The organism is Rhizobiaceae bacterium, assembly GCA_023953835.1.
Lineage (GTDB): Bacteria > Pseudomonadota > Alphaproteobacteria > Rhizobiales > Rhizobiaceae > Mesorhizobium_G.
The window spans coordinates 3358834-3413963 of the sequence record JAMLJB010000001.1 but is presented as its reverse complement, the minus strand read 5'-3'; the positions used below and the strand labels follow the sequence as shown (position 1 = coordinate 3413963).

Genomic DNA, 55130 nt, shown 5'->3' with positions numbered 1-55130 from the left:
CCGCCGCGCTGGTTGAGCGCATCGGCGAACAGAGAACGACGACCGTGGTTGTCGACACCGGACCGGACTTTCGCGAACAGATGCTGATGGCGTCTGTCCAGCACATCGATGCGGTCGTCTATACCCATGCCCATGCGGACCATATCCATGGCATCGACGATCTCAGAAGCTACGTGATCGAACAGCAGCAACTGATTGATATCTATGCTGACCGTACTGCGCTCTACCGCCTGCGCGAAGGGTTCGGCTATTGTTTTGAGACACCGGACGGCAGTTCTTATCCGCCAATCGTCAAGGCGCATCTGATCGACCACCGCAAGACGGTGGAGATTCGCGGCGACGGTGGTGTTCTGCGGTTCGAACCGCTGCCGCAGATCCATGGCGACATCGTTTCACTGGGGTTCCGCATCGGAAATCTTGCCTATTGCTCCGACGTTTCGGCATTTCCCGATGCGACCGCGCAGCGGCTTCAGGGGCTGGAATGGCTCGTCATCGATGCGCTTCAATACAGGCCTCATCCGAGCCATTTCAGCTTGAACGAAGCTCTGGACTGGATCGCGCGCCTGAAACCGCGCCACGCTGCGCTGACGCACATGCATGTGCCGCTCGACTATGAAACGGTGCTTGCGGAGACGCCGGAAAACGTCGAGCCGGCCTATGACGGCATGGTCATCGAAATCCCCCTGACAGACGGCCCCTGACGATCAAACCGACTTTGTCGAGTTAGCTATTGCTGATATAAGCGATTGCTCGTATTCGTGCGGTTTCGATCAGCGAATACGGTTGTCGACGTGGAATGTTGAAAGACCGCAGCAAACCAACAGTTCAAGCCATCGATCCTGCGCCGCAGCTTCTGGGGCCGGTCCTGGAGCTTTACGGCAAAGGCGAGTATGCGCAGGTGGAAGCCGATGCGGCAGTGTTGGCGCAGAAGTTTCCAAATTCCTTTGTGCTCTGCTCGCTCCTTGGTTCGGTCTTCACCATTTTCAATAAGCACGCGGAGGCGGAGCGATACATTCGCCGCGCAATAGCGCTTCGGCCGCGCGATGCTACGGCTCATCACAACCTTGGTGTGTTCCTGCAAACGCGAGGCGAGCTTAATGAAGCTCTCTCGGCGCTTGACCGAGCGATCTCGATCGACAGGAAACTTGCGCTTTCGCATCTCTATCGCGGCGCTGTCCTTTACGAGCAAGGAAAGCTGGATGATGCAATCGCTGCCTACAATCGGGCAATCGCAATGCAACCCGATTTCGCGCAGGCGCATCAGCACCTGGGAGGACTGTATTATATTAAGGGCGATGAAGACGCTGCGTTCGCCGCGTTTTCCGAGGCAGTTCGCTTAAGGCCCGAATTGGCCGAGGCGCATCATCAAATTGGTACAATCCTGTTTCGCCGGGGGGATTTCACAGGATCGCTACAGGCATTCGAGCGCGCAGCCGCTGCTGATCCAAAGCTGATGGATGCGGCAGCGATGAAGTTCCACGTGCATGCCCATATGTGCGATTTCAGAGCCAACGCAAATATATCCGTTGGCCTCGATGTGTTGCCCTGGTCGGCGCTGACACTGGAAGATGAACCGGAACATCAGTTGCAACGATCGGCGCTGCTCTGGAAGAAGGGCACTGCTCGTATCAAGCCCTTGCCTCTTCCCGCCCGAACGCGCCCGGATTGGGCACGGGTCCGGGTAGGGTACTTTTCCTCGGATTTCCATGAACATGCGACGATGTTCCTGATGTCCGGCCTGTTTCGCGAACACGACAGATCGCGCTTCGACATCTTTGCCTACAGCTATGGAACGAACCGGGACGGACAGTATCTTCAACTGATGCGCCGACAGGTCACCGCGTTCCGCGACGTGCAGGCCTCGTCAGACCAGGAGATTGTCCAGTTCGCCCGCGCCGACGATCTCGACATCGCCATCGACCTCAAGGGATATACCTCCGACGAACGGTCGCGATTGTTCCGCTATCGGCTTGCGCCTGTCCAGATCAACTATCTCGGCTATCCCGGTTCGCTTGGCGCCGACGAGATCGAATATATCATCGCCGACCCGACGCTCATCACACCGGAACTGAGGCAATTCTATTCGGAACGGGTGATCTATCTTCCACACAGCTACCAGCCCAACGACAACTGGCGCGGCGTTTCTGGAAGAAGCACCACACGAGCGGAACATGGCCTGCCGAACGGCGCATTCGTGTTCTGCTGCTTCAACAAGTCCTACAAGATCAGTGTGCGTGAATTCGATATATGGATGCGGCTTCTCCGCAGAGTTCCGGGCAGCGTTCTTTGGCTGATCCGCACCAATCCGCATGCCGAACAGAACCTGCGCAAGGAAGCGATGGCGCGCGGCATCGATCCGGCACGTCTGGTTTTTGCGAACAAGATTGCGATTTCCGAGCATCTGGAGCGGCATCGACACGCCGACCTGTTCCTGGACACCTTCAATTGTAATGCCCACACCACCGCCAGCGATGCCTTGTGGGCCGGGCTTCCGATTTTGACCAAATCCGGACGGCAGTTTGCTGCACGGGTCGGCGCAAGCCTGCTGACTGCCGTGGGTCTGCCGCAGTTGATTGCGGAAACCGAGGAGGAATACGAACAGAAGGCGCTGGCGCTGGCGCTCCAGCCACGCGTCCTGAACGCGGCGAAGGCGCGGCTCGCGGCCAACCGATCATCATGTCCGCTTTTCGATACAGTGCGTTACACGCGCAATTTCGAGCAAGGCCTGCTGCTCGCCCATGAGCGATACAGGTCCGGCCAGAAGCCCGCCGATATCTTTGTACAGGATGCCGGCGATATTTCCCCAGCCAGAACGGTACAATCGTCAGTTCCATAATCTATCTTATGCGACTGACGTTTATGCAGCGGGGACTGTGTTTCCTCCCTCCCTCCGATCCCGCTGCCCAATCCCCGGTGCGTTGCAATCAGTGGCAATGCACGCTGCCTGTGCTGTTGTCCATGTGGCAGCACTGGCCGGGCGGTGACGATTTGCGGCAGCCACCGCCATGCGCGAAAGCGCTCGTGCACCCGAACGCAAAAGAAAGAAGAAGAACTGCTGTGAGTTTCATGGGTTTGCTCCTGACCCCCTTGATACGGGAACCCAGAAAACCAGAGAAACCTTACGTATGTTTATGGCTATCACACAACTTTAGATAATCATTTTAGGCAAAGCGAAGGGAAACGCGAACACCTGCCGAAATCCCAGCCTAAGACCCTCGCTCGACTCTCAGCCGTGCCCAATAGTCGAGGCGCTTGCGGATTTCGCGTTCGAAACCGCGATCGACTGGTTCGTAGAACGTCTGTCGCCCGAGGCGCTCGGGGAAATAATCCTGGCCTGAGAACGCATCCGGCTGGTCGTGGTCGTAGAGATAGCCCTTGCCGTAGTCCTCCTGCTTCATCAGCTTCGTCGGCGCGTTGAGAATGTGCTTCGGAGGCAGCAGCGATCCAAACTCCTTTGCGGCCTGCGTCGCGGCTTTGAAGGCGGTGTAGACCGCGTTGGACTTGGGCGCGGTCGCCAGATAAACGCAGGCTTCGGCCAGCGCGAGTTCGCCCTCCGGCGAACCCAGATAATCGTAGGCGTCCTTGGCGGCGTTTGCGATGACCAGCGCTTGCGGATCGGCCAATCCGATATCCTCCACGGCCATCCTGACCAGTCTGCGCCCGAGAAAAAGCGGGTCTTCGCCAGCGTCGAACATGCGCGCCAGATAATAGAGCGCTGCATCAGGGTCAGACCCGCGCACGGATTTGTGCAGCGCGGAGATCAGGTTGTAGTGGCCGTCCTGCCCCTTGTCATAGACTGGCGCACGTCGTTGAACAACATCCTGTAACTTGTTGGCATCGAATACTTCTTTTGGTTTCGCCGCGCGCCATATTTCTTCGGCCAGCGTCAGGGCGGCGCGCCCGTCTCCGTCGGCCATGCGTACCAGAACCGCCCTTGCCTCCGCGTCGAGCGGCAGTTCCCTGCTTTCGGCCTGCTCTGCCCGTTCCAGCAGCTTTCCAATGCTGGCTTCGTCCAGCGTGTGGAATGTCAGCACGCGGGCGCGCGACAGCAACGCGGCGTTGAGTTCGAATGACGGGTTCTCGGTCGTTGCGCCGACAAGGATGACCGTTCCGTCTTCCATCACCGGCAGGAACGAGTCCTGCTGGGCGCGATTGAAGCGATGGATCTCATCCACGAACAGCAATGTCTGGCGACCATTGGCGCGGCGCAGCCGCGCCGCCTCGAAAACCTTCTTCAGGTCAGCGACGCCCGAGAAGATCGCGGAAATCTGCTCGAAGGCAAGACCGGTTTCGCCAGCCAGCAGCCGCGCCACGGTTGTCTTGCCGGTGCCGGGCGGTCCCCAGAAGATCATCGATCCGATCGAACCGGAGACGATCATGCGGCTCAACACGCCCTCTTCTCCGGTCAGGTGCTCCTGCCCGACGACATCCGCAAGCGTCTGCGGGCGCAGCCGATCCGCCAGCGGACGCCCGGGCGGCTCCGGTTGCGCGCCTTGCGGATTGAAAAGGTCGGACATCGGTCAGAAGCGCATGGTCTGGCGCAGGGTGCGGCCGCCTCGCTCGATTGTGAAGCGCCACCAGCGCGTCGATTCCGAAGCGGCCTGCGCCAGGTCGGTCGGTTCACCGATCTCGGTTCCATTGACCTCGCGAACGATGTCGCCGGGGCGAATGCCGATTCGCGCAGCGGCGGAATTGCGGTCGAGATCTACGACAGCAACACCTTCGACATCCCGTGGAATCCGCATTTTTGCAGCCAACTGCGGCGTGAGTGACGCAACGGTCGCACCCGCAAACGGACTGCCGCCGGTAATGGTCACACTGTCATCGCCTGCGCCCTCGGGCGTTTTCACCAGAACGACGGACACGTCCTGCCGCTGACCCTGCCGCAGGATGGTCAACTTGACGTTCGCGCCAATCATCTGCGTCGCCAACCGATAGCCGAGCGCGTCCACATGCTCGATGGGTGCGTCGTTGACGGCCAGAATTACATCGCCTGGCTTCAGCCCTGCCCCCTCCGCCGGTCCGCCCTGCTCCACCTTGGCGACGAGCGCGCCCGACGGACGGTCCATGCCCAGCGCTTCCGCGATCTGCGCCGTGACGGGTTCGAAACTCGCGCCGATATAAGGCCGCTCGAATTTGTCGGCGCCGCTGAATGCGGCTTGCATCACCGCGCGCACCATGTTGGACGGAATGGCGAAGCCGATCCCGATGGAGCCGCCGCTGCGGCTGAAAATCGCCGTATTGATGCCGATCAGTTGGCCTGACATGTTGATGAGTGCGCCGCCGGAATTGCCGGGATTGATCGCCGCGTCGGTCTGGATAAAGAATCCGAAATCCGAAACGCCGATATGCGACCGCGCCAGCGCCGAAACGATGCCGCTGGTCGTCGTCTGGCCGACGCCGAACGGATTGCCGATGGCAAGCACCAGATCGCCCACCTCAAGTGCATCCGAATCGCCGAGTTTCAGGGCAGGAAACGGGGTGGACGCCTCGATCTTCAGCACGGCCAGGTCGACTTCCTCGTCCTTGAGCAGGACCTTGCTTTCGAACTCCCGTCCGTCCGAGGTCGCGACCTTGATCTCGTCGGCGTCCCGGATCACATGGTAATTGGTGACGACGATCCCTTTCGGGTCGACCAGCACGCCGGAACCGAGCGAGGAGCGCGCGCGCGGCGGCACCTGCTGCAACCCGAAGAAGCGCTCGAAGAACGGATCGCCCATGAAGGGTGACTGGCTGGCCTCGACCTGCTTCGACGCATACACATTCACCACCGCAGGCGCGGTTTCCTTGACCAGGGGCGCGAAGGAAAGCTCGATCTGCGCGCGACCCGTCGGCATCCGTTTCTGGCCTGTGGGCGGGTTGACTTCGCTTCCGGGCGTGCCTCCGGTCCCCTGTGCATGCGCGACGGGCGCAAGCGCGGCGATGGCAAGTGCGACACCCATCGCAACCAGATCTCTGAAACGCATCGCGAATCCTCCTGCGGAGCAATCATTCTTGCGAAGAATTGTGAAATTGAAAGGTCGCGAAACGCCAAAGATGGGCGATGCGGACCTATGCCGCATCCCCTCTTTCGACAACGCAACGACCCGCGACCCAACGTCAGTCGTCGCGATAAACCTTCTCGCGCTTCTCGTGGCGCTCCTGCGCCTCGATGGAAAGCGTCGCGATGGGCCGCGCGTCCAACCGCTTGAGCGAGATCGGCTCGCCCGTTTCCTCGCAATAGCCGTAGGTGCCGTCATCGATGCGCTGAAGCGCGGAATCGATCTTTGAGATCAATTTTCGCTGGCGGTCGCGTGCCCTGAGCTCGATTGCCCTGTCCGTTTCGGAGGAAGCCCGGTCGGCCAGGTCAGGATGGTTTGCATTTTCCTGTTGGAGGATTTCCAGCGTTTCGCGCGCTTCGCGCAGTATTTCGTTTTTCCAGGCTATCAGTTTTGCCCTGAAGTACGACTTCTGCCGGTCGTTCATAAAGGGCTCGTCTTCAGACGGAACATAGTTCGCATCAACGAGATCGTTCATCAGACTCAATCCCACTCACCCGCATTGTGGGCGCCTATATAGGCAGGTGAAAGAGACTGCACAAGCGCAAACGTCATCACCCATGGCTCAGCTTTGCGGACGAGTTGAACCCTTCCCTCTCCCAAAGTCGAAGGTTGCGCATGCGCCTCGCCGACGCTAAATCAGCTTCGATTCAATGCGATGCGGGGGCCGGTGGCGACCCTTTATCTTCTTAGGCACGCGAAAGCCGGATGGGCTTTGCCCGGCGTGCGTGATTTCGACCGGCCGCTGGACGAGACCGGCCATCGCGATTCGGAAGAAATGGGCGAGGTCATGGCCGTGAACGGTTACGTTCCGGACCTGACGCTGTGTTCGGGCGCATTGCGCGCGCGCCAGACATTGGCGGGAATTGCCGCGAGAAGCGATACCGGAAAAGTGATCTTCTCCGACGTGCTCTACATGACGGACGCCGCGGGGTATCTCGACCTGATCCGGGAGCACGGAAATGCGTCTGCGCTTCTCATCATCGGGCACAACCCGATGATGGAGGATCTGGCGCTTGCCGTCTCGGGCGATGGCGACGAAGCGGCGAAGGCGTCGCTGAATGCCGGGTTCTCGACCGCCGGGCTTGCCGTGATCTCGTTCGAGAACGGGCTCGACAAGGCAGCGCCGGGCAAAGGCCGCCTCGATGCCTACATCATGCCCGGCGACTGAACTGGTTGAGCACATCGCCACATCCTATATGGTCGTGAAGAATGCGCCGCGATCCCCCGGCGGGCCACCAAGGACTATCGTTTGGCGTCTCTCACCAGCCTGACCGACGAAGCACTCATCGCGCTCGACACCATCGGCGAGCGCGCCGCAGCCATGTTTTCGCCGTCGCTGCGCCTTGGCGTCACCGGCCTTTCACGGGCGGGCAAGACGGTGTTCATCTCGTCGCTGGTCCACAACATCATCCATGGCGGACGCCTGCCGCTGTTCGAGGCGCAGAAGTCAGGGCGAATTTCCGCCGCGCGACTTGAGCAACAGCCCGATGATGCCGTGCCGCGCTTTCAATATGAGGATCACGTCGATGCCCTGGTCAAGGAACGCATCTGGCCGGAATCGACGCGCGCCATTTCGGAAATGCGCCTGACTATCGAATATGAGTCGGCGTCGGGCTGGAACAGGCTCTTCTCGGCGGGGAAACTGTCGGTGGACATCATCGACTATCCCGGCGAATGGCTGCTTGACCTGCCGCTGCTCGGCAAGACCTACCAGCAGTTTTCCGCCGAATCCTTCGAGCTTGCGCGCTCGGACGATCGCGCCGACCTATCGGAAGATTGGCGAACGCTGGCCGTCGGCATCGATCCCAACGGCGCGGCGGACGAAATGCAGGCGCGCCAGCTTGCCGAAGCTTTCGCGGCCTATCTCAAGGCCTGCAAGGCCGACGATCGCGCGCTCTCAACGCTCCCGCCGGGACGCTTCCTGATGCCCGGCGACCTGGAAGGTTCCCCCGCGCTGACCTTTGCGCCGCTGCCGGTGGCGTCCGACGCCCGCGCCAGGGGCGGCTCGCTGCACGCCATGATGGAGCGGCGCTACGAGGCCTACAAGACGCATGTGGTGAAGCCGTTCTTCCGCCAGCACATTGCCCGCCTCGACCGGCAGATCGTGTTGATCGACGCGCTTCAATCCATGAACGCGGGTCCCGGCGCATTGGTGGACCTGGAGCGCGCGCTGGCCGAAATCCTCGCCTGCTTTCGGCCCGGACGAGGCAGCATCTTCACCGATTTCTTCTCGCGCCGCATCGACCGCATTCTCGTCGCGGCGACGAAAGCCGACCATTTGCATCATGAAAGCCACAACCGTCTGCAACAGGTCGTGCGCAGGATTGCGGACGAGGCGATCAGTCGGGCCGATATTTCGGGCGCATCCATCGAGGTGCTTGCCATGGCCGCCGTGCGGGCCACCCGCGAGGGCACGGTGAAGCAGGGGCGCGACACGCTTCCAGTCATCATCGGCACGCCGATCAAGGGCGAGACCATCGGCGACGAGACCTTCGACGGGAGAACAGAGACGGCGGTTTTCCCCGGCGACCTGCCGGAAGACATAGACAGCCTGTTCCGGCCTTCGGATACAGAACCCGCCGAGCCGCTCATCCGCTTTGTCCGGTTCCGCCCGCCGAAAATCGAAATCGCCGAGGACGGCGTCAAGCTGTCGCTGCCGCATATTCGGCTGGATCGGGCGATCCAGTATCTGATCGGGGACAGGCTCGCATGACCACCCAGAGAAAACCCGCCGCCTTCCGCATCGACGCGCCCGAGCCGGAGCCGCAGGCGACCCGCCCTGCCCGCAGGCCGCGCGCCATGCCGCGCGAAACGGCGGTCGTCGTGCCTGCCGAAGTCGACGTCTTCGACGACACGGCACTGGTCGATGCCGACCCTCCCCTGCCCGTGCCTTCGCGGCGACGTTCATGGCTTGGCGGGCTGTTCTTCGGTTCGCTTGGCGTGCTGGTCAGTCTCGCGCTCGGGCTTTGGGCGGACCAGCTCATCCGCGACCTGTTCCAGCGCAACGAATGGCTCGGATGGGTCGCCGCAGCAGCAGCCGCGCTGGCGGTAATCGCCGCGCTGACCGTTTTCGCGCGCGAAATGCTCGCGCTCTCGCGCCTGTCATCGGTCGAAAAGCTGCGCAGCGCCGCTGAAGCCGCGCTGGCGAGCGACGACCCGAAGGCCGCGCGCGTGGTGGTCGACCGGCTGAGCGCGCTGATGGCGGATCGACCGGAAACTGCGGCGGGCCGCAAGATGCTGGATGCCCTGCGCGACGACATCGTTGACGGCGCGAATCTGATCCGGCTCGCCGAAACGGAAATCCTGACCGGCCTCGACGAGCGCGCGACGACCATGGTGCTGAATGCGGCGAAGCGCGTCTCCATGGTCACGGCGGTCAGCCCGCGCGCGGTGGTCGATGTCGGCTATGTGATCTTCGAATCGGGCCGGTTGATTCGCCGCATTGCGGAGCTTTACGGCGGGCGACCCGGCACGCTCGGCTTTTTCCGGCTGGCGCGCGGCGTGCTTTCTCATCTGGCGGTGACTGGCTCGATCGCCGTCGGTGACAGCTTCGTCCAGCAGATCGTCGGCCACGGCCTTGCAGCCCGCCTCTCCGCCAAACTCGGCGAAGGCGTCGTGAACGGCATGATGACGGCGCGGATCGGGCTTGCAGCCATCGATACGGCCCGACCCCTGCCCTTTTCGGCGCGAAAGCGCCCCGGCGTGGGCGATTTCCTGTCGGCGCTCACCTCCTTTGCCGCCAACCGGAAAGACGCGCCGGACGCCTGAGAAACCGCATCCCAAACCGGACGGGTGACGCTCCATTAACCATTCTTCTTCATGGTTGGCGCAGGTTCAGTCACGCATTCTGTTCGGGGTCCCATGTCGATATATCAAGCTCTTCGCCGTCCCGCAGCGCTGCTCGGCGCCGTGGCCCTGTGCCTCGCCACGGCGAATTTTGCATCGGCAGGCCCCGCGCGTGACCAGAAGTTTTTCGACCGGATTGAAGGCCAGTGGACAGGCCCCGGCGAGGTGATCGCCGGAAAGTACAAGGGCACCAAATTCGTCTGCACGCTTGCAGGCGCTTCACCGCGCCCGACGCCCGGCATGTCGCTCGACGGCTCCTGCCGTGTCGGCGTTTTCTCCCAGAAGATTTCGGCTGCGGTGGAGCGGAAGGGGCGCGGCTATGCAGGGACCTTCCTCGACGGTTCCAAGGGCAAGGGAATCGACGTCATCGGCGGCAATGTGGTCAATTCCGACAAGATCGTTCTCTCGCTCAATCGCAGCCAGCTCAATGGCGCGATGATCGCCCGCCTCAGCGGCGACGACGGCATGGTGGTGACCATCACCGTGCGAGTCGGGGAAAAGATGATCCCGGTCCTCGGCATGAACCTCAAGCGCGTCGACAATATCGCGGTCGGGGCAATCGCTTCGGAATAGCCGCCACATCCAATGCCGGACTTGTCGCGCGCTTCGCTTGCGAAGTATCGTCTTGCTTCGGCGCATCGGCGCCGCTCGTAACAGGACCGGTTCATGGCGGCGGAAGCAGCGGCAGGCGGCGTAGACCTTGTGCAGATCGTGTCCCTGCTGGGCGCTGGCGTTGTCGCGGTCCCGCTGTTCAAGCGGCTGGGACTTGGCTCGATCCTCGGCTACCTGACGGCGGGGCTGATCATCGGCCCGTTCGGCCTGAAGATATTTTCCGAGCCGGAAGCTATCCTCCACGTCGCCGAACTCGGCGTCGTGATGTTTCTGTTCATCATCGGCCTTGAGATGCGTCCCTCGCGACTGTGGGGGTTGCGCCGCGAAATATTCGGCCTTGGCGTCATGCAGGTCGGTTTCTGTGCGTTCCTGCTCACGCTGGCGGGCATTGCGGGCGGTTTCCCGGTTTCGCAGGCATTCGTGGCCGCTGCCGGCTTTGTGCTGACCTCCACGGCAATCGTGATGCAGGTTCTCGAGGAGCGAGGCGATATTTCAAGCCCGAAGGGCCAGCGCATCGTCTCCGTGCTGTTGCTGGAAGACCTTGCCATCGTGCCGCTGCTGGCGCTGGTCGCCTTTCTCGCGCCTATCCCGGCAACGGAAGCCGCGCCGGACCTGTCGGGAAGGCTGGTGGAAGTCGCCATCGGCATTGCCTGCATCGTCGGCCTTGTCGTGGCGGGCCGCTATCTGCTGAACCCCTTCTTCCGGGTGCTGGCGGACGCTCATGCGCGTGAAGTGATGACCGCCGCCGCCCTGCTCGTCGTTCTGGGCGCGGCGCTGGTGATGCAGCTTGGCGGCCTGTCGATGGCGATGGGTGCGTTCCTTGCCGGCGTGCTGCTTTCGGAATCGACCTTCCGGCACCAGCTTGAAGCCGACATCGAGCCGTTTCGCGGCATTCTCCTCGGTTTGTTCTTCATGGCGGTCGGCATGTCGCTCGACCTGTCCGTGGTGGCACGGAACTGGATGCTGATCGCCGTCTATGTCGTCGCCTACATGGTCATGAAAGGTATCGGCATTTATGCGGTCGCCCGCTTCCTGAAATCCGACCATGCCGAGGCGCTGGAGCGCGCCGTGGTCATGGCACAGGGCGGCGAGTTCGCCTTCGTGCTCTATGCGGCTGCCGCCGCCGTCGGCATCATCGACGGCGAAGCCAACGCGACCCTGACCGCCATCGTCATCATCTCCATGGTGCTGACGCCGCTGGCGATGATCGTCCTTCGCCGCCTGACTCCGGTCGAGGAACCGTCGCTGGACGGCGTCGACCTGGCCGACAATCTGCATGGCAGCGTGCTCATCATCGGCTTCGGGCGCTTCGGCCAGATTGCATCGCAGCCCCTTCTGCTGCGCGGCGTGGACGTGTCCATCATCGACAACGATGTCGACATGATCCAGGCAGCGGCGAATTTCGGATTCAAGGTCTATTATGGCGACGGCGCGCGGCTGGACATTCTCCATGCGGCGGGGGCCGGACGCGCCCGCGCCGTGCTGATCTGCGTGGACAAGGGCGATGTCGCCGTCCAGATATCCGAACGCCTCAAGGAGGATTTCCCGATGGTGCGGGTGCTGGCGCGCGCCTATGACCGAGGCGTCGCGCTGAAACTCGTCGAGGTTGGCGTGGATTATCAGATACGCGAGACGCTGGAATCCGCGCTCGAATTCGGCCGTGAGACGCTGGAGATATTGGGCGTCGAGGTTGAGGAAGCCGCCGAGATCGTCACCGATGTTCGCCGCAGGGACGCGGCCCGATTCGAGGCTCAGTTGGCAGGCGGGCTGCAAGCCGGGCGCGGCTTCATGAAGGGCAACATACCCCAGCCGACGCCCACGCCGCTGGCGCAGCCGAAGCGTCCGGGTCAGGCAAGCAATCCCGAGGCCGCCGCCGTGCTCTCCGCCAACCGGCCCGCTGAATAGGGCATTGAAATGCGGACAGAGTGTTCGTATCCACATCCATACATGCGAGATGCCTCACAATGCTTAAGGTCCGATCCATCGAAAATAAGTCAAAAAGTCCAACACCGCGCGAGTCGCTCTTAGAAGTTCTCGCGACATTGAAGCCGCTTGGGCCTGAGGATCAGCTTCCAGAGATTGAGGATAGCTGGCCCATGCCAATAAAATCTCCTAGCGCTTCGTCTCGCGATAGTGGGTGATCCCGAGGTCGCGAATCTTCTTGCGCAGCGTGTTGCGGTTAAGGCCAAGAAGTTCGGCGGCGCGGATCTGGTTGCCGCGCGTCGCCGCAAGCGCAGCCAGCACAAGCGGATATTCAACCTCCGCGATCACGCGATCATATAGGCCGGATGGTGGAAGTTCATCCCCGAACATCTTGAAATAACGCTGTAAGTTCTGCTCGACCGCCTGCCCGATCGTCAGTTCTTCGGCAATCGTTTTCGGTACGTTCGGCGTCGGCTCGACACCCGCGCTCAATTCGGCTTCAATATTTTCGCGGGAGATTTCCTCCTGCGGATAAAGCGCCGCCAGCCGCCGCACGAGGTTTTCCAGTTCCCGCACATTGCCCGGCCAGCCATAGCGCTTGAGCGCTTCCATGCCCGCCGGCGAAATGCGCTTTGCCTGCAAGCCTTCGGCCTGCGCCCTTGAGAAGAAATGGCGAACGAGGTCTGGCACGTCCTCCGAACGCTCACGCAAGGCAGGCAGGCGCAGCGGCACCACATTGAGGCGATAGAACAAATCCTCACGGAACAGGCCCTGATTGATCAGGACGCGCAAATCCTTGTTCGTCGCCGCCACGATGCGCACGTCGGTCTTGATGGGCGTGCGTCCGCCGACTGTCGTGTATTCGCCCTGTTGCAGGACACGCAGGAGCCGCGTCTGCGCCTCCATGGGCATGTCGCCGATCTCGTCGAGGAAAAGCGTTCCGCCCTCCGCCTGCTCGAACCGCCCGCTCGACCTGTGCTGAGCCCCGGTGAACGCGCCGCGCTCATGCCCGAACAGTTCGGATTCGATGAGGTCGCGCGGGATCGCGGCCATGTTGATGGCAACGAAAGGCCCGCTCTTGCGCCGTCCATATTCATGCAGCGCCCGCGCCACCAGTTCCTTGCCGGTCCCGGATTCCCCGGTAATCATGACCGTCAGGTCGGTCTGCATCATCCGCGCCAACATGCGGTAGATGTCCTGCATGGCGGCGGAACGGCCCACCAGCGGCATCGCGTCTGCCTGATCGTCGGTGCGGCTTGCGCCCTTTGCCCGACGCGGTTCGGCCAGCGCACGAGAAACGACATTGATCAGTTCGGTCAGGTCGAACGGCTTCGGCAGATATTCATATGCGCCGCTTTCCGAAGCCTTGATCGCCGTCATGAACGTATTTTGCGCGCTCATCACGATGACCGGCAGTTCGGGCCGCGCCTTGCGTATGCGGGGCAGCATGTCGAAGGCGTTCTCGTCCGGCATCACGACGTCGGTTATGACGAGATCGCCGTCGCCCGCCGCAACCCAGCGCCACAAAGTCCCGGCATTGGACGTGACGCGCACCTCGTGGCCGGCGCGCGAAAGCGCCTGGCTCAGTACCGTGCGGATGGCGGCGTCGTCATCCGCGACAAGAATCTGGCCGTGCGGGTTCATTGGTCGTCTCCATCGACGCTGTCGTCGACATCCGCGCCGCGCCAGGCGGGCATGAGGATTCGGAAGGAAGTGCCACGCGCCGTCGATTCGCATTCGACGATGCCGCCATGCTCGCCGACGATCTTGGCGACAAGCGCCAGGCCCAGACCCGACCCGTTCGGCTTGGTGGTGATGAAAGGATCGAACAGGATGGGCAACAAATCCTCCGAAACACCAGGACCATTGTCCTGCACCTTGAATTCAAGCGGCAGCGAAACGCGCTCCTGGCTGCCCGGCATTGAAACGCGCATGCCCGGCCTGAATGCCGTCGTCAGCGTGATCTCGCCGCCGGGAGTGTTCCCAATGGCTTCCGCCGCATTCTTGACGAGGTTGAGAAACACCTGAATGAGCTGGTCGCGATTGGCGTAAACCATCGGCAACGATGGGTCATATGTCTCGACAATGCGGATCTTCCGGGCAAATCCGTTGGCCGCGATAGCCTTCACCCGGTCCAGCACCACGTGAATATTGACCGGCATGCGATCGATGGGCCGTTCGTCTGAAAAGACCTCCATGCGATCCACCAGCGCGACGATGCGATCCGTTTCCTCCGTGATCAGCCGCGTCAGGGGACGATCCTCGTCGGAGGCCGACAGTTCGAGAAGCTGCGCCGCACCGCGAATGCCGGAGAGCGGGTTCTTGATCTCATGGGCCAGCATGGCTGCGAGGCCGGAGACCGACCGCGCCGCGCCGCGATGGGTCATCTGGCGGTCGATCTTGTCGGCCATCGACCGTTCCTGAAACATGATGACGACGGAACCGGGCATCTCGATGACGGGCGCGGCATAGATGTCGACAAGCTTGTCCGCGCCGAAACGCGGCGAAGAAATGTCGACCCGGTATTCGTTCACCGGCGAGTGGCGTTCCCGAACCTGATCCACCAGCGCCAGAAGCGGGCTGTCATAGGGCACGAAGCGGTCCAGTTGCTGGCGCGCAAGCATGGCCGCGCTCGACCGGAAAAAATCCTCGGCGTCGGCATTGGCGTAGCTGATGAAGCCGTCCTGCCCGATCATGATGACGGGACGGCGGATCGTATTCAGCACGAGTTGCGCTGCGTCTTCCTGCGCGTGCGGTGTTCCGGCGTTCATGCTGCCTTCCGCTCTTGCGGACACCCGGCGAACGCGCGACCGAGGGCCGCCACGACTTCGCCTGCATCGAAGGATTGAAGGATCGTTCGACGCACGGCGTCGGCGGCGTCGGGCGCGTGGCGGTCGAGATACCACCGCAAATGCTTGCGCGCCTGCCGCAGTCCGCTTTCGGTCCCGTAGAACGCCAGCATGTCCTCATAGTGCCCGATGACATATCCAGATATATCATCGGGCGCGGGCACACCAGCATCCCGGCCCGCGGCCTGCGCGGCGATGCGTCCGGCCATCCACGGCGCGCCATAGCAGGCGCGCCCCACCATGACCGCATCCGCGCCGCTCGCGGCCAGCATGCCGGCTGCGTCGGCATGGCTCGAACAATCGCCGTTCGCCACCACCGGCACCGTCACCGCCTGCTTCACCTCGGCAATCGCCGCCCAGTCCGCCCTGCCCTCATAGAACTGGCACCGCGTGCGGCCATGAACGGTCACCATCCCCACGCCGGATTGTTCGGCACGCGCGGCCAGTAGCGGCGCGTTGCGGCTCTCGTCGTCCCAGCCGAGACGCATCTTGACCGTCACTGGCACCGCGACCGCGCCAACCACGGCATCGATCAGCGCGATGGCATGGTCGGGGTCGCGCATCAGCGCCGAACCGCAATAGCCGCCCGTCACCTTCTTCGCGGGGCAGCCCATATTGATGTCGATAATGTCGGCCCCCTCGCCTTCCGCGATGCGCGCCGCCTCGGCCATAGCCGAAGCCTCGCGCCCGGCAAGCTGCACCATGTGCGGCATGCCGTCCTCGCGTTTGATCCGAACCGCCGTATCGCCACGGCCCTTCGCAAGCTCGCCGCTTGCGACCATCTCCGAAACCACCAGCCCCGCGCCATGCGCGTAGGCGCGGCGTCGAAACGGCAGATCCGTCACGCCCGACATCGGGGCCAGAAATACCCGGTTGCGCAGCACGACGCCGCCTATTTCAAGCGGCGTGGCCAGCTTGCCCGCTTCAGATTTGCACAAAAACACGGCACGATTTCCTGCTGCACGTTTCTTAGACACATTTGAATTTTGCGCGCAACTCAAATGTTTCGAGATGCACGCAAATTGCGCAGGTCCCTCTGGCATTGTTCGGCGGGCGAAACTATGGCTTTGCCATGGAAAACGCGTCGCAAGCAAAAAAGGGTAAAGTCGCGGCCGTCATCGTCGCGGCAGGACGCGGCGAGCGCGCCGGTCGTGGCGAAGGTCCGAAGCAATATCGCAAACTCGGCCCAGACGCCATCATTGCCCGCACATTGCGCACTTTTCTCGACCACCCCGACATCGGACGCATCGTTGTCGCCATCCATCCCGAAGACAGCGACCTGTTCGCTGCCGCCGCCGGCGATCTTGCGTCGCGCGTCATTGTCGTGACCGGCGGCGGAACCCGGCAGGAATCCGTCTTGCTGGCGCTCAGTGCCCTGCGCGGCGCTCCGCCCGCCTCGGTGCTCATTCACGATGCCGTGCGTCCCTTCGCGGATGCCCGGCTCATCGGGCGCGTCATTGAAGGGATAGAGGATCAGCGCGGCAGCCTTCCCGCCATGCCGGTGGTCGAAACGCTCAAGCGTGCGACCGATGACGGCCATGTTGACGGCACCGTGGACCGCAGCGGACTGCATGCCGCGCAGACGCCGCAGGGCTTTCCTTTCGCCGCCATCCTTGACGCCCATGAGCGCGCGCACGCCGCCACCGACAGGGAATTTACCGACGACGCCTCAATCGCCGAATGGGCAGGCATGCCCGTCAAGCTCGTCGCGGGCGACAGCAGCAACGTCAAGCTCACCTTTGCCAGGGACATCGAAATGGCGCAGCAGCGCGCAACCACCCCCGCCTTTCCCGATGTGCGCACCGGCAACGGCTACGACGTGCATGCCTTCGAACCCGGTTCGTTCGTCACGCTTTGCGGCGTGCGCGTCCCGCATAGCAAGCGCCTCGTCGGCCATTCTGACGCCGATGTCGCGCTGCATGCGCTGACCGACGCGCTGCTCGCGACCTGCGGCGAAGGCGACATCGGCACGCATTTTCCGCCCTCCGATCCGCAATGGCGCGGTGCGGCCTCGCGCATATTCGTTGAGCATGCCGCCGCACTCGTTCGCGGGCGTGGCGGGCGCATCGCCAATGCGGACATTACGCTCATCAGCGAAGCCCCGCGCATCGGGCCACATCGCGCGGCCATGACCGCCGCACTTGCAGAAATGCTCGGAATTTCGCCGGATCGCATTTCGATCAAGGCAACCACGAACGAGAAACTGGGTTTCATCGGGCGCGAGGAAGGAATCGCGGCGATTGCGACCGCAAGCGTCATCTATCCGGGAGACGTGCCGGCATGAGCGAAGCTGGAGTGGGCGAAACCAAAGCCGAAAAGGTCGATGTCCTGGCGGACCTGTTTCTCAAGGCGTGCCACCGCCGCCGCATTCTGGCGACCACCGCCGAAAGCTGCACCGGCGGGCTCATCATCGCCGCCATGACAGACATTCCCGGCTCGTCCTCGATGGTCGACCGGGGCTTCGTGACCTATTCCAACGAGGCAAAGATGGACATGCTCGGCGTGCGGGCCGAAACGCTCGACGCGCATGGGGCGGTTTCGCGCGAGACCGCGCTTGAAATGGCATCCGGCGCGCTCGCCCGCTCCCGCGCCGGAATTGCGCTGGCCGTTACCGGCATTGCCGGACCCGATGGCGGTTCGGCCGAAAAGCCGGTCGGGCTGGTCTGGTTCGGGCTGGCGATGACTGGGCGGGAGACAATTGCGGAAAAGCGCCTCTTCGACAATTTTGGCCGCGACTATATCCGCCGCCAGACGGTGCTTGCGGCCTTGCGGATGGGGATCGACGCGCTCAGCTGATTATACCGCTGCGCCATAAATCTCGTCGGCGCGTTTCTCGAAGGCTTCGGAGAACATGCGGAACGCGCGGTCGAACATTGCGCCCATGAGCGCGCTCAAAATGCGGCTCTTGAACTCGTAGTCGATGAAAAACCGCACCTCGCAGCCCTGCACATCGGGCACGAACGTCCAGACATTGGTCAAATGCTTGAACGGACCGTCGATATATTTGACATCGATCACCCTGTCATCCGGCCGCAGAAGCACCTGGCTGGTGAACGTCTCGCGAATGGCCTTGTATCCGACGGTCATGTCGGCGATCAGCATGGTCTTACCTTCGCGCTCCTTGCGGGAACGCACCGTGAGCGCCTCGCAAAGCGGCAGGAACTGCGGATATTGTTCGACATCGGCCACCAGCGCGAACATTTGCTCGGGCGAATGGCGGACCGTTCGCTTTGTCTCGAAAGTCGGCATCAGGCGGCGGCGGAAGTCCGCTTCAACTGTTCCTCGCGCGCTGCCCGGAGCTTGGCGAAATCGTCGCCGGCATGGTGCGACGACCGCGTCAGCGGGCTCGACGCCATCAGCAGGAAGCCCTTTGCCTTGCCGATGGTCGCATAAGACTTGAACTCCTCCGGCGTCACGAACTTCTTCACCGGATGATGCTTGCGCGTCGGCTGGAGATATTGGCCGATGGTCATGAAATCCACATCGGCGCTACGCAGATCGTCCATCAATTGCAGCACTTCGTTCCGCTCCTCGCCGAGCCCGACCATGATGCCCGACTTGGTGAAGATCGAGGGGTCGAGTTCCTTCACGCGCTGCAACAGGCGGATCGAATGGAAGTAACGGGCACCGGGGCGCACGGTGAGATAGTTCGACGGCACGGTTTCCAGATTGTGGTTGAACACATCGGGCCGCGCCGCAACGACGATTTCCAGGGCGCCGTCCTTGCGCAGGAAGTCGGGCGTCAGGATTTCGATGGTAGTGTCCGGCGTGGCGCGGCGGATGGCATGAATAACGTCCGCAAAATGCCGCGCGCCGCCATCGTCGAGGTCGTCGCGGTCCACAGAGGTGATGACGACATGGGTCAGGCCCATCTGCTTCACCGCTTTGGCCACGTTTTCCGACTCGTCCGGGTCCAGCGCGGTCGGAATGCCTGTGGCGACGTTGCAGAAGGCGCAGGCGCGCGTGCAGATTTCGCCCATGATCATGAAGGTGGCGTGCTTCTTTTCCCAACATTCGCCGATGTTGGGGCAGCCGGCTTCCTCGCAGACCGTCACGAGCTTGTTGGTTTTGACGATCTCGCGCGTTTCCTGATAGCCGCGCGAAACCGGGGCCTTCACCCTGATCCATTCGGGCTTGCGCAGCACTTCCTGATCCGGGCGATGCGCCTTTTCCGGGTGCCGTGGCCGCGGAGCGTTTTGAACGGTGTCGAGAACGGTAACCATGTCTACCTTGAGGCCTGAGCGCGGCCAAATATGAACAGCACGATGATTGCGCCGATGGTGGCGACGATCAGATTGCCGATGAAGCCGTGATACATGACATTCATCATGCCCGCGAGCGTGCCGCCGACGAACGATCCGGCAATGCCGACGAGAATATTGGTCAGAAGCCCATGGTCACGGTTCATAGACCGTTCCGCGATCCATCCCGCCAGAAACCCGATGACCAGCATGCCGAAAAAACCGACGCCCGGCATGGTCATGATGCCATAGCTGTTTCCCATTGCGATCTCCCGGCCTCGTAAACGCTTATATAAGGGAACAAGCTGCCGATTGGAACAGCGGCTGATGCGCGCTCCTCATGCGTTCAGCACACGTCCATACGCGTCCAGCACGCTTTCCTTCATCATCTCCGAAAGGGTCGGGTGCGGGAAAACGCTGTGCATCAGCTCTTCCTCGGTCGTTTCGAGGTTCATCGCAACCACGAAACCCTCGATCAGCTCCGTCACTTCCGCGCCCACCATATGCGCGCCCAGAAGTTCGCCTGTTTTCTTGTCGAAGATGGTCTTGACCAGCCCCTGATCCTCGCCGAGCGCAATGGCCTTTCCGTTCGCGGCAAAGGCGAAGCGCCCGACGCGAATGTCCCTGCCCTGTTCCTTCGCTTTCGCCTCGGTCAGCCCGACCGACGCAACCTGCGGATGGCAATAGGTGCAGCCGGGAATCTTGAGCTTGTCCAGCGCGTGCACACCGGGAAGCCCCGCGATCTTCTCGACGCAGATGACGCCTTCATGCTCGGCCTTGTGCGCCAGCATGGGCGGCCCGGCCACGTCGCCGATCGCATAGACCCCCGGCACATTGGTGCGGCCATAGCCATCGGTTACGATGGAGCCACGCTCGATCTTCACGCCCAGCACCTCAAGGCCGAGATTTTCGACATTGCTCTGCACGCCGACCGCCGAGATCATCCGGTCCGCCGTGATCGTCTGCGTCGTGCCGTCCTTGCCCTCAAGCGTCGCCGTGATCGAGTTCGCGCCCTTCTCGACCTTCGTCACCTTGGTTTCCAGCAGGATCTTCATGCCCTGCTTTTCGAGCTGCTTCTTCGCCAGCGTCGAAATCTCGTTGTCCTCGACAGGCATGATCTGCGGCATGATCTCAACCACGGTCACGTCAACGCCCATGGTGCGATAGAACGAGGCGAATTCTATGCCGATGGCGCCCGATCCCATGACCAGCAGGGACTTCGGCATTTCCTGCGGAATCATCGCCTCGAAATAGGTCCAGATCAGCTTGCCGTCCGGCTCGATGCCGGGCAGCGCGCGCGGCCGCGCGCCGGTCGCGACGATGATGTGCTTCGCGGTGTAGGTGCCCTTCCCCTTGGTGCCCTTCGGCGCGGGATGCTGCGGTTGCATGGCGGGCTTGCCCGGCTTGCCGACGACGATCTCGTTGGCCTTGGTCAGCTTCGCTTCGCCCCAGATCACATCCACCTTGTTCTTCTTCATCAGGAAGCCGACGCCGCCGTTGAGCCTTGCCGAAACGCCGCGCGAGCGGTCCACGACCGCCTTGGTGTCGGCGCTGATGGTGCCATCGATCTTCAGCCCGTAATCCTTCGCATGTTCGGCATAGTGCAGGATTTCCGCCGAGCGCAGCAGCGCCTTGGTGGGAATACATCCCCAGTTCAGGCAGATTCCGCCCAGATGCTCGCGCTCGACAATCGCCGTCTTGAAGCCAAGTTGGGCGGAGCGCACGGCGGTGACATAACCGCCGGGGCCGGAACCGATGATGATGACGTCATAAGAGTCTGCCACAGCCAGTCTCCCTAAATGTCCAGTATCTTGCGCAAGACCGGCGCGAGCGCCGTGCCGATTGCGCGCGTGTTTGCCGCGTCCATATGCACGCCGTCGAAATGCGCCGTGCCGGCGACCGTCGCGGCGTCGAAAAACCCGCACCCCATTTCGGCGGCAAGGTTGCGGTACGCGTCCGCCAGTTGGCGCGATGCGGAATCGCCGCCCTCGAACATGGCGGCATATTCCGTATTGTTCGTCCTCGACACAGGCGGCGGTGCGACAAGCACGATCTTCGGCGCAGCCGCGCCCTGCGGATAAGGATGCCCGCGCACGATCTGCACGATGCGCTTCATGCCGTGAGCGGCCCCCAGCGCCGTACCGTGAATCCACGGCTTCATGTCGTTGGAGCCGAGCATGACGATGATGGCGTCCAGCGGCGAATGGCTGCCCAGAATGGTCGGCAGCACGCGCGCGCCGTTGCGGTCCTCTCCGGCGAGATTGTCGTCGAACGCAGTCGTCCGGCCGTTCAGGCCCTCGGCTATGACGCTAAAATCATCGCCGAGTTCCGCCTGAAGCACGCTCGGCCAGCGGTCCGCATAGTCATGGCGCGTCATGTGCTCCGCATTGAAGCCCCATGTCAGCGAATCGCCATAACAGAGTATGGTTTTCATGGCCTGTCAGACCAGCATGCTCATCGGATTTTCGATCAGGCGCTTGAAGGCTTGCAGCAGTTCGGCCCCGAGCGCGCCATCGACCGCGCGGTGATCGGTCGAAAGCGTGACCGACATCACGTTCGCCACCTTCACTTCGCCGTTCTTCACGACTGCTCTTTGCTCGCCCGCCCCAACTGCCAGGATGGTTGCATGCGGCGGGTTGATGACCGCGGCGAAATCCTTGATGCCGAACATGCCGAGGTTCGAAACGGCCGTCGTGCCGCCCTGATATTCCTCGGGCTTGAGCTTGCGCGACCGGGCGCGGCCCGCAAGGTCCTTCATCTCGTTTGAAATCGCCGAAAGCGATTTCGTTTCGGCCTGCCGCACGATGGGCGTAATCAAGCCTCCCGGAATGGACACCGCGACGCCGACATCGGAGTGCTTGTGATGCACCATCGCCGAATCCGTCCATGACACATTGGCGTCGGGTACAGCTTGAAGAGCCATCGCCATGCCCTTGATAATCATGTCATTTACGGACAGCTTGTAGGCCGGGACCTCGCCCTTATCGGTTTTCCTGACGGGTGCTGCCGCATTCAGTTGTGTCCGCAGCGCGAGCAGCGCGTCCAGCTCGATATCGACGGTCAGATAGAAGTGCGGAATGGTGGTCTTGGCCTCGACCAGACGGCGCGCAATCGTCTTGCGCATATTGTCGTGCGGCACGAGTTCGTAGCTGCCTTCGGCGAACAGCTTGAGCGTCTGCTCGTCGGACGCACCCTTCGGCGCAGGCGCTGCCGCCGGTGCCTGCGCGGCAGCCGGGGCCGCTTTCGCACCGCCGCCCGCAGCGGCGGCTTCGACATCGGCCTTTACAACCCTGCCATGCGGTCCCGAACCCTTGATGGAAGCGACATCGACGCCCTTTTCCGTCGCGATGCGCCGCGCCAGCGGCGATGCGAAAATGCGCTCGGTGCCACGGTCTGTGGAAGCAACCGGCGCAGCCGCCGCTGCCTTCTCCCCTTGTGACGGAACATTGCCTGCGGGGGCGGATGAGGGGGCAGGTTCCGCCTTCGGAGCCGCCTTGGGCGCTTCCGCCTTGGCGGGCGCTCCGCCTGCCGCGGCTGCGGCGACATCCTCGCCCTCACCTGCCAGAACGGCGATCAGCGCATTGACCTTGACGCCTTCGGTTCCGGCCGGGACGACGATTTTCGCGACCGTTCCTTCATCCACGGCCTCGACTTCCATCGTGGCCTTGTCGGTTTCGATCTCGGCGATCACGTCGCCGGGCGCAACCTTGTCGCCTTCCTTGACCAGCCATTTGGCGAGATTGCCCTCTTCCATCGTTGGCGAGAGGGCCGGCATGGTAATATTGATCGGCATGGCTTCCTCCCGCTTCCGTCAGCGATACGTCACTGCCCTGACCGCCTCGATGACCTCGGCGACATTCGGCAGGGCGAGCTTTTCGAGATTGGCTGCATAGGGCATCGGCACGTCCTTGCCCGCAATGGTGATGACCGGCGCGTCGAGATGATCGAATGCGCGTTGCGACACCTGGTTGGCAATGAAATCGCCCACCGACGACTGCGGAAAGCCTTCCTCGACCACCACCAGCCGGTTGGTCTTTTTCACCGAGGCAATGATCGTGTCGAAATCGAGCGGACGGATCGTGCGCAGGTCGATCATCTCCACGTCGATGCCCATGCCCCGCAGTTCGGCCTCTGCCTTCGCGCAATAGGTCATGCCGATGCCGAACGATACCAGCGTCACATCCTTGCCCGGCTTGTGAATCCGCGCCTTGCCGATAGGCAGCACGAAATCGTCGAGCTTGGGCACGTCGAAGCTGTGGCCATACAATATTTCGTTTTCGAGGAAGATGACCGGGTTCGGATCGCGGATCGCGGCCTTCAGCAGGCCCTTCGCATCCGCCGCCGTGTAGGGCATCACCACCTTGAGGCCGGGAATGTGGCTGTACCACGCCGCATAGCACTGCGAGTGCTGCGCCGCCACGCGCGCCGCAGCGCCGTTTGGCCCCCGGAATACGATGGGCGCGCCCATCTGGCCACCCGACATATAGAGCGTCTTGGCTGCCGAATTGATGATCTGGTCGATCGCCTGCATGGCGAAGTTGAAGGTCATGAACTCCACGACGGGTTTCAGCCCGGCCATCGCCGCGCCGACCCCGACGCCCGCAAAGCCGTGCTCGGTGATCGGCGTATCGATCACCCGATCCGCGCCGAATTCCTGCAACAGGCCCTGCGTGATCTTGTAAGCGCCCTGATACTCGGCGACCTCCTCGCCCATGACGAAGACATCGCTATCGCGGCGCATTTCCTCGGCCATCGCGTCACGCAGCGCCTCGCGCACCGTGGTCGGCACCATTTCTGTGCCCGCCGGAATGTCGGGATCGGCGGCGGCCTCCAGCCTCGGCGCGGCAGGTACAGCATCCTGCTTCGTGGTTTGCGGCTTCGGCTCCGCCTCGGCTTCGATCTTCGGCGGCGTTTCGTCGGCCTCGCCGACACCCTTCGCCGCCTGGTCGACGTCTTCGCCTTCCACCGCCAGCACGGCAATCGGCGTGTTGACCTTCACGCCCTCGCTGCCTGCGGGAATAAGGATCTTCGCGAGAACGCCCTCGTCCACGGCTTCGACTTCCATCGTCGCCTTGTCGGTCTCGATCTCGGCGATCACGTCGCCGGATTTGATCGTGTCGCCCTCGTTCTTCACCCATTTCGCGAGGTTGCCCTCTTCCATGGTGGGCGACAGCGCTGGCATCAGAATTTCGATCGGCATGGTCGCCCTCCCTCAGTGCAAAATATCGGTCCAGAGTTCGGACGCATCCGGCTCCGGGTCCGTCTGGGCGAAATCGGCCGCATCGGCGACGATGTCACGTACCTCCTTGTCGATCTGCTTGAGATCGTCCTCGCTCGCCCACTTCTTGTCGAACAGGCGCGCCTTCACCTGCTCGATGGGGTCGTGCTCGGAACGCATCTTCTGCACTTCCTCCTTCGTGCGGTATTTCGCCGGGTCCGACATGGAGTGTCCGCGATAGCGGTAGGTCAGCATTTCGAGGATGATCGGCCCCTTGCCCGACCGGCACCAGTCGGTCGCGAGGTCGCCGGCGGCCTTCACGGCGCGCACATCCATGCCGTCCACCTGTATGCCGGGAATCCGGAAGGAAATGCCGCGGTGCGAAAAATCCGTCTCCGCAGAAGACCGCGACACGGCGGTGCCCATGGCGTAGCGGTTGTTTTCGATCACATAGATGACCGGCAGCTTCCACAGCGCCGCCATGTTGAAGCTCTCGTAGACCTGGCCCTGATTGGCCGCGCCATCTCCGAAAAAGGCCAGCGCGACGTTCTTGTTCTTGCGGTATCTGTTGGCGAAGCCGAGGCCGGTGCCAAGCGACACTTGCGCCCCGACGATGCCGTGGCCGCCATAAAAGTTCTTCTCCTTGGAGAACATATGCATGGAGCCGCCCTTGCCCTTCGACAGGCCGCCCTTGCGCCCGGTCAACTCGGCCATGACGCCGCGCGGCGACATCTCCATGGCCAGCATGTGGCCATGGTCACGATATCCGGTGATCATCTGGTCACCCTCGATGAGCGACATTTTCAGGCCGGTCACCACCGCTTCCTGGCCGATATAGAGGTGGCAGAAACCGCCGATGAAACCCATGCCGTAGAGCTGGCCCGCCTTCTCCTCGAACCGGCGGATCAGGAGCATCGCGCGATAGGCGTCCAGTTCCTGCTGCTTGTCGAACTCGACCGGCTTGGGCGTGGCGGGATTTGTTCCTGGCTTTGCGTCGGCTTTGCGGGCCGGCGCGCGCTTGGCGGCTGTTGCCATACGTCTCTCCCTGATTCGTCTCTGGCGGACCCGGGAAGGCTGGCTTCCTTCCCTCTTGCCACCACGCTATATGGAAAAAGCACGTCCGTCCATGCGGAAAAATGCATGGCTGCCTTGCAGCTAAACCGTTATTTTCACTGCGGAACTAAGCGATTAACGTGAATTCAGTTAATTCACTTCATTGCAGGTTGACGGTGAGTTCGTTGGGACGGCTGAAATCCAGTTCCCGCCGTGCAAATTCGTCCAGCATATCTTTTTCTATCGTGCCGTCGCGCAACATCTGGACCTTGCGTTCCAGCGCCCCGCGTTCGGCAACGGTATCATCGAGCACATGGCCCAGTTCAACGATACGCTTTTCCAGCCGGTATTTCGAGTAGATACCATATTCGCCATGGTAGGCATGGAACCCGAAATAGGAGAGAAAGACCGTTGCGATTGCCGGAACGATCAGGCGCCCGGTATTTCTCTGCTTGTGCTGTTTTGTCCACATGAACGGGCTCTCCATGCCCCTTTTGTGCCTCATGCATGCTTAATGGAGGGTTACGGCGCCGCCTCCTGCCGATTTCTGTTGCGCCGCAAAAAATATGTGCAAGACCGGCCCGCGACACCTTTCATTAACCATGATTTTGGGGCAAACTCTGTCTTGGGTGCGGTTTGAGTGGGCGGGGCTGTCATGGACCAGAAGAGTCCGGGCTTCATAGGAAATTTGGCTATAAAGAACGGTCTGCACATCGCTTTGCAGCGTGGCGAGACGGGTGTCAAAGGCGCCGGTTCGGGCTATGCGCACGACAATGATTCGGCATGGTCGGATGATGTGCCCGCCGGACGGGATCGAAACTCCGAACCCGGTGGGGCCTTGCTCGGCACATGGATCGAGGATGCGCGGGAAGGCCGGTTCGAGACGGACGTCCGCACCTTCGAGCAATTGCAGGATATCATAGCGCGATATGCGCAGGACGGTTTTCGTCCTTCGGATATATTCGGGTCGGGCCGGTTCTTCGAACCATGGTCCGTCGCCTTCGTGAAGGACGAGGCTCCGGGGAATGTCTGGCAGGTCACGGCGGACGCCAGCGCCTTCAAGCGCCGCCACGAGGACATGCTCCGTCAGGGATATCGTCTTGCGTCGTTCAACAGGCGCCATCGCAATTTCAACGCGGTCTGGGAGCCGGTTTCGACTCCCCATCCGCAACCCGTCGCCTGGAACATGGGGTGGGCCGAACTCGTGACGCTCGACAAGCGTCAGCGCGAGCGCGGATTGCGCATCGCCTCCATTGATCGCTACGGCCCGTCAGGCGCGCACTACGCCGCCGTGTGGGAACCGGGCGAAGGTGAGCAGCTTATCGAGGCTCCGGGCGGCCTGAACGTTGGAATTGCGCCGTCGATTGCGGCGATGGTGGACCGCTATGCCGATGCCGGGCTGTCCGTGCAGTCCATCGGCCACAACGAACATGCCGTCGTGGCCTACAGGTCGGATGCCTCGCCCGCCCGGCGGCGGTTCGTTTGCCTGCCGCTTGCGCGCTTCCGGGCATACGACCAGATCTGCCGCAATGGCGGGTATCGCCTTGCCTCGGTCAGCCACGCAAGCTGGCCTGCAAGCTGACGAGGCGCGGCTTCTAGCCCTTCAGGATCGAGCGGCCCGCGAATGAAGCCGCCGTGCCCAGTTCTTCCTCGATGCGGATAAGCTGGTTGTATTTCGCCAGCCGGTCCGAACGCGCCAGCGAGCCGGTCTTGATCTGCCCGCAATTGGTTGCGACCGCGAGGTCGGCGATGGTCGAATCTTCCGTTTCGCCGGAACGATGGGACATCACCGCCGTATAGCGCGCCTTGTGCGCGGTCTCGACTGCATCCAGCGTTTCGGACAGCGAACCGATCTGGTTCACCTTGACGAGAATCGAATTGGCGACGCCCATCTTGATGCCGTCCCGCAGGCGGGCCGAATTGGTGACAAACAGGTCGTCGCCGACGAGCTGCACGCGGTCGCCGATCATGTCCGTCAGGATTTTCCATCCTTCCCAGTCGTCCTCGGCCATTCCGTCCTCGATGGAAATGATCGGGAAATCCGCAGCCAGTTTCGCCAGATATTTGGCCTGTGTCTTCGGGTCGCGGGTCTTTTTCTCGCCCTCATAGACATAGGCGCCGTCCTTGAAGAACTCCGTCGCGGCGCAGTCGAGCGCAATTGCCACGTCCTCGCCCGGCTTGTAGCCCGCCTTCTCGATGGACGTCATGATGAATTCCAGCGCAGCCTGTGCACTCTTCAGGTTCGGGGCGAAGCCGCCCTCGTCGCCGACATTGGTGTTGTGCCCCGCGTCTTTCAAGCCCTTCTTGAGCGTGTGGAAGATTTCCGATCCCCAGCGCACCGCTTCGCGCAGGCTCGGCGCGCCAACCGGCATCACCATGAATTCCTGGAAATCGATCGGGTTGTCGGCATGGACCCCGCCATTGATGATGTTCATCATCGGCACCGGCAGCACATGCGCATTCGGGCCGCCGACATAGCGATAGAGCGGCAGGCCGGATGCTTCGGCGGCGGCCTTCGCCACGGCCAGCGACACGCCGAGGATTGCGTTTGCGCCAAGGCGACTCTTGTTCGGCGTACCGTCCAGCTCGATCATCGTCTGGTCGATGTGAATCTGGTTTTCGGCCTCCATGCCGCCAATCGCCTCGAACAGCTCGCCGTTCACGGCTTCCACTGCCTTTTCGACGCCCTTGCCAAGATAGCGCTTGCCGCCGTCCCGCAGTTCGACCGCCTCATGCGCGCCGGTCGACGCGCCTGAGGGCACTGCGGCGCGGCCCATCGAGCCGTCTTCCAGCACGACATCGACTTCGACGGTCGGGTTGCCACGGCTGTCCAGAATTTCGCGGCCGACAATATCGACGATTGCGGTCATTGGGGGCTCCTGCAAATCTTGGCTGAATTCGCGCCTCTCTTAGCGCAAGCACGCAAAAAGGCAACGGTCATGCCGGGTCGTGCTTGCACCCCTCATCCGGCTGCCGCCACCTTCTCCCACAAGGGGAGAAGGTGGCGGCAGCCGGATGAGGGGTAGTCGCGACCTTGCCGACGGGGGGAGGGTGAGGGGCAGCGCGAACCTCCAACCCAAAAATCCCGCTTCTATTTTAGCATATGATGGAATATGGTCGCGCCGGGATCGGTCATCCGGCTGGTCCTTGGGGCGTCAAAACCCCTCGCAAAGCGGTCGGCGCCGACCGTCAACGGCACATCCACGCGCCTCAGGGCCGGGGAGGCCACGACAAATGTCCAGAGCTTCGGCTTAAAAGCCGTGGCGGCCGTCTTTGCGCGGTTTTTGAACTCCCCGGTCACCAGAGGGGCGCATGGGGCTATTGGGGGCCCCTCGGTGACCAAATTGTGTCGCACGGGGAGCAGCAATGGACAGCTATCATTTCTGGCAGGATTTCTTTCAGACGTTCCGCGCGTCGTCGGACTTCATTAAGGCACTGTGGATTGCAGTACCGCCATTCTCCCTGCTCGCGATGACGTGGATCGTGCTGCATGTTCCGCTCCTGCGTGGTCGCGATGTGTTCTATGCGGATTGCTGCGCAAACCACCTCTCTCCCACAAAGTGGGAGCAATGGGCGGGGCCGACTATCCCTTTGCGATCCGGTCGAAAGCCATGAGTTTTTCGAGCAGTTCGGGCATGTCCTTGAGCGGCACCATGTTCGGCCCGTCAGAGGAGGCGGAATGGTCGGGATCGTCATGCGTTTCGATGAACACGCCGGCAACGCCCGCCGCCACAGCAGCCGAGGCGAGCGTCTTGACGAAACGGCGCTCGCCGCCGGAAGAACCGCCCTGCCCGCCGGGTTGCTGAACCGAATGCGTCGCGTCAAAAATCACCGGCGCGCCGATCTCCGCCATGATGGGCAACGCGCGCATGTCGGACACCAGCGTGTTGTAGCCGAAAGAAGCGCCGCGCTCGGTGACCAGCACATTGGGGTTGCCCGAGCCGGTGATCTTGGCCACGACATTCTTCATGTCCCAGGGCGCAAGGAACTGGCCCTTTTTCACGTTCACGACCTTGCCGGTCTTGGCCGCCGCCACAAGCATGTCGGTCTGGCGCGAGAGGAACGCCGGAACCTGCAGCACGTCGACCACATCGGCCACCAGCGCGCATTGCTCCTCGGTATGCACATCGGTGATGATCGGCAGCCCGAACGCCTTGCGCAGATCCGCAAACACCGGCAGCGACGCCTCCAGCCCCGCGCCCCGCGTCGCGCCGAGCGAGGTCCGGTTCGCCTTGTCGAAGCTCGATTTGTAGACGAGTCCGATGCCGAGCTTTTCGGTCATTTCCTTCAGCGCGCCGGCCATGTCGAACGCATGCTGCCGCGATTCAAGCTGGCAGGGCCCAGCGATGAGCGCCAGCGGCGCATCATTGGCGAAGGTCACGTTGCCGACCGTGACGCTGTGGTTGGGCTGTGTCATGCGCGGGCCTCGAATATGAAATACGCACCCTGCCCTGTGGCGGGCGGCACGATCAAAGTGTTGTTCCGCGCGAGATAGGCGATCCCGTCCGCCTTGAAAAGACTGGCCGTCGCATCGATTTCCGGAACCTCGAACACGACAGCCATTGGTCGAAGCCCCTCGGCGGTGTCATGCTGGCCGATCTCTACGCCATATTTTTCCGAAAACACGTCCGGTGTTTCGACGCGCACTTCCGTGTTCGGCAGCGAAAAGGTGAGCGAACCGCTCCCCTCCTCCGCATTGGCGGTGCAGTCGAAGAACGTCTCCAGGAAGCCGGCATGAAGGCGCGGTTCGGGAGCCGTCAGCACCACCGCGCTGAGCCTCGTGACGCGATTGCGATGGTGCTGGAGCGCCGACCGGTCAACCTTGGGGGTCTTGACCCGCTCGCAGGTGAAGAAGAACGGCGCGGGCGATTGCAGGTCGCGTGCAAAGGCCAGCCGAAAGGACGCGGTGCCGGATTTGCCGGTCTTGTCCACGACCTCGCGGGAAAAATCGAGGACATCGCCGCCCTGCATTGCCGCCGCTTCGAAGCGGGCCGCATCCGCATTGGCATCATTGGTCCCGAGCACGATGGCGGCAAACCCGTCCTGTCCCACCCGTTCGCGATAGCTGCGGTCGCCGGCCACGAAGGCGTTTCCTTCCGCGACTGCGCGCTCGGCCAGTTCCGCATCCGCCACCGCCAGCGGCTCAAGGAACGTTCCATCCTCCAGATAGATACAGCAATTGGCTGTTCCGAACGGATGCACCCCCACGGGCGCGACCGTGAATCCCAGCGCCCGGTAGCGCGTCTGCGCCTCGTCGAGACCGGAGACTGGGAGGACAAGATGATCGAGCGGCTTGGTTTGGGGACTCATCGATCCGACTGGCCAGAAAAAGCGATAGCGCAGCTTCTATACGAGGCTGCGCCGCGTTCAACCGCTCACTCGAAATGCGGTCTCGTCACCAGGGACTTGTTCGAAACTGCCCCGCCACCTGGTCGTTGTTGGGAACACGTCCCTCCGGCGTGAGCTTGTCCACGACGCCCGGCAGCGCCTTGGAAAGCTGGTCGAGCAATTGGTCCTGCGGAATTCCGGTGCGGCGGGAAAGTTCGGTCAGCATCCGGTCACCGATCGCCTTGCCGAGATCCTGCGGCTGGATGGGTGCATTGGGCTGGTCTGTCTTGACCCAACTGTCGGCAACTTCGCCGTGGCCGTTATTGGCAAGCTTTTCCAGTAGTCCGCCAAGACCACCTTCCAACAGCCCACCCTGTCCGGGTGCGCCCTGCTGTGCGGTCTGATCCGGCTGCGGCACCTCGGCCTGCGGCGGGAGCGACTTCTTCTCCGCCTCCGGTTCTTCCTCCTTGCCGCCGCCCGAAAGCATTCTGCCCGCAAGCAATGCGCCCAATGCAATCAGCAGCGGCTTGGTGATGTTGCCGCCCGGCACCGCATCGTCAAACAGTCCCATTTCCGTTCTCCCTGAAATGTGCCGCGTCGCGGTCGCGGGCGGCGATTGCGAAACACCTTCGGCAACGATTCTATCATCGGTTGCGTTCGGGGAACCGTTGTGGAACCATCAAAATCCTTGGATATGTCTGAAATATGAAGGGTGCGGACTATGGGAGTTATCGCCTGGGTTTTGCTCGGCCTGATTGCAGGCTTCATCGGCAGCAGGCTGATGGGCACGGGAGGTCAGGGCCTCATCATGGACATCGTCCTGGGGATTGTCGGAGCCATCGTCGGCGGCCTGATCTTTAGCGCGGTGCTCGGGGTCGGCGTCACTGGGTTCAACCTCTGGAGCCTTGTCGTCGCGGTCATCGGCGCGATGATCGTCATCTGGGGTTACCACCAGCTCACCGGCAAACGACTTTGAATTTCAGGGAATGCTGACCCTGCCGGGGTGGGCAGTTTCCTTTTCTTGCGTCTTGGCTCTGGCACCTCGTGCGTTGCCAGGTGTAGATGCTTGACGACTCAAACGGCAGCGAGCAGGTTCGAAAATGGCAAAAGTAGCTTTCCTTGGATTGGGCGTAATGGGCTATCCGATGGCGGCCCACCTCAAGAACAAGGGCGGCCACGATGTTACCGTCTACAACCGCACCGCCGCCAAAGCCGAAAAATGGGTCGCCGAACATGGCGGCGCATTTGCCGCCACGCCCGCCGAAGCTGCCGAGGGCAAGGATTTCGTTTTTTCCTGCGTCGGCAATGACGACGATTTGCGGTCCGTGACCACGGGAAAGAACGGCGCGTTCTCCACCATGGCGAAGGGGTCGATCTTCATCGACAACACCACGGCCTCGGCAATCGTTGCACGCGAGCTTTTTGCCGCCGCCTCGGATGCCGGGTTCGGCTTTCTGGACGCGCCCGTCTCGGGCGGCCAGGCCGGAGCCGAAAACGGGGTGCTGACCGTGATGGTGGGTGGCGGCGAACAGGATTTCGAGCGCGCCAAACCCGTGATTTCCGCTTTCGCTCGCATGGTCGGCCTGATGGGTCCGGCGGGAGCCGGCCAGTTGACCAAGATGATCAACCAGATCTGCATTGCAGGTCTCGTGCAGGGCCTCGCGGAAGGCATTCACTTCGGCAAGAAGGCCGGGCTCGACATCGAGAAGGTCATCGATGTTATTTCGAAAGGCGCCGCCGGTTCGTGGCAGATGGAAAACCGGCACAAGACCATGAACGCCGGAAAATACGATTTCGGCTTCGCGGTAGACTGGATGCGCAAGGACCTCGGAATCTGCCTCGCCGAGGCAGACGCCAACGGGGCGAAGCTGCCGGTCACCGCCCTCATCGACCAGTTCTACAAGGATGTGCAGGCGATGGGCGGCAATCGCTGGGATACGTCCTCGCTGCTCGCCCGTCTGGAAGCATAGGTCACAGGTTTTTCCGCATAACGCGATTTATGCGGCCGCGTTTTTCGCCATTTTGGCATTTTTGCGCGCAAAAGCGCGCCCATGCGCCTAGGCTGCGGTGGATGCGCTTTCCTTTTCTAGCAGCATGTAGTCCAGCGGAAGCTGCGTCGTGTATTTGATCTGCTCCATGGCGAAGGATGACGACACGTCGCGGATTTCGATCTTCGCGATCATCCGCTTGTAAAACGCATCATAGGCGGCAATGTCGGGAACGACGACCCGCAACAGATAGTCCACCTCACCGGACATGCGATAGAATTCAACGACTTCCGGGAATTCCTGAATGACTTCGGAAAAGCGTCGGAGCCATTCGTGGCTGTGCGAATTTGTGCGGATCGCTACGAAAACCGTCACCCGGACGTTGATCTTCTCGGGATCGAGCACCGCGACCCTGCGCTTGATGACGCCCTCTTCCTCCAGCTTCTGAATCCGCCGCCAGCACGGTGTGGTCGAAAGGCCGACTTTCTTGGCGATGTCCGCAACCGCCAGGGTCGCGTCCTCCTGGAGAATTCTCAGAATCTTGCGGTCGAGGCGGTCCATTTCCACTCTCCATTAGAATGGATTCGCTTATGACGCAGAATATTAGGCGATTTCAAGAACAATTTTCTAACGAGCGGCAGATTATGCCGCCGCGCTGGGTCGTGCCTTCAATGCCTCATACCAGCGCTGCACATGCTGGAGTTCATCCGGCAGTGTGATGCGAGCCGGCTTCATGAAGTCGATTGCGATCATTCCGGTAATGTCGGCAACAGAGAATTCATCGCCCGCCGCGAACGGCCGCCCGGCAAGTTCGGAATCAAGAAATGAAAGGAAGTTCAATACCTTCGGCTTGTTTGCTTCGCCCCATTCCGGCACTTGCGGCACCTCCCAGTCTTTCATCGCGGGGTGAATATGCCGGAATGCCTGCCCGACCGGCAGAAAAAGGTTGAGTTCCACGCGCCTTTGCCACATTTCGACCAGCGCCTTGCCGAGCGCTCCCTTGCCAAACAGCGCCGGTTCGGGATGCAACTCCTCGAAATAGCGGCAAATGGCGATGCTTTCGGTCAGGATCGTGCCGTCGTCGAGTTCTAGAACCGGCAGCCGCTGGAGCGGATTGCGCCGGGAAACATCGGCGCCGCGATGTTCCATAGCGCCCATGTCCACCGGGACAAGCGGCACTTCGATGCCCTTTTCCGCGAGAAAAATGCGCACCCGGCGCGGATTTGGCGCTTTGCCGCCATCATAGAGTTTCATGCGCGACCTCCCGAAAATGCAATCTAACCACCTTGAAACAGCTTTGAAAACAACGAGCGGAGCCAATCCCCAACGCCGGCGATAAGGTCCGGTTTCAGAATGGGCGAATGCCCGCCCTGATCGCGCCAGTCGCGCGGTCGTTCAAATTCGCCTGCCCAGAGCCCTTTCCCGGCGAGCCGCGCCGATGACTGCGCTGTCTCGTAGCCGCCATAGGCGACCGCCCATCCCGATTCGACCATTGCGCGGTTGATCTCGATTGTTCCCACACGGCAGATGGCAAGCAGGCGGCCATATTTGTCATGTTCGCTGCCACGGCAATCAACCTTTCCGGCATTGACCATTGCCTGGAGCGCCGCGCGCGCCCGCTTCCCGCAGGCATATGGCTTTGCGTCAATCGTGCAGGATTGATTCAGCTCGGGCGCATCGATGCCCCACAACCTGACCCTTTCTCCCGCAAATGTAAGCGAATCGCCGTCATTGACGGTTGGCGCTCCGCTGCGTGTGACGCTGCGAAATTCATCCAGCCGCGCCACCAGCAGAATCAGCGCCAGCAGCAGGCAGACCGCGACGAGCCAATCCAGCGCTTTTCGCCAAAGCGGCCTCGCGAAGCTGCCGCGCCGCCACTGTTTTGGGCGCATGAAGCGATTTTTGCTCATATGGCAAACAGTCTCTTAAGCATTGCGGACTAGCGTCTGAGCGGGCCTGTTTTCATCGATGCATCGCAATCCCGAATGACTCTGGAAAGTCCGGAAATCGCCGACAAATTTGTTGTGGACCGTCGCAAGACGCGCCGCAACAAGGACGTTGCGCATGCGGTCAGGAGGACCCGCGAGCGACTGTCGCAAGCGTCAGACAATCCCGCATTCGATCGCGAGCTGGTCAAGCTGCATGCAAGCGCGATGGTCAATTATTTCCCGGTCGTGCCGTTTCTCAGCATTGTGCTGACGGTGGCTGCCGTGGTGAACGGCGCGGAACCCCGCGTCTTCATATGGCCGCTGCTGACTGCGATCTGTTCTCTTCCGCTGGCGGTGATTGCTCGACGGTACAGTCGCACCGAGACCAGCGATATCTCGGTTTCGGTCAGCCATCACGATTTCCATCTCGCCCATTTCGTCAGCGGCCTGAGCTGGGTCTATTTCGCGATGATGGGTTGCGCCACCTGCGGCGCGGATTCGCTGGCGCTTCTCAAGGCGGCCGTGCTGCTCGTGGTAATCGCCGCAACCGCGATTGTCGCCTCGGCAATGCGCGGCGCGGTGCTTGCAACCTTCACGATGCCGGTGCTCGCCTATGGCGCGACCTATTCCACTTCGACCGAGCCGCTGGTTTTCATCCTCTTCTCACTGCTCGCCTGCGCGCTGGTCTTCTTCACCTATATCGCCTCGACCATGCACAAATCCGCGCTGCAAATGCTGGCGTTTCGCTCGGAAAAGGATGAATTGATCGCCGAACTCGAAACGGCCAAGGCCATGTCGGACGAAGCGCGATACCGGGCCGAGGAAGCCAATATGGCAAAGTCGCGCTTCCTCGCCTCCATGAGCCACGAACTGCGCACGCCCCTCAACGCGATCCTTGGATTTTCCGAGGTGATGTCGAATGAGGTGCTGGGGCCGATGAACAATCCCTCCTATCTCGACTATGCGCGCGACATCCACGAATCTGGCCGCCACCTGCTCGATCTCATCAACGAGATCCTTGACCTCTCCCGCATCGAGGCCGGGCGCTACCAGTTGAACGAGGAGCCGCTGAACCTGCATTTCGTGGTCGAGGAATGCTGCCATATGATGGAGCTTCGGGCGCGCAAGAAGGACATCAGGATCACGCGGCAACTGGAGCCTAACCTTCCCCGCCTGCTGGGAGACGAGCGCGCCATTCGCCAGATCACGCTCAATCTCATGTCGAATGCGCTCAAATTCGCGCCAGCGGGCAGCGAAGTGCGCGTCAGGGTCGGATGGACGGCGGGCGGCGGCCAGTACATATCGGTGAAAGACAGCGGCCCGGGCATTCCGCCGGATGAAATCCCAATCGTGCTTTCAGCATTCGGCCAGGGGACCATCGCGATCAAGAACGCCGAGCAAGGCACCGGGCTCGGGCTTCCGATTGTGCAGGGGCTGCTGAAGGTGCATGGCGGCGAGTTCCAGCTTCATTCGAAGCTGCGTGAAGGCACGGAGGCAGTTGCCATCTTCCCGGCTTCGAGGGTCATGGACGCCCTGCCCGCACTGCCCACCCGTGAGGGCAAGCAGCAACGCTTCTAGGATCCCCGTTCCCGTCAAAGAGCGGTGGCGACGGCGCTCTTGACCACGCTGAGCGCCAAGGCTCCCGACAGGGGCTGCTCGTCATGCGGGCCAAAGCCGGCATCGAAAACGGAAAGCAGGCCGAGTGAATCGGCAAGCTGCCGCGCGCGGGGATTGACCGGGATGTCGGCCAGAACGCAGTGCAAAAGCGCGTCCGGCGTCTCTTTCGCCAGAACGGCGGCGGCGGCAAATGCCGCGTGGCCATGAAGCACCACCGGCACCCGCTCCATGCGGGCCGCGAGAATCGCTCCGGCAATAGCCGCGAATTCGCGGCCTCCAATGCGACAGAGCGCTTCCAGCGGATCGCGGCAGTGCGCCTCGTGACGCGCCAGCACTTCGTCCACGACTGACTTGCGCACATCGAACAGTTCGGGGTCGCCACCTGAAAGCCACGCCTCGGAAGGTTCGCCGTGCAGGGCGGCGAGCAAGGCGACGGCAACCGTCGAGCCGCCTGCCCCGAAGCTGGCGAGGCAAAGAATGTCCGGCTTGTCCATCAGCGCTTCCATGCCGAATGCCATGGTGGCCGCACATGAGCGCTCATCGAGGGCTGACGCCCGCGTGATGTCGGCGGTCGGAAGGTCCAGCGCAAGGTCGAATACCTTGAGACCAAACTCGTTTGCCTGACAAAGGCGACAGATGGCGGCGCTTCCATTTCCGCAATTTTCCACCACCTGCAATGTCGAGGACAGCGAGCGACGCGAAATCCCGTGGCGCAGCACCCCATGGGTCCCCGCAAAGATTGCGACCTGCGGGCGCAGCACCGGCCTCGATGCACCTGCGGTCGCCGCGAACCATGCCGCCAGATCGCCAAAGCGGCTGGCGGCGATATCTTCTCCGCGCGCCGCCAGCTTCATTCGCGCTGCCTGAGCGGCGGAATCGTCCGGCTGTGGCATCTGGGAAAGCAGGCGACGAAAATCGTCGAAAGGAAAGGTGTTGTGCATTGGTTCTCCGGGCGGGGCTGGGTTCGATTACCCGCCCGCCCTGCCCTGCACAATAGCCAATCGGCTTGCATCGGACCGCAAGCTGGCCCATTTGATGTGCAGAAGGAAAAGCGTCGTCGCCATGGAATCGCCTTGCATTCTTGTCTGTTCGATTGACGAACGCACCGGATACTGCTTCGGGTGCGGGCGCACGCGCGACGAGATAGCCGGCTGGATCGACATGGCAAGCGAACGCCGCCGCGCCATCATGAGTGAACTTCCGGCGCGACTCGCGACCGTCGAACGCAAGCCGAGGCGCGAAACGCGCCGGGCGCGCATGGCGCGTGAGCGCGGCGCGGCAAGTCAGGATTGATCGATGCGCTCCGACCGGGTTCTTGCGATCATTCTCGCTGTGCTCGGTGGCGGCGCCATCTTGCTCATGCTCAATGACCGGGCTGGCCGCACGTTTGGGCTGGACAATAATGATTTCGCGCAATTGATCTATCTGGGGGCGATTGCCCTCGTCGTGGGGATGGCCGTCGTCTCGCGCGCGAGGCCGGGCGGCAACATGCTGGTGCAGGTTGCGCTCTGGCTGGCAATCGTGATCGGGCTGGTGGTCGGCTACAAGCTCTATACGGGGGAGCCGTTGTTCCCGGCTGACCGACCGCTTCCACCGGCCTCAGGGGCAGGGATTTCCGCATCGCTGGTGGATGGCATCCACAGCAGCCTGCATTTCGGACGTCCACTCCACTTCGGCTGAGTCGAGCGCCATTTCGAGTTGGCCGATGGTGGTGGCTCCAATGATGTTGGACGCCACGAACGGCCTGCTGTGCACGAACGCATTCGCGAACAGTGCCGGCTCCATGCCAAACTCGCGGGCAAGCTCATTATAGGCGAGCAACGTCTCCGCCGCGTTGGGGGTCTGGTAGCGCTGGCCGCGGTTGAAGAGTTGGGTGCGTGAACCTTGCGGACGTGCGCCGTGGTCGTACTTGCCGGTGAGGTAGCCCTGCGCGACCGGCGAATAGGCGAGCAGGCTCACATTCTCGCGGTCGCTCACCTCGGCCAGGTTCACTTCGAATGTGCGGTTCACCAGATTGTACGCGTTTTGAAGGGTCGCGACACGCGGCCCGACGCCCTTGTCGCTTTCCGCGATGAATCGCATCACTCCCCACGAACTTTCATTCGACAGTCCAAAATTTCTGATCTTTCCCGATTTCACCAACTCATCCATGACCGAAAGCGTCTCGGGAATGGGCGTCTCGTCCGCGTCGCGGGGCGCCGGCCATTCGCCCGTGCGGGTGGGATTTGCGCCCCATGGCACGCGCCGTTCCGGGAAATGGATCTGGTAAAGGTCAATATAGTCGGTCTGGAGCCTGCGCAGCGATTTTTCCGCCGCATCCATGATGTCGGCGCGAACCAGCCGCGAGGGACGGTCGCCGCGAAGCCATTCATTGGCGGTCCTGCCGATGACTTTGGACGCGACGATGACCCGGTCGCGATTCCCGCGCGCCTTCAACCAGTTGCCGATATAGGTCTCGGTGCGCCCCTGCGTTTCTGCCTTGGGAGGGATCGGGTACATCTCCGCGGTGTCGAGGAAGTTGACGCCTCTTCCGAACGCGAGATCAAGCTGGGCGTGACCTTCGACCTCAGTGTTTTGCTGGCCCCATGTCATGGTGCCGAGGCAGGTGTGCGACACAATAAGGTCCGTGCGTCCGAGACGGCGCATTTTCATATGAGAATCCCCGCGCTGAATGTCCTTTCAGTATGTCGTGATCGCACGAGGTGCAAGCGCCACTGCGTCGCCACATTCGTCACCTCTCTTCGTCGATCTCAAGCGGAGAAAGCCATGGTGTTGAAAACGGTCTTGTTTACAGGCATGGCGCTCGCAGCGCTTCCCGCGCGGGTCTTTGCTCAGGAGCAGTCCTATGTGGACGACCGATCAAGCGTCTCTGCCATTGTGCGTTCGCTTTACAATGCGGTGAACCGCAAGGAATATGCGCGGGCCTGGTCCTACTATGGCGAGCAGAAACCAGCCCCCGACCTCGACGCCTATGCCAAGGGTTACAGCAGCACCGAGAGCATACAGCTCGCATTCGGCGCGACCGAAAACGAGGGCGCTGCCGGTAGCGTTTTCTACACCCTGCCGGTAGCGATCGAGGCGACTTCGGCGGATGGATCGACGATGGTCTTTGCGGGTTGCTACACCGCCCGCCTTGCAAATCCGCAGGTGCAGGATGTCAATTTCACACCGCTGCATATCGAGAAGGGCGAACTCAAGCCTTCGGACAAACCATTGGCCGAAGCGCTTCCCGCCAGTTGCGGAGGAGCGCAGTCGACAGGCGACGACTCAATTCTCGCGGAGGCAAAGGCTGATTTCATCGCCACCAACGCGCCGGCCTGCGACCGGATCAACCGGGAAACCGGACTGCCCGAGGATGGGGTGCAGGACTACACGATACGTTTCAGGGAGGAATCCGATGCGGACAGCGATCCGGAGCGCATTGCGCGGCTGATCTCCTTTCCGTGCCTGATGGGCGCCTACAACCTGTCCACAATCTACTACCAATGGGATGAGCTTGCCGGGATGCGGCAGCTCGGCTTTGCAACACCCACGATGGACATTCGCTATGCGGAAGAAGGCAACACGGAAAGTGCGGTCGATTCCATCACGGTCAGCGGCTTCGAGGTTGCTGACCAACTCGTCAACGCCGAGTTCGATGCGGCAACGGGAAGGCTGACCGCCATGAACAAATGGCGCGGCATCGGCGACGCATCATCGAGCGGCATCTGGGCCTTGAAGAATGGCCGCTTCGTGCTGGTCAAATATGACGTAGATGCGAGCTATGACGGCGAGATAAACCCGGTGACGGTTATCGACTACGACAGCGCGCCTTAGTTGTTGATCATCCAGTCAAGCACGCCCCGCCAATCGCTCATGCGAATCGGCGTTCCGTGCGTGCCGCTCTCAAAGCGGACGAACCGTGTTGGATAAGCACCGGATTTTCCACGCAATTTGCGATAGAATGCTTCCTGTTTCTCGACGGCGAACACAGTGTCGCGGCTGCCGTGGCCGAAAAACACCGGCACCTTGCGCTTATATGCGGGACTATTGAAAAAGCTGTCATCCCACAGCGAACCGAGCAGCAAAAGCCCGCCCAGCCGCGAAGCGACCTCTGGGTCAGAGGCAAGCTTCCAGCACAGCATTCCACCCATTGACCCGCACGCGACGATGACCGGCGCTTTGGGCGACAATTGCGAAAAATGCAGGATGATCTCGCGGACCTGGCTTGCGCCGCCGTCGCCGAAATCCTTGAAATCGGGAGAAAGGTAGAGGCCGCCTGCCTTGGCGACGAGGTTTTTCACCCGATTGAAGTTGCCGCCAAAGGTGAAATCGTTGACACCCTGCACGCGGCTGCCGCCCTGTCCGTGCAGATAGAGCACAATCATGGACGCGTTTTCCTGCTTTCCGACCGCAACGAAACGCAAAGGACCGACAGGAGACTCCAGCTTCATCTCCTTCTGCTGGCTGCGCACGCCAAGCGAAACATATTCCTTGCGCACGCGCCGCTCCGGCACTTCGTCGCGCCCGTTCACGTCACGCTGCTCGCGATAGTCCACGACGCGATAGGCGCCGCCATCGGCTTCTGAGAGCGTGGCCGGATAGGCGAACAGATCGTCCTTGAAGGGCGCAAGCGTCTGTGCGGCGGTCGCGGTAGTCAACAGCGCCAGCAGAGCAATGAAACATGCGATGCGTCGGATCATGGGCGATGCGTGCCTGTCTGGCGGCAGCGTGTCAACCTCAGCCGCGTAGCACGCCGCCCGCCGCCTCAAGGGCATCGCGCGTGTCCACATCGAGGGAGGCGCCCTCGCCCAGCTCGATGTCGATGACGGGTGCGTCTCCCGCTTCGATCAGATGGCGCGCGCCGGTGTCTCCTTCCAGCAGGGCGACTGAAGCAAACAGGCTGCGCGGGAGGATGACGGGATTGCCGCGTTTGCCATTGTGCGTGGCGCGGACGATCGATCGCCCACCCTCGTTTCGAAACGCCGCGATCATCCGGTCAAGGTCGGCCGACGCGATACCGGGCATGTCGGCAAGGACGACCAGCGCCCCGGCCACGTCCGCAGGCAGCGCGGCGACGCCCGCCTTGAGGGAGGAGGACAGTCCGTCCATATAGGCCGGATTGTGTCGCAGGCGAACATTCAAGCCATGAACCGCTGCCGCCACGCGGCGGTCGTCATGGCCCGTGACGACGACGACATCGCCAGCGCGCGAAGCGAGCGCGCGCTCCGCCATGACGCGCACCAGCGGCTTGCCGCCAAATTCCGCCAGCAGCTTGTTGGGACCGCCCATGCGGCTCGAGCGTCCCGCCGCGAGCAGGATCGCGGGAACCGCCGCTGCCGCCTTGACGGTCTCGCGCGGCTGCGGGCGGCTGGCGATTTCCATAAGCAATCCGCCCACCCCCATGCCCGCGATGTCGGCATCGGTAATTTCCAGGCCGGCCAATGTCCGGTCGAGCACCCAGTCAAATCCGTTTTCCTTGGGGCTGCGCGCGCATCCCGGTGCACCGATAACCGGCTTGCCATTCAATCGACCGAGCACCAGCAGGTTTCCGGGATCGACGGGCATGCCGGTACGGATAACCTCGCCGCCCGCTGCACGGATCGCAGCGGGTACCACATCCTCGAAATCGCTCACCGCCGATGCGCCGAAGATCAGCACCATGTCGCCGTTCTCCCCGGCGCTCGCGAGAGCCTCCGCCACCGCGCCGCTCTCATGCGGGACGCGGGTTTCGCCCGCCAGACGGCTTTGCGACCGCGCGAGGCGGGTTTCGGTGACGCGCGCCGTCTTGTCCAGCACGCTCGACTTGACGCTCGGCAGCGTCGTCTGGATCAGGCGAACAGACAGGCTGCGATAGGGATGGACGGCAAAGACCGACCGGTCCCGCAAGGTTTGCGCCGCACGTTCAACGGCGCTTTCAGTGACGGCATAGGGAATGATTTTGACCGTCGCCACCATACGCCCGGGCTCGACGGGAGCGTATTGTGCAAGCGTCGCAATCGTTATCGCCGGATCGACCGCGTTGAACGCGTCTATTGCGGCCTCATCGACCACGAAAACGCCTGCATGACGGGCGTGGAGATTGACCCGGCCCGTGGCGGGTGGTTTGGCCTCGATGCCCGAGAAGCGCATCGCCTCGACCAGCGCCTGAGCAGCTTTGTCTTCATCAATGTCGCCCGGCTCCATGCGAGCAACAATGACGGTCTCAACACCTGCCTGCCCGAGATCGACGATGTCCTCGGCCGAGAGACGGCGCGCTTTGCGCAGAGCCCGCCCGCCGGCGGAAACGGAATGCGCAAGGATGGCCCCTTCCGCTTCTTCGAGCGGGACCGGTCCGAATTTCAAGCTGCAACTCCAGCCTGCACGGCAAGGCCGCGCGAGCGGAACGCATGGACCACCTGAGCCAGCACCGCGACCGCGATTTCGGCGGGACTGGATGCTCCGATGTCAAGCCCGATGGGCGCGTGGATGCGCTCGATCTGCGAGGGAGCAAGTCCCAAAGCCGCGAGACGCTCGACGCGCTTTGCATGGGTCTTGCGGCTGCCGAGCGCTCCCACATAGAAGCAATTTGCTTCAAGGGCAGCCTTGAGCGGGAAGTCGTCGATCTTGGGATCGTGCGTCAGGGCCGCAAGCGCCGTGTAGCTGTCGAGCGGATTGGTTTTCAGCACGTCCTCAGGCCATTCCGCCGCAAGCGCCACCTCAGGGAAACGCTCCGGCGTGGCAAATGCCGTGCGTGGATCGATGATTTCAACGGGGAAGCCGGCAATCCGCGCCATGGGCGCCAGCGCCTGACTGATATGGACCGCTCCGATCACCACGAGCCGGGGGCTGGGCAGATGAACATTTACGAAAAAGTGGCGGCCCTCGGCCTGCACCGTCGCCGACTGGCCGGTGCGGAACGCGCGCGCAAGCGCTTCACCGAGGTCGCCCACGACCTTGTCGCCTTCGCGCACGATGCGGTCGCGCCCATCATCCAGATCGGTGATGACGGCTGCGGCGCGGCGCGCAAGCCGCTCCGCATTCAGGGTCTTGAGGACATAGGGGTCCATCGCTCAGCCCAACCGCTCGACATAGACGCGGATACGTCCGCCGCAGGACAGGCCGACTTGCCACGCCGTCTCATCAGCAACGCCGAACTCCAGCATTCTCGGATTGCCGTCTGAGATAACGTCGACTGCCTCAGAAACCACCGCGCCCTCGACGCAACCGCCCGACACCGAACCCTGAAAATTGCCCTCCGCGTCGATGACCAGATGACTACCGACAGGTCGCGGCGCCGAACCCCAGGTTTCGACGACCGTCGCGACGGCGCAGGGTCGCCCTTCCTTCATCCAGCTTTCCGCGATGAGCAACGGGTCGCGTTCGGCATCGAGATAGATGGCATTTTGCATGGCTGTCTGCTCCTTCGCGCTGAATATGGTCATGCCGCGTGCCGGTTGCCAAGCCATCGGCGCGGGTCGGCCTCACGGCTCGCGCTCTTGTCCAGCGACGCCACGAGGTCCGAGAGTGCCGAAAGGTTGTGGACGGCGCGGAACTCGTCCACATGGGGAAGTATGGCGCGCACGCCCCGGGCGCGCGCCTCGAAACCTTCAAACCGCAGCAATGGGTTGAGCCAAATCAGGCGGCGGCAGGATTTGTGCAGCCGTTCCGTTTCCTCGGCCAGCCTGCCGACATCGTCGCGCTCCAGCCCATCGGTGATGAGCAACACGATAGCCCCCTGCCCCAGCACCCGGCGAGACCAGAGCCGGTTGAATTCGTGCAAAGTGTCGCCAATGCGCGTGCCGCCGGACCAGTCGCGCACGGCCTGCGCGCAATCGGCAAGCGCGGCATCGGGGTCACGATGGCGCATCTGCCGCGTGAGATTGGTCAGCCGGGTTCCGAACACGAATGTGTGCACGCGCCGCCGCTTTTCCGTGAGCGCGTGGATGAAGTGCAGGAAAATCCGCGTGTACTGGCTCATCGAGCCGGAAATGTCGGCCAGCACGACCAGTGGCGGATGCACCTCGCGGTGCGACCGGAATTTTGGCAGCACCAGCACCCCGCCGGTTCGCGCGGCGGCCCGCATCATGGCGCGCGGATCAATCGAGCGCCCCGAGGAATCTGGACGAAAGCGCCGCGTTCGCACCGTGTCGAAGGGCAGTTGCAGGGACGAAATCGCGATCTTTGCGTCAGCGATTTCTTTCGCCGTCATCTGGGCGAAATCCTTCGCGCGCAGCACTTCGCTGCCCGATGTGGTGAAGCGGGCGTCGATCTCTATTTCAGGAACCTCCTTCGGCGGCTGTCGCCGGGAATGGCCCTCGAACATAGCCTCGCTGACGCGATTTTCGGCCGCGCGCGGCTTTTCCCTTTCGCGCATGTCTGGCGCGACCGGCGAAAACATCGCCAGCAGCTTTTCGATCAGTTCCCGCGACCGCCAATAGAGCCGGAAGGCTTCGTCAAAGACCGCGTGGTCCTCGTGGCGCGTCACCAGCACGGAATGCAGCACCCAATAGAAATCGTCGCGGCTGCCTATGCCCGCCGTCAGCACCGCCTCGATTGCATCCTTGACCGAGGCCGGTCCGACGCGCATTCCGGCCTTGCGCAGCGTGCGCGCGAAATAGACGATGTTGTCAGCCAGCCGACCGTCGGGCCTCGCGCTTTCAAATGCAGACGCCATCTCGCCTACTCCGCCGCCGTCGAAAGCTCCGCCTTGACTTCCTTGAGGATGCGGCGGCCTTCGCCCTGCTCGATGCGCGCAATATCGTCCTGATATTTCAGCAGCACACCGATGGTGTCGGAAACGGTTTCGGGATCGAGCGCAACCTTGTCCAACTCGGTCAGGGCGCCCGCCCAGTCAATGGTCTCGGCCACGCCCGGCACCTTGAACAATTCGAGTTGCCGAAGCTTCTGGATGAATGCCACCACCTCTTCGGAAAGCCTCCGATTGGCGTCGGGCACCTTGCGCCGCACGATCTCAAGCTCGCGACCGGCGTCTGGATAGTCGACCCAATGATAGAGGCAGCGACGCTTCAGCGCATCGTGAATCTCGCGCGTGCGGTTGGTCGTGATGATGACGATCGGCGGCTCTTCCGCCCTGATGGTGCCGAGTTCCGGCACCGTGACCTGGAAGTCAGACAGGATTTCGAGCAGAAACGCCTCGAATGCTTCATCGGTGCGGTCAAGCTCGTCAATCAGGAACACGGGGGCGGCCCCGGTCTTGCCGGTCAGGGCGTCGAGAACCGGCCTGCGAATGAGGTACTTTTCGGAAAAGACGTTCTTTTCCATGTCCTTGCGATCAACTGCGCCCGATGCCTCCTCCATGCGGATTTCGATCATCTGCGCGGCATAGTTCCACTCATAGACGGCAGAGGAGACGTCCAACCCATCATAGCATTGAAGGCGGATGAGCCTGCGGCCAAGCGCCGAAGCGAGAACCTTGGCAATCTCAGTCTTGCCGACACCTGCCTCGCCTTCAAGGAACAGCGGGCGCTTCATTTTCAGCGAAAGATAGAGCACCGTCGCCAGCGAGCGATCCGCGACGTAATCCGACCGCGCCAACATTTCGAGTGTTTCATCGATGCTGGCGGGCGCGGGTTTCGGGGTGAGCGTCATGCTGGTTCCTTGGCTGTCGCCGTCGGGCATTCAGAGCACGTGATAGCCGCGCTCGTGATAGACGAGCGGACGAACGCTATCCCCGATGCGCAGACCTGTCACCTTGCCAAAAAGCACACGATGGGTGGCTACGTCCTTGGTGTCGATCAACTCGCAATCGAACACCGCAACGGCATCCCTGAGCGTCGGCGCGCCGGTCTCGATGGTGTCCCATTCGCCAAGCGCGAAGCGTTCGGCCTGAGGCAATCCTGTGACGCCCGAAAACGCCACCGCCATCGGCTCGTGCCTTGCCGCCAGCGTATTCAGCGCAAAGTTCCCGTTTTTCACAAACAGATCGTTGCTGGCATTTTCGCGATTCAGGCAGGCGAGAACTGTGGGCGGAGAATCGGAAACCGAACATGTTGCGATGACGGTCGTGCCACGACGCCCCGCCTTGCCGTCGGTGGTTATGACATGGACCGCGCCCGCAAAACGCGACATCGCATCCCGGTAGGCCTGAGGGCCGATTTCATACCTCTTGAGCAACCGCTTTATCCATGCCGCAATTCGGTTCGATATCCGAACGTTATATATGGCCGCATACGCAGCGCAGCAAGCAAACCATGAACGGCAAATTTGCGCCGACCTTGTTGCAGTGCTTCGCGACCGAAGATACCAGTGGCGGCAAATGATCCCGGATCTCAAAATCGTGCGCAGATGCATCGCCCTGGTTGCCATATTGCTCGGTGTTGTCTCGCCGGTCGTTGCCCAACAGCCGTCCATAGCCGTCATAGCTCCGCTGTCGGGTCCGACCGCCATTCTGGGGGCGCAGGTCCAGGCCGGCGCTTTGCAGGCCGCGAACGAGACCGGGATCGGCGGTTTCGTGCTGGACGACAAGTGTAGCGCGGAGGGTGGAGCGGCTGCGGCCCATGAAGCGATTTCGCGAGGCGCGAGCGTCATTGTCGGCTTTTTGTGCGCCGAGGCGCTGGAAGCCGCCCTGCCCCTGCTCAAGGATGCGCGCATTCCGGTGGTCACGACGGGCGTTCGCCTCAACAGCCTGACGGACACGCGCGAAAAAACCGGATGGATGGTGTTTCGCCTTGCTCCCCGCGCCGATGCCGAGGCAGACGCGGTCGCCCGGCTCCTGCCGAAACTGTGGCGCGAGGCACCATTTGCGATTGTCGATGACGGCACGATCTATGGCCGGGAACTGGCCGAGGCATTCAGGGCAGCGGCACAGGCGGCAGGATTGAAGCCGGTGTTCACCGACACCTATCGCCCGGACCTCGACAATCAGGTCGCGCTGGTCGGACGCCTGCGCAGGGCCGGAGCGGAGCGCATTTTCGTCGGCGGCAATTTGCGCGATGTCGCGATCATGGCGCGGGACGCCAAGGCGATGGGCAATGAAATGACGTTTGCTGGCGGCGAAGTGCTGCGCAGCGACAAGTCGGACGTACCGCTTGCCGCCGGCACGCTGATGATCGGCCTTCCCGACTGGACGGAGATCGCAGCGCCCTCCGTCGTCGCAGGCTTCAACGCGCGCCAGATCGTGCCGGAAGGCTATGTCCTGCCTTCCTATGCCGCCATGCAGATTGCTGCCGCTGCCGTGAAGGAAGCCCCGAAAGACCCAGCTTCGGTGCTTTCGCGGAAGCATTTTGCCACCATACTGGGCGACATCGCCTTTGACGCGCGCGGCGACCTGACGCGTCCGCTCTATCGTCTCTATCGTTTCGACGGGACGCATTTCGTCCCCGTGGAGGCAAGCCAGTGAAGGCGGGAAAGCTCAACCTCATCACCGATGTGGAAGGATTGCGGGTCGGCAATGCACAGGACGCCGGTTTGAAATCCGGCGTCACCGTCGTCGTGTGCGACCGGCCCACGGTGGCCGCAGTGCAGGTGCTGGGCGGTGCGCCCGGAACGCGCGAGACCGACCTGCTGGAACCGCACAACACCGTCGAGACCGTCGATGCGGTCGTCCTATCGGGAGGCTCGGCCTTCGGGCTCGACGCCGCGAGCGGTGCCCAGACGGCGCTGCGCGAGGCAGGTGTCGGCTTCGATGTGGGCGGCATGCGCATTCCCATCGTGCCGACTGCGATATTGTTCGACCTGCTGAACGGCGGCAACAAGGACTGGGGACGCTTCGCGCCCTATCGCGAGCTTGGCTTCGACGCCGTGAAGCACGCTTCCCGCGCGTTTTCGCTGGGCACCGTTGGCGCGGGAACAGGCGCGACGACCGTCGGGCTGAAGGGTGGGCTGGGATCTGCTTCCTGCGTACTGGACAGCGGCGTGACGGTCGGTGCGCTTGCCGCCGTCAACGCGGTCGGTTCGGCGAATATCGGAGCAACGCGCCATTTCTGGGCGTCGATGTTCGAGATCGGCGATGAATTCGGCGGCCTCGGAATGCCTGACCCCATGCCTGCGGATGCCACGCGCGTCCGGCTGAAATTCCGGGACGACAGACCGCTTCGCAACACCACCATCGCGGTTGTCGCGACTGATGCCGTGCTGACCAAGGCGAGCGCCAAGCGGCTGGCGATCTCCGCCCATGACGGGTTCGCGCGCGCCATCTGGCCGAGCCACACGCCCTATGACGGCGATCTGGTGTTCGCGCTTTCGACGGGCGCCTCCGGCAAGGAGCTTTCGGGCGAAGCTGCGATGGAGTTTTACGCAGCGGCGGCTGCGGTGATGTCGCGGGCAATCGCCCGTGGTGTATATTCGGCTACCGCAGCGCCGGGCGACCTGTTTCCCTGCTGGAGCGATCTGAAATGAAGCATGCCCTGCTTTGCACCCTGATGTTCGCATTGACCGCCTTGTCAAATTCGGCTGTCGCAGGCGATGCAGCCAGTCTTGAAATCCTGGGCTTCAGCAAGGACGGAAAGATTTTTGCCTTCGAAGAATATGGCGTGCAGGACGGGTCCGGCTTTCCCTACGCAAACCGTTTCTACATCGACACCGCCACCGATACCTACCTGCCCGATACGCCGGTGCGCGTGCGCATTGACGATGAAAACACGAGCGTCGCAACTGCTCGGGCACAAGCTGCCGAACGCGGAGCCAAAATCATCGACGATGAAGAACTGAATGAAAACAGAGGCTACACGGCAGCTTCCAACTCAATCACCGAACTTTCCGCCGATCCGCATCAGTTTGTGTTCCTGCCGCGACCGGTCTTCCCACCTATTGACGAACAGATCGCGCTGAAGCTTGAGGAGATCGATTTCCCACCTGCAAAGAACTGTTTCGACGCCGAGCGCATGGAGGGATTTCGCCTTCTGAAGCTAGCACCCGATCAACCTGGCGTGTCGACCACGCTCAACGACGACAAAGAGGTGCCGGAAAGCAGGGGTTGTCCGACAGGTTACATGCTGGGCGCGGTGCAGACATTCTATCCAACCGGTGGCGATGGGGTCCTTGCGGTCCTCATTGCGGTCGAACGTCAAGGCTTCGAAGGTCCTGACCATCGGTGGATTGCAATTACCGGAAAACTCTGACCGCATGAGGGTCGGCACACACGCAATGCGCGATGCGCTGCCCGATTGGCGGACCGTGCTGGTCGGCGCGCCGCTGTGGGCGCTGCTCATGGGGGTCAGCGCCTATTCCGCCCCGCTGTTGCGCGGCTGGGAAACGGAGCAGATACTCTGGCGCGTCGTGTTGCTGTTCGCATTCGGCGGCCTGCTCGCATTTCCCATCGGGCTGTTCGTTGCCAGATGGCTTTCGGGCGGCAAAGGCACCGAGGTACGGATTGCCGCCGCGCTGGTGGGGTTCGGCGCGGGCACGGCAATCATTACCGCACTGCTCTACGCGCTGGACTATCGGGAATATTATTCCGAGTGGCACGAGGAGGCTTTCACCAGAATCTGGTTCAAGGAAGTGGTGTTCACCGCAGCGGCAGCCGTCTATCAGTTCTCGGCGCTTGGCATGAGGCTCTATTTTCCGCTCGGCTTCTGTGCATTGTTCGCCGCTGCCGCGTGGTTCTCGCGCCTGCCGCATTGAGCGTTGCCGCCTGCTCTGTTAGGACGCCCGCGAACGCAGAAGTGAGGCACGCATGATCCCCCGCTATTCCCGCCCGGAGATGGTCGCCATCTGGTCACCCGAAACGCGCTTTCGCATCTGGTTCGAGATCGAGGCATATGCCTGCGACGCGCTTGCCGAACTGGGCGTCATCCCGAAGGAAGCCGCGCGGACGATCTGGGAAAAGGGCGGCGCCGCCACGTTCGACGTGGCGCGGATCGACGAAATCGAGCGCGAAACGAAGCACGACGTCATCGCGTTCCTGACCCATCTGGCTGAATTCGTCGGACCGGACTCCCGATTCATTCATCAGGGAATGACTTCGTCGGACGTGCTGGACACCTGCCTGAACGTTCAACTGACGCGCGCTGCCGACATTCTGCTGGCGGACATTGACGGCCTGCTCGCTGCGCTGAAGAAGCGTGCGCTGGAACACAAGGACACGGTCACAATCGGGCGCAGCCACGGAATCCATGCCGAGCCGACCACGTTCGGCGTCAAGCTCGCCTATGCCTATGCAGAGTTCGAGCGCTGCCGCCAGCGGCTGGGGCGCGCGCGCAAGGAGGTTGCGACCTGCGCTATTTCCGGGGCGATAGGCACCTTCGCCAACATCGATCCTTATGTAGAGGAACATGTCGCGAAAAAGCTCGGTCTCAAGCCGGAGCCGGTCTCGACGCAGGTCATTCCCCGCGACCGTCATGCGATGTTCTTTGCGACGCTTGGTGTCATCGCCTCCTCCATCGAGCGGCTGTCGGTCGAAATTCGCCACCTGCAACGGACGGAAGTGCTTGAAGCGGAAGAGTATTTCTCTCCCGGCCAAAAGGGTTCGTCGGCAATGCCGCACAAGCGCAATCCGGTTCTGACCGAAAACCTGACCGGCCTTGCCCGCATGGTGCGTTCCTATGCGCTGCCTGCAATGGAGAATGTGGCGCTGTGGCACGAACGGGACATTTCGCACTCCTCCGTCGAGCGGATGATCGGACCGGATGCGACGGTCACGCTTGATTTCGCGCTCGCGCGGCTGACAAATGTCATCGACAGGCTCGTGGTCTATCCGCAGAACATGGAAAAGAACCTCAACAAGTTTCGCGGTCTCGTGCATTCGCAGCGTGTGCTGCTGGCATTGACGCAGGCCGGCGTATCGCGCGAGGACGCCTATCGGCTCGTGCAACGAAACGCGATGAAGGTGTGGGAACACGGGGCAGATTTCCTTGAGGAGCTTCTGGCCGACAAGGATGTGCGCGCAGCTCTCTCGGAAGAGGAAATCCGCGAGAAGTTCGATCTCGGCTATCACACCAAGCATGTCGACACGATCTTCAAGCGTGTCTTCGGGGTTTAGGCGGCGGCCTGCTCTGAAAGGTCCGATACGGCTGCGAAGGCAGCGCGAATGACCTCCGACGATGCGCCGGGGCGGTTCGCGTCGGTCGAGAGGATCTGCCGGAAACGACGCGCGCCCGGCATGCCGTGAAAAAGCCCCACCATGTGGCGCGTCACATGTCCGAGCTTGCCGCCACGCGTGATATGACGATCTGCATAGGCGGCCATCGTCTCGCAAAGCCGCGCCATATCCGTCGGCGGTTCCTCCACGCCGTAGACAAGCCGATCCACTTCGGTGAGGATTCGGGGCATATGATATGCGGCGCGGCCAAGCATTGCGCCATCGACATGCTTCAGATGCTGCTGCGCCTCGGCCACCGACTGGATGCCGCCATTGATGCCGACAAATCTGTGCGCGTAACGCGCTTTGAGCCTGTAGACGCGCTCATAGTCCAAAGGGGGAATGTCGCGATTCTCCTTCGGGCTCAGACCCTCCAGCCACGCTTTTCGCGCGTGCACCCACAGAGCATCCGCACCCGCCTCGAATACACCATCCGCAAGCTCGTCGAGCGCCTGCTCCACATCCTGGTCATCGACGCCGATACGGCATTTCACCGTGACCGGTACGTCGATGGCATTCTTCATCGCCTCGACGCATTGCGCGACGAGTTTTGGCGTACGCATCAGGCAGGCCCCAAACGTGCCCGACTGGACCCGGTCTGAAGGACAGCCGACGTTGAGATTGATTTCGTCATAGCCGAAACCGGCACCGATGCGTGCGGCTTCGGCGAGCTTTACGGGTTCGGACCCGCCCAGTTGCAACGCGACGGGATGCTCCAAAGCATCGAAGCCCAGCAACCGTTCACGGTCGCCGTGAATCACGGCATCCGCCACGACCATCTCCGTATAGAGCAAGGCGCTGTTCGTGAGCTGCCGGTGAAACCAGCGGCAATGCCGGTCCGTCCAGTCCATCATCGGCGCTACGGCCAGGACGGGCTTTCCGGATTTCAGCGATCCTTCGTAGAAATTCAAATCGTTACGTCCATTCATCGGATCGTTTGCGACGCGAACGCATGGTCCGTCAAAAGTCTCCTAGAAGAAAATGGAGCTTTGGTCCATCGGCACCGCCCGATGGACTGCAATGATGCATCAAACAAGGAAAAGCTCGTCCGCCAGATGGCAAACGAGCTTCACACGGATGCCCTGCGGCCCCGCTCGCCATCCGTGGCAGTGTCATATTCTTCTATGCCAATTGTCGCAACTGGTCCGGCCACAAGCGACAATCAACAAAACGAGAGGACGGCACAGGATTAACCCAACTTCACCCTATGCATAGTGGGCTAAGTCTTTTTTTGGGATGGGTCGGGCGTTCGCGAAATGGATATAATCTTATAATGCATTGTTAAGGATGGACACGAAATGAAGTATCTCGTCTCTTTCGCTTCCGCAGCGATACTCGGCTTGTCCCTTGTTGTGCCCACAATTGCTGTGGCCGAGACGGGAAGTACAAATCGCAAGCATCTTTCCAATCCGAACGGCAGCGTCGTGGACGGCAATAGCGGCTGGCATGGCGGCAACGGCGGTTACGGTGGCGGTTACGGTGGCGGCAACGGCGGTGGCTATGGTGGTGGCGGCTACAGTGGCAATGGCGGCGGCTATGGCGGCAACGGTGGTGGATATGGCGGCGGCGGTTACAGCGGCGGCGGTGGCTACGGTGGCGGTGGTGGCAATGGCGGCGGCGAGCAGATTTCGCACTCCGCGCCCGGTCCGGTTCTCGGCCTTGGCCTGCCTGCACTCGCAGTTGCCGGCGGATATGTCTTTTTCCGCCGCAGGGCGAAGAAATAAATCGCTATTTCGCGGCGCGCAGTGAGGCTTCGAACGCCTTGCGCGCCCAAATGGTCATTTCTTCCGGATCATCGATAGCGCTGTCGGGAATCGACCAGTAGGGCATGGCGGCAGCCTTGCCCTTTCGGCTTTGATAGGTCCATTGACGCGCACCGGCAGCCGCGAATTCCGGCGCGCTGATTTCATCGGCCTTCAACAACACTTCGCCCTGCACGACGAGCGCCGTTATGAGCCCGTTGTGATAGATCCCCTTGCCGCCGAACATACGCCTGATCTGGATCGGACCCAGCCCGGCAAACATGTCGCGAAGGTCGTCATCGTCCATGCGGTCAAGCCGCGCCGGCGCGCGCCTCGGCCAGCGCCTTGAGGTCGGCAGGCTTCAATTCGACGGATTCACCGCACCCGCATGCCGAACTCTGGTTGGGATTGTTGAAGGTGAAGCCGGTGCGCAAGGTCGTCACCTCGAAATCCATCTGCGTACCCAGCAGGAACAAGGCGGCCTCCGGCGCGACCCAAACATTGGCGCCCTGATGCTCCACATGATCGTCGCCCGGCCTGGCATCGGTCACGAGGTCGACCGTGTATTCCATGCCCGCACAACCACCCTTCTTGACGCCGAGGCGAATGCCCTTTGCGCCTTCACGTGTCGCGACGATTTCGCGGACGCGGTCGGCGGCCCTGTCGGTCATGCTGATGACGCTGAAACGTCCCATTGCAGTCTCCACTCACGGCAGGTTCAAAAGCCTGCGGAATGCACTCTTCTACCTCAAGATGGGAAAGATTCCCATCTGATGCAAGCCGGGCCTCAATACCAGCCCACGGCGACCTGTGCTTCTTCGGACATGCGATCCGGCGTCCAGGGCGGATCGAACACCATCTTCACGTCGACCCCCGAAACGCCCTCGACGGCACCAACAGCGTTTTCCACCCAGCCGGGCATCTCGCCAGCCACGGGACATCCGGGCGCAGTCAGCGTCATGTCGATCTTAACCGAACGGTCGTCCTCGATATCGATCTTGTAAATCAGGCCGAGTTCATAAATGTCAGCCGGGATTTCAGGGTCGTAGACGGTTTTCAGCGCCGAGACGATGTCGTCCGTCAGGCGCGCCAGTTCCTGTTCAGGGATAGCTGAAGCCGAAAACGTGCCGCCAGCATTTTCATGCTGCTCGCTCGTTTCCTTGTCGGTGCTGTCGGATCGTTCCACGAGACTCATCCGAAAAATTTGCGCGCCTTTTCCAGCGCGTCCGCCAAAGCGTCAACCTCGGCAAGCGTATTGTACATGCCGAAGCTCGCCCTGCATGTAGAGGTCACGCCGAAACGTTGCAACAGGGGTTGCGCACAATGTGTGCCCGCGCGCACCGCAACGCCCTGCCGGTCGATGACCATGGACACGTCATGGGCATGGATGCCCTGAAGCTCGAACGAAACGATCGCTCCCTTGCCCGGCGCCTCACCGAATATGCGCAGGGAATTGATCGCCCGCAGGCGCTCATGTGCATACTCCGTCAGCCTCGCCTCATGCGCCGCGATGCGCTCGCGCCCGACCGAGTCCATATATTCCAGCGCCGCGCCAAGCCCGATTGCCTGCACGATGGGCGGCGTGCCTGCTTCGAAGCGGTGCGGCGGGGCGTTGTAGGTGACGGTTTCGGTCGTCACCTGCTCGATCATCTCGCCACCACCCATGAAAGGGCGCATGCGCTCCAGATATTCCGCCTTGCCGTACAGCGCGCCGATGCCCGACGGGCCGTAGACCTTGTGACCAGT

59 protein-coding genes (2 of these 59 only partly in view) are annotated in these 55130 nt (G+C 62.0%); 22 read left to right on the top strand and 37 right to left on the bottom strand.

Features of this window, described 5'->3' with window-relative positions; all coding sequences use genetic code 11:
* Positions 1-701 carry the 3' portion of an MBL fold metallo-hydrolase gene (locus M9924_16060; protein MCO5065913.1) on the top strand. Its footprint begins 118 nt before the window's first position, so only the last 701 of its 819 coding nucleotides appear in the window; its start codon lies beyond the left edge, outside the window; it ends in the stop codon at positions 699-701.
* A 26-nt stretch (positions 702-727) separates the two neighbouring features.
* Here M9924_16060 and M9924_16055 read toward each other — a convergent pair whose 3' ends face one another.
* Entirely contained in the window at positions 728-1261 is a 534-nt protein-coding gene (locus M9924_16055) for a hypothetical protein (GenBank protein MCO5065912.1), read from the bottom strand.
* A 207-nt stretch (positions 1262-1468) separates the two neighbouring features.
* Here M9924_16055 and M9924_16050 point away from each other — a divergent pair, with 207 nt between their 5' ends.
* Positions 1469-2836, top strand: coding sequence for a UDP-N-acetylglucosamine-peptide N-acetylglucosaminyltransferase (locus M9924_16050; protein MCO5065911.1), 1368 nt, complete (start codon positions 1469-1471; stop codon positions 2834-2836).
* A gap of 370 nt (positions 2837-3206) precedes the next feature.
* Here the strand turns inward: M9924_16050 and M9924_16045 are convergent, their stop codons facing one another.
* From M9924_16045 to dksA, 3 genes are all read right to left on the bottom strand, one after another.
* Positions 3207-4517 (bottom strand): replication-associated recombination protein A, encoded by a 1311-nt coding sequence (locus M9924_16045; GenBank protein ID MCO5065910.1) that lies wholly within the window; start codon positions 4515-4517, stop codon positions 3207-3209.
* Between the two features lie 3 nt (positions 4518-4520).
* Positions 4521-5966, bottom strand: coding sequence for a DegQ family serine endoprotease (locus tag M9924_16040; protein ID MCO5065909.1), 1446 nt, complete (start codon positions 5964-5966; stop codon positions 4521-4523).
* 133 nt (positions 5967-6099) lie between these two features.
* Entirely contained in the window at positions 6100-6516 is a 417-nt protein-coding gene (dksA, locus tag M9924_16035; protein ID MCO5065908.1) for an RNA polymerase-binding protein DksA, read from the bottom strand.
* 192 nt (positions 6517-6708) lie between these two features.
* Here dksA and M9924_16030 point away from each other — a divergent pair, with 192 nt between their 5' ends.
* The 5 genes from M9924_16030 (at position 6709) to M9924_16010 (ending at position 12404) form a co-directional block, all read left to right on the top strand.
* Positions 6709-7209 carry a histidine phosphatase family protein gene (locus M9924_16030; GenBank protein ID MCO5065907.1) on the top strand — a complete coding sequence of 167 codons (501 nt, stop codon included), beginning with the start codon at positions 6709-6711 and terminating at the stop codon, positions 7207-7209.
* A gap of 81 nt (positions 7210-7290) precedes the next feature.
* Complete coding sequence (locus M9924_16025; protein ID MCO5065906.1) at positions 7291-8754, top strand: YcjX family protein; 1464 nt, start codon at positions 7291-7293, stop codon at positions 8752-8754.
* Positions 8751-9809, top strand: coding sequence for a TIGR01620 family protein (locus M9924_16020; protein ID MCO5065905.1), 1059 nt, complete (start codon positions 8751-8753; stop codon positions 9807-9809). Before M9924_16025 ends, M9924_16020 begins: the two co-directional genes overlap by 4 nt.
* A gap of 93 nt (positions 9810-9902) precedes the next feature.
* Entirely contained in the window at positions 9903-10460 is a 558-nt protein-coding gene (locus tag M9924_16015) for a hypothetical protein (GenBank protein MCO5065904.1), read from the top strand.
* A gap of 93 nt (positions 10461-10553) precedes the next feature.
* On the top strand, positions 10554-12404 hold the full coding sequence (locus tag M9924_16010) for a monovalent cation:proton antiporter-2 (CPA2) family protein (protein MCO5065903.1): 1851 nt from the start codon (positions 10554-10556) through the stop codon (positions 12402-12404).
* 207 nt (positions 12405-12611) lie between these two features.
* Here M9924_16010 and ntrC read toward each other — a convergent pair whose 3' ends face one another.
* Genes ntrC through dusB form a run of 3 tightly spaced genes read right to left on the bottom strand, consistent with a single transcriptional unit; the run spans position 12612 to position 16215 of the window.
* Positions 12612-14066, bottom strand: a complete 1455-nt coding sequence (ntrC, locus tag M9924_16005; protein ID MCO5065902.1) for a nitrogen regulation protein NR(I) — start codon at positions 14064-14066, stop codon at positions 12612-12614.
* On the bottom strand, positions 14063-15193 hold the full coding sequence (locus M9924_16000; protein ID MCO5065901.1) for a nitrogen regulation protein NR(II): 1131 nt from the start codon (positions 15191-15193) through the stop codon (positions 14063-14065). Before M9924_16000 ends, ntrC begins: the two co-directional genes overlap by 4 nt.
* On the bottom strand, positions 15190-16215 hold the full coding sequence (dusB, locus tag M9924_15995) for a tRNA dihydrouridine synthase DusB (protein MCO5065900.1): 1026 nt from the start codon (positions 16213-16215) through the stop codon (positions 15190-15192). The genes M9924_16000 and dusB overlap by 4 nt, the downstream gene beginning before the upstream one ends.
* A gap of 128 nt (positions 16216-16343) precedes the next feature.
* Here dusB and M9924_15990 point away from each other — a divergent pair, with 128 nt between their 5' ends.
* On the top strand, positions 16344-17555 hold the full coding sequence (locus tag M9924_15990; protein MCO5065899.1) for a bifunctional 2-C-methyl-D-erythritol 4-phosphate cytidylyltransferase/2-C-methyl-D-erythritol 2,4-cyclodiphosphate synthase: 1212 nt from the start codon (positions 16344-16346) through the stop codon (positions 17553-17555).
* Positions 17552-18067: a CinA family protein gene (locus tag M9924_15985; protein MCO5065898.1), complete on the top strand. Its 516-nt coding sequence runs from the start codon at positions 17552-17554 to the stop codon at positions 18065-18067. The genes M9924_15990 and M9924_15985 overlap by 4 nt, the downstream gene beginning before the upstream one ends.
* Here the strand turns inward: M9924_15985 and M9924_15980 are convergent, their stop codons facing one another.
* The 9 genes from M9924_15980 to M9924_15940 form a co-directional block, all read right to left on the bottom strand.
* Positions 18068-18520, bottom strand: a complete 453-nt coding sequence (locus M9924_15980) for a type II toxin-antitoxin system RatA family toxin (protein MCO5065897.1) — start codon at positions 18518-18520, stop codon at positions 18068-18070.
* Positions 18520-19494: a lipoyl synthase gene (gene lipA / locus M9924_15975; GenBank protein ID MCO5065896.1), complete on the bottom strand. Its 975-nt coding sequence runs from the start codon at positions 19492-19494 to the stop codon at positions 18520-18522. The genes M9924_15980 and lipA overlap by 1 nt, the downstream gene beginning before the upstream one ends.
* A gap of 2 nt (positions 19495-19496) precedes the next feature.
* The gene (locus tag M9924_15970) at positions 19497-19775 is read right to left on the bottom strand and encodes a GlsB/YeaQ/YmgE family stress response membrane protein (protein MCO5065895.1); all 279 of its coding nucleotides are present in this window, start codon (positions 19773-19775) and stop codon (positions 19497-19499) included.
* 75 nt (positions 19776-19850) lie between these two features.
* Positions 19851-21296: a dihydrolipoyl dehydrogenase gene (gene lpdA / locus M9924_15965; protein MCO5065894.1), complete on the bottom strand. Its 1446-nt coding sequence runs from the start codon at positions 21294-21296 to the stop codon at positions 19851-19853.
* An 11-nt stretch (positions 21297-21307) separates the two neighbouring features.
* Complete coding sequence (locus tag M9924_15960; GenBank protein ID MCO5065893.1) at positions 21308-21946, bottom strand: SGNH/GDSL hydrolase family protein; 639 nt, start codon at positions 21944-21946, stop codon at positions 21308-21310.
* A 6-nt stretch (positions 21947-21952) separates the two neighbouring features.
* Positions 21953-23305: a pyruvate dehydrogenase complex dihydrolipoamide acetyltransferase gene (locus M9924_15955; GenBank protein ID MCO5065892.1), complete on the bottom strand. Its 1353-nt coding sequence runs from the start codon at positions 23303-23305 to the stop codon at positions 21953-21955.
* A gap of 18 nt (positions 23306-23323) precedes the next feature.
* A complete protein-coding gene (locus M9924_15950) occupies positions 23324-24712 on the bottom strand; it encodes a pyruvate dehydrogenase complex E1 component subunit beta (protein ID MCO5065891.1) in 1389 nt (462 codons plus the stop codon).
* Positions 24713-24724: 12 nt separating this feature from the next.
* Positions 24725-25765: a pyruvate dehydrogenase (acetyl-transferring) E1 component subunit alpha gene (gene pdhA / locus M9924_15945; GenBank protein MCO5065890.1), complete on the bottom strand. Its 1041-nt coding sequence runs from the start codon at positions 25763-25765 to the stop codon at positions 24725-24727.
* Between the two features lie 178 nt (positions 25766-25943).
* Positions 25944-26255, bottom strand: a complete 312-nt coding sequence (locus M9924_15940; GenBank protein MCO5065889.1) for a septum formation initiator family protein — start codon at positions 26253-26255, stop codon at positions 25944-25946.
* Between the two features lie 183 nt (positions 26256-26438).
* Here M9924_15940 and M9924_15935 point away from each other — a divergent pair, with 183 nt between their 5' ends.
* Complete coding sequence (locus M9924_15935; protein MCO5065888.1) at positions 26439-27365, top strand: hypothetical protein; 927 nt, start codon at positions 26439-26441, stop codon at positions 27363-27365.
* A 13-nt stretch (positions 27366-27378) separates the two neighbouring features.
* On the opposite strand, the gene eno is transcribed toward M9924_15935, so the two are convergent.
* The 4 genes from eno to M9924_15915 form a co-directional block, all read right to left on the bottom strand.
* A complete protein-coding gene (gene eno / locus M9924_15930) occupies positions 27379-28653 on the bottom strand; it encodes a phosphopyruvate hydratase (GenBank protein MCO5065887.1) in 1275 nt (424 codons plus the stop codon).
* 713 nt (positions 28654-29366) lie between these two features.
* The gene (gene kdsA, locus M9924_15925; GenBank protein MCO5065886.1) at positions 29367-30200 is read right to left on the bottom strand and encodes a 3-deoxy-8-phosphooctulonate synthase; all 834 of its coding nucleotides are present in this window, start codon (positions 30198-30200) and stop codon (positions 29367-29369) included.
* Entirely contained in the window at positions 30197-31093 is an 897-nt protein-coding gene (locus M9924_15920; protein MCO5065885.1) for a VOC family protein, read from the bottom strand. The genes kdsA and M9924_15920 overlap by 4 nt, the downstream gene beginning before the upstream one ends.
* An 85-nt stretch (positions 31094-31178) precedes the next feature.
* The gene (locus M9924_15915) at positions 31179-31682 is read right to left on the bottom strand and encodes a YidB family protein (protein MCO5065884.1); all 504 of its coding nucleotides are present in this window, start codon (positions 31680-31682) and stop codon (positions 31179-31181) included.
* A gap of 150 nt (positions 31683-31832) precedes the next feature.
* Here M9924_15915 and M9924_15910 point away from each other — a divergent pair, with 150 nt between their 5' ends.
* The gene (locus M9924_15910) at positions 31833-32087 is read left to right on the top strand and encodes a GlsB/YeaQ/YmgE family stress response membrane protein (GenBank protein MCO5065883.1); all 255 of its coding nucleotides are present in this window, start codon (positions 31833-31835) and stop codon (positions 32085-32087) included.
* A 124-nt stretch (positions 32088-32211) separates the two neighbouring features.
* Complete coding sequence (locus M9924_15905) at positions 32212-33081, top strand: NAD(P)-dependent oxidoreductase (GenBank protein MCO5065882.1); 870 nt, start codon at positions 32212-32214, stop codon at positions 33079-33081.
* Positions 33082-33168: 87 nt separating this feature from the next.
* On the opposite strand, the gene M9924_15900 is transcribed toward M9924_15905, so the two are convergent.
* The 3 genes from M9924_15900 to M9924_15890 form a co-directional block, all read right to left on the bottom strand.
* On the bottom strand, positions 33169-33660 hold the full coding sequence (locus M9924_15900; GenBank protein ID MCO5065881.1) for an Lrp/AsnC family transcriptional regulator: 492 nt from the start codon (positions 33658-33660) through the stop codon (positions 33169-33171).
* A gap of 81 nt (positions 33661-33741) precedes the next feature.
* Positions 33742-34353: a glutathione S-transferase gene (locus tag M9924_15895; protein MCO5065880.1), complete on the bottom strand. Its 612-nt coding sequence runs from the start codon at positions 34351-34353 to the stop codon at positions 33742-33744.
* Between the two features lie 23 nt (positions 34354-34376).
* Positions 34377-34991 carry a thermonuclease family protein gene (locus tag M9924_15890; protein MCO5065879.1) on the bottom strand — a complete coding sequence of 205 codons (615 nt, stop codon included), beginning with the start codon at positions 34989-34991 and terminating at the stop codon, positions 34377-34379.
* Positions 34992-35084: 93 nt separating this feature from the next.
* On the opposite strand from M9924_15890, the gene M9924_15885 reads away from it, so the two are divergent.
* A complete protein-coding gene (locus tag M9924_15885; protein ID MCO5065878.1) occupies positions 35085-36605 on the top strand; it encodes a HAMP domain-containing histidine kinase in 1521 nt (506 codons plus the stop codon).
* Between the two features lie 14 nt (positions 36606-36619).
* Here the strand turns inward: M9924_15885 and M9924_15880 are convergent, their stop codons facing one another.
* Entirely contained in the window at positions 36620-37585 is a 966-nt protein-coding gene (locus M9924_15880) for a nicotinate-nucleotide--dimethylbenzimidazole phosphoribosyltransferase (GenBank protein ID MCO5065877.1), read from the bottom strand.
* Between the two features lie 121 nt (positions 37586-37706).
* On the opposite strand from M9924_15880, the gene M9924_15875 reads away from it, so the two are divergent.
* The gene (locus M9924_15875) at positions 37707-37937 is read left to right on the top strand and encodes a DUF1289 domain-containing protein (protein ID MCO5065876.1); all 231 of its coding nucleotides are present in this window, start codon (positions 37707-37709) and stop codon (positions 37935-37937) included.
* 3 nt (positions 37938-37940) lie between these two features.
* A complete protein-coding gene (locus M9924_15870) occupies positions 37941-38324 on the top strand; it encodes a hypothetical protein (protein MCO5065875.1) in 384 nt (127 codons plus the stop codon).
* On the opposite strand, the gene M9924_15865 is transcribed toward M9924_15870, so the two are convergent.
* On the bottom strand, positions 38244-39296 hold the full coding sequence (locus tag M9924_15865) for an aldo/keto reductase (protein MCO5065874.1): 1053 nt from the start codon (positions 39294-39296) through the stop codon (positions 38244-38246). The genes M9924_15870 and M9924_15865 overlap by 81 nt on opposite strands.
* 114 nt (positions 39297-39410) lie before the next feature.
* On the opposite strand from M9924_15865, the gene M9924_15860 reads away from it, so the two are divergent.
* The gene (locus M9924_15860; GenBank protein MCO5065873.1) at positions 39411-40460 is read left to right on the top strand and encodes a DUF1176 domain-containing protein; all 1050 of its coding nucleotides are present in this window, start codon (positions 39411-39413) and stop codon (positions 40458-40460) included.
* Here M9924_15860 and M9924_15855 read toward each other — a convergent pair.
* The 7 genes from M9924_15855 to M9924_15825 are packed head-to-tail and all read right to left on the bottom strand — an operon-like array spanning position 40457 to position 46739.
* Complete coding sequence (locus tag M9924_15855; protein MCO5065872.1) at positions 40457-41326, bottom strand: alpha/beta hydrolase; 870 nt, start codon at positions 41324-41326, stop codon at positions 40457-40459. The genes M9924_15860 and M9924_15855 overlap by 4 nt on opposite strands.
* Positions 41327-41363: 37 nt before the next feature.
* A complete protein-coding gene (locus M9924_15850; protein ID MCO5065871.1) occupies positions 41364-42968 on the bottom strand; it encodes a molybdopterin-binding/glycosyltransferase family 2 protein in 1605 nt (534 codons plus the stop codon).
* Complete coding sequence (locus tag M9924_15845) at positions 42965-43672, bottom strand: XdhC family protein (GenBank protein MCO5065870.1); 708 nt, start codon at positions 43670-43672, stop codon at positions 42965-42967. Before M9924_15845 ends, M9924_15850 begins: the two co-directional genes overlap by 4 nt.
* A 3-nt stretch (positions 43673-43675) precedes the next feature.
* Positions 43676-44014: an XdhC family protein gene (locus M9924_15840; protein MCO5065869.1), complete on the bottom strand. Its 339-nt coding sequence runs from the start codon at positions 44012-44014 to the stop codon at positions 43676-43678.
* A gap of 29 nt (positions 44015-44043) precedes the next feature.
* Positions 44044-45279 carry a VWA domain-containing protein gene (locus tag M9924_15835; GenBank protein MCO5065868.1) on the bottom strand — a complete coding sequence of 412 codons (1236 nt, stop codon included), beginning with the start codon at positions 45277-45279 and terminating at the stop codon, positions 44044-44046.
* 5 nt (positions 45280-45284) lie between these two features.
* On the bottom strand, positions 45285-46214 hold the full coding sequence (locus M9924_15830) for a MoxR family ATPase (protein MCO5065867.1): 930 nt from the start codon (positions 46212-46214) through the stop codon (positions 45285-45287).
* Between the two features lie 30 nt (positions 46215-46244).
* Positions 46245-46739, bottom strand: coding sequence for a flavin reductase (locus M9924_15825; protein ID MCO5065866.1), 495 nt, complete (start codon positions 46737-46739; stop codon positions 46245-46247).
* 142 nt (positions 46740-46881) lie between these two features.
* Here M9924_15825 and M9924_15820 point away from each other — a divergent pair, with 142 nt between their 5' ends.
* From M9924_15820 to purB, 5 genes are read left to right on the top strand one after another with little or no spacing between them, the layout of a single operon-like run.
* Positions 46882-47964: a branched-chain amino acid ABC transporter substrate-binding protein gene (locus M9924_15820; protein ID MCO5065865.1), complete on the top strand. Its 1083-nt coding sequence runs from the start codon at positions 46882-46884 to the stop codon at positions 47962-47964.
* Entirely contained in the window at positions 47961-48962 is a 1002-nt protein-coding gene (locus M9924_15815) for a P1 family peptidase (GenBank protein ID MCO5065864.1), read from the top strand. Before M9924_15820 ends, M9924_15815 begins: the two co-directional genes overlap by 4 nt.
* On the top strand, positions 48959-49684 hold the full coding sequence (locus M9924_15810; protein ID MCO5065863.1) for a DUF2259 domain-containing protein: 726 nt from the start codon (positions 48959-48961) through the stop codon (positions 49682-49684). The genes M9924_15815 and M9924_15810 overlap by 4 nt, the downstream gene beginning before the upstream one ends.
* 4 nt (positions 49685-49688) lie before the next feature.
* Positions 49689-50186 carry a hypothetical protein gene (locus M9924_15805; protein ID MCO5065862.1) on the top strand — a complete coding sequence of 166 codons (498 nt, stop codon included), beginning with the start codon at positions 49689-49691 and terminating at the stop codon, positions 50184-50186.
* A 52-nt stretch (positions 50187-50238) separates the two neighbouring features.
* Positions 50239-51543: an adenylosuccinate lyase gene (gene purB / locus M9924_15800; GenBank protein MCO5065861.1), complete on the top strand. Its 1305-nt coding sequence runs from the start codon at positions 50239-50241 to the stop codon at positions 51541-51543.
* On the opposite strand, the gene dusA is transcribed toward purB, so the two are convergent.
* The gene (gene dusA, locus M9924_15795; GenBank protein MCO5065860.1) at positions 51540-52496 is read right to left on the bottom strand and encodes a tRNA dihydrouridine(20/20a) synthase DusA; all 957 of its coding nucleotides are present in this window, start codon (positions 52494-52496) and stop codon (positions 51540-51542) included. The genes purB and dusA overlap by 4 nt on opposite strands.
* A 444-nt stretch (positions 52497-52940) precedes the next feature.
* Between dusA and M9924_15790 the strand changes: the two genes are divergently transcribed.
* A complete protein-coding gene (locus M9924_15790) occupies positions 52941-53366 on the top strand; it encodes a hypothetical protein (GenBank protein MCO5065859.1) in 426 nt (141 codons plus the stop codon).
* Positions 53367-53370: 4 nt separating this feature from the next.
* Here M9924_15790 and M9924_15785 read toward each other — a convergent pair whose 3' ends face one another.
* The 4 genes from M9924_15785 to M9924_15770 form a co-directional block, all read right to left on the bottom strand.
* Positions 53371-53691 (bottom strand): TfoX/Sxy family protein, encoded by a 321-nt coding sequence (locus M9924_15785; protein ID MCO5065858.1) that lies wholly within the window; start codon positions 53689-53691, stop codon positions 53371-53373.
* Positions 53692-53695: 4 nt separating this feature from the next.
* Entirely contained in the window at positions 53696-54079 is a 384-nt protein-coding gene (sufA, locus tag M9924_15780) for a Fe-S cluster assembly scaffold SufA (protein ID MCO5065857.1), read from the bottom strand.
* A 92-nt stretch (positions 54080-54171) separates the two neighbouring features.
* A complete protein-coding gene (locus tag M9924_15775) occupies positions 54172-54579 on the bottom strand; it encodes an SUF system Fe-S cluster assembly protein (protein MCO5065856.1) in 408 nt (135 codons plus the stop codon).
* Positions 54576-55130: the final stretch of a cysteine desulfurase gene (locus tag M9924_15770; protein ID MCO5065855.1), read on the bottom strand. It continues 687 nt past the right edge of the window; the window shows 555 of its 1242 coding nt (coding positions 688-1242); its start codon lies off the right edge, out of view; it ends in the stop codon at positions 54576-54578. Before M9924_15770 ends, M9924_15775 begins: the two co-directional genes overlap by 4 nt.

Excerpts from the sequence above, each read along its gene's own strand:
- M9924_16055 (MCO5065912.1), bottom strand. The coding sequence starts at position 1,261 with ATGCGCCTGCGCGAAATCGGGTTGCATTGCGATTGCCCGATTGTAGGC.
- M9924_16050 (MCO5065911.1), top strand. The coding sequence starts at position 1,469 with ATGAAGTTCCACGTGCATGCCCATATGTGCGATTTCAGAGCCAACGCA.
- M9924_16045 (MCO5065910.1), bottom strand. The coding sequence starts at position 4,517 with ATGTCCGACCTTTTCAATCCGCAAGGCGCGCAACCGGAGCCGCCCGGG.
- M9924_16040 (MCO5065909.1), bottom strand. The coding sequence starts at position 5,966 with ATGCGTTTCAGAGATCTGGTTGCGATGGGTGTCGCACTTGCCATCGCC.
- dksA (MCO5065908.1), bottom strand. The coding sequence starts at position 6,516 with ATGAACGATCTCGTTGATGCGAACTATGTTCCGTCTGAAGACGAGCCC.
- M9924_16020 (MCO5065905.1), top strand. The coding sequence starts at position 8,751 with ATGACCACCCAGAGAAAACCCGCCGCCTTCCGCATCGACGCGCCCGAG.
- M9924_16015 (MCO5065904.1), top strand. The coding sequence starts at position 9,903 with ATGTCGATATATCAAGCTCTTCGCCGTCCCGCAGCGCTGCTCGGCGCC.
- M9924_16010 (MCO5065903.1), top strand. The coding sequence starts at position 10,554 with ATGGCGGCGGAAGCAGCGGCAGGCGGCGTAGACCTTGTGCAGATCGTG.
- ntrC (MCO5065902.1), bottom strand. The coding sequence starts at position 14,066 with ATGAACCCGCACGGCCAGATTCTTGTCGCGGATGACGACGCCGCCATC.
- M9924_16000 (MCO5065901.1), bottom strand. The coding sequence starts at position 15,193 with ATGAACGCCGGAACACCGCACGCGCAGGAAGACGCAGCGCAACTCGTG.
- M9924_15990 (MCO5065899.1), top strand. The coding sequence starts at position 16,344 with ATGGAAAACGCGTCGCAAGCAAAAAAGGGTAAAGTCGCGGCCGTCATC.
- M9924_15985 (MCO5065898.1), top strand. The coding sequence starts at position 17,552 with ATGAGCGAAGCTGGAGTGGGCGAAACCAAAGCCGAAAAGGTCGATGTC.
- M9924_15980 (MCO5065897.1), bottom strand. The coding sequence starts at position 18,520 with ATGCCGACTTTCGAGACAAAGCGAACGGTCCGCCATTCGCCCGAGCAA.
- lipA (MCO5065896.1), bottom strand. The coding sequence starts at position 19,494 with ATGGTTACCGTTCTCGACACCGTTCAAAACGCTCCGCGGCCACGGCAC.
- M9924_15970 (MCO5065895.1), bottom strand. The coding sequence starts at position 19,775 with ATGGGAAACAGCTATGGCATCATGACCATGCCGGGCGTCGGTTTTTTC.
- M9924_15960 (MCO5065893.1), bottom strand. The coding sequence starts at position 21,946 with ATGAAAACCATACTCTGTTATGGCGATTCGCTGACATGGGGCTTCAAT.
- M9924_15955 (MCO5065892.1), bottom strand. The coding sequence starts at position 23,305 with ATGCCGATCAATATTACCATGCCGGCCCTCTCGCCAACGATGGAAGAG.
- M9924_15950 (MCO5065891.1), bottom strand. The coding sequence starts at position 24,712 with ATGCCGATCGAAATTCTGATGCCAGCGCTGTCGCCCACCATGGAAGAG.
- pdhA (MCO5065890.1), bottom strand. The coding sequence starts at position 25,765 with ATGGCAACAGCCGCCAAGCGCGCGCCGGCCCGCAAAGCCGACGCAAAG.
- M9924_15940 (MCO5065889.1), bottom strand. The coding sequence starts at position 26,255 with ATGTGGACAAAACAGCACAAGCAGAGAAATACCGGGCGCCTGATCGTT.
- M9924_15935 (MCO5065888.1), top strand. The coding sequence starts at position 26,439 with ATGGACCAGAAGAGTCCGGGCTTCATAGGAAATTTGGCTATAAAGAAC.
- eno (MCO5065887.1), bottom strand. The coding sequence starts at position 28,653 with ATGACCGCAATCGTCGATATTGTCGGCCGCGAAATTCTGGACAGCCGT.
- kdsA (MCO5065886.1), bottom strand. The coding sequence starts at position 30,200 with ATGACACAGCCCAACCACAGCGTCACGGTCGGCAACGTGACCTTCGCC.
- M9924_15920 (MCO5065885.1), bottom strand. The coding sequence starts at position 31,093 with ATGAGTCCCCAAACCAAGCCGCTCGATCATCTTGTCCTCCCAGTCTCC.
- M9924_15915 (MCO5065884.1), bottom strand. The coding sequence starts at position 31,682 with ATGGGACTGTTTGACGATGCGGTGCCGGGCGGCAACATCACCAAGCCG.
- M9924_15910 (MCO5065883.1), top strand. The coding sequence starts at position 31,833 with ATGGGAGTTATCGCCTGGGTTTTGCTCGGCCTGATTGCAGGCTTCATC.
- M9924_15905 (MCO5065882.1), top strand. The coding sequence starts at position 32,212 with ATGGCAAAAGTAGCTTTCCTTGGATTGGGCGTAATGGGCTATCCGATG.
- M9924_15900 (MCO5065881.1), bottom strand. The coding sequence starts at position 33,660 with ATGGACCGCCTCGACCGCAAGATTCTGAGAATTCTCCAGGAGGACGCG.
- M9924_15895 (MCO5065880.1), bottom strand. The coding sequence starts at position 34,353 with ATGAAACTCTATGATGGCGGCAAAGCGCCAAATCCGCGCCGGGTGCGC.
- M9924_15890 (MCO5065879.1), bottom strand. The coding sequence starts at position 34,991 with ATGCGCCCAAAACAGTGGCGGCGCGGCAGCTTCGCGAGGCCGCTTTGG.
- M9924_15885 (MCO5065878.1), top strand. The coding sequence starts at position 35,085 with ATGACTCTGGAAAGTCCGGAAATCGCCGACAAATTTGTTGTGGACCGT.
- M9924_15880 (MCO5065877.1), bottom strand. The coding sequence starts at position 37,585 with ATGCACAACACCTTTCCTTTCGACGATTTTCGTCGCCTGCTTTCCCAG.
- M9924_15875 (MCO5065876.1), top strand. The coding sequence starts at position 37,707 with ATGGAATCGCCTTGCATTCTTGTCTGTTCGATTGACGAACGCACCGGA.
- M9924_15870 (MCO5065875.1), top strand. The coding sequence starts at position 37,941 with ATGCGCTCCGACCGGGTTCTTGCGATCATTCTCGCTGTGCTCGGTGGC.
- M9924_15865 (MCO5065874.1), bottom strand. The coding sequence starts at position 39,296 with ATGAAAATGCGCCGTCTCGGACGCACGGACCTTATTGTGTCGCACACC.
- M9924_15860 (MCO5065873.1), top strand. The coding sequence starts at position 39,411 with ATGGTGTTGAAAACGGTCTTGTTTACAGGCATGGCGCTCGCAGCGCTT.
- M9924_15855 (MCO5065872.1), bottom strand. The coding sequence starts at position 41,326 with ATGATCCGACGCATCGCATGTTTCATTGCTCTGCTGGCGCTGTTGACT.
- M9924_15845 (MCO5065870.1), bottom strand. The coding sequence starts at position 43,672 with ATGGACCCCTATGTCCTCAAGACCCTGAATGCGGAGCGGCTTGCGCGC.
- M9924_15840 (MCO5065869.1), bottom strand. The coding sequence starts at position 44,014 with ATGCAAAATGCCATCTATCTCGATGCCGAACGCGACCCGTTGCTCATC.
- M9924_15835 (MCO5065868.1), bottom strand. The coding sequence starts at position 45,279 with ATGGCGTCTGCATTTGAAAGCGCGAGGCCCGACGGTCGGCTGGCTGAC.
- M9924_15830 (MCO5065867.1), bottom strand. The coding sequence starts at position 46,214 with ATGACGCTCACCCCGAAACCCGCGCCCGCCAGCATCGATGAAACACTC.
- M9924_15820 (MCO5065865.1), top strand. The coding sequence starts at position 46,882 with ATGATCCCGGATCTCAAAATCGTGCGCAGATGCATCGCCCTGGTTGCC.
- M9924_15810 (MCO5065863.1), top strand. The coding sequence starts at position 48,959 with ATGAAGCATGCCCTGCTTTGCACCCTGATGTTCGCATTGACCGCCTTG.
- M9924_15805 (MCO5065862.1), top strand. The coding sequence starts at position 49,689 with ATGAGGGTCGGCACACACGCAATGCGCGATGCGCTGCCCGATTGGCGG.
- purB (MCO5065861.1), top strand. The coding sequence starts at position 50,239 with ATGATCCCCCGCTATTCCCGCCCGGAGATGGTCGCCATCTGGTCACCC.
- dusA (MCO5065860.1), bottom strand. The coding sequence starts at position 52,496 with ATGATGGACTGGACGGACCGGCATTGCCGCTGGTTTCACCGGCAGCTC.
- M9924_15790 (MCO5065859.1), top strand. The coding sequence starts at position 52,941 with ATGAAGTATCTCGTCTCTTTCGCTTCCGCAGCGATACTCGGCTTGTCC.
- M9924_15785 (MCO5065858.1), bottom strand. The coding sequence starts at position 53,691 with ATGGACGATGACGACCTTCGCGACATGTTTGCCGGGCTGGGTCCGATC.
- sufA (MCO5065857.1), bottom strand. The coding sequence starts at position 54,079 with ATGGGACGTTTCAGCGTCATCAGCATGACCGACAGGGCCGCCGACCGC.
- M9924_15775 (MCO5065856.1), bottom strand. The coding sequence starts at position 54,579 with ATGAGTCTCGTGGAACGATCCGACAGCACCGACAAGGAAACGAGCGAG.